Genomic DNA, 57,671 nt, shown 5'->3' on the forward strand with positions numbered 1-57,671 from the left:
CGCTCGACCTGCGCCGCGTCAAGTCGCTGCTGACCGAGCCGGTGATCGTCGACCTGCGCAACGTCTATCCGCGCGACATGATCGAGGACGCCGGCTTCAGCTACCACGCCGTCGGCCGCTGATCGGGGTCTTGCTGATGAGGTAGCTTTAATCGTTGCCGGGAGTAGCTTTACGAGGCGAGTTTCTTGAGGCAGCCAACCTAATGTACAGGTTTCGTTTTCTGAACCGCAAAGTGCTCGCCTACCGGATGAACCAATGAGCGTTTCAAATTTGAATGACGCCGAACGGGCACAGAGCGCAGTTATGAACGAGCCGACATCTATTGAGCGACGCAAGATGAGTGTGGCTACACATATGAAGTATCGTCCCGATATTGACGGGCTTCGTACGCTTGCCGTGTTGCCTGTAGTTTTAAACCATATTGGCGTGCCTGGATTTTGGGGTGGTTTTGTCGGAGTCGACATTTTTTTTGTAATTTCTGGCTATCTGATTACGGGTATATTGATCCGGGACATTGCATTGGATCGTTATAGCTTATTTGAGTTTTACCGCAGACGGATTTTGCGTATATTTCCCGCTTTATTTGTAATGCTAACAATTGTTAGCTTACTTGCCTGTTTTTTTATGCTTCCGGGCGAGCTAGTTAGATACGCAAAATCACTTGGCGCAACCACATTATTTAGTTCTAATATTCTATTTTTTTCTGAGATAGGATATTTTGCTCCTGCAGCTAAGTTAAAGCCACTGTTACACACGTGGTCGCTTGCCGTTGAGGAACAGTTTTATATCTTTTGGCCAATCGCCCTACTTTTTACAATAAAAGGGCGTATAATTGGTATAAACAAGTTCATTGTTGCCATATCTTTTGCTTCGTTCGCTGTATCCTGCTGGTTGGTAACAAGTAATGCATCTGCGGCTTTCTACCTTTTACCCGCAAGAATTTGGGAATTAAGCCTTGGCGCTTTGATTGCAGTTATCCCTTTTCGGCCACGCAGCCGTTGGATGAATGAAGTAATTGGCTGGATTGGCTTGGCCTTAATCGGATACGCCGTCCGACGCTTTACTGAAGCAACGGTATTTCCTGGTCCATCGGCACTGCTACCTTGCGTCGGTGCCGCAATGCTGATTACTAGCGGGAGCGCTGGAACAATATTATCTCGCCTGATGTCTACAAAGGTCATGACATTCATCGGGGCGATTTCGTATTCACTCTACCTTTGGCACTGGCCTGTCATCGTTTTTGCGGAGATCGCTCTATTTTTATCTCCCAGCTGGCAGGTTATGGTATTAGAGATTTTTTTATCACTGGTGTTAGCGACACTATCTTGGCGACACGTTGAACAGCCATTTAGAATGGGCGTTTCGGAATGGAAAACTCCCAGCGTTATCTTATGCGGCTGCGCAATAATGCTTCTAACAGGTTTTTTAGCAGCTATTTTATATTTTACAAATGGTATGGCTGCTCGCTTTAGCGCTAATCAATTACGGGTTGCTGCCTATCAAGACATAGATGGTGATGCGCTCTATCGTGGGGGTACATGTTTTGCAGTTGGCAGCCAAAAATACTCCTTGAGTTGTCTCAAAGCAAGAAACGCAGAACTTCCCGTATTATTACTGGCGGGAGATAGTCATGGAGCTCATTACTGGCCAGGCCTTAAAACTCATGATAGCGAGGTTTCCATTCTCCAAGCAACGCGCACCGGTTGTAAACCAGTTATTTATCCGCGTGATAAGATTAGTGTATGTGCGAAATTCTTTCGTAACATCTTTATAGGATGGCTCCCTCACCATCATGTTGATCGTCTCGTTCTAGCTGGCCGCTGGACAGTTCAAGATGAGCCTCTCATCGAAGCTACGTTACGCAACAGCGCTGTACGCTCAGCTAGACCTTTATTGGTAGGGCCAGTTCCGCAATATACTACTTCATTACCTAGGCTGCTTGTCTTTGCAGAACTGCGGCACCAGCCGAATCTGCCGCAGACATCAATGAATAAAGATATAATTAAAATAGACCAAGTGTTGAGACGCGTCGCCAATCGAACAAATACGCAATATATCTCGATGGTAGATGCGCTTTGTAATCGCCAATCATGTAGAACTTGGGCGGCGCCTAATACTCCGATGCAATTTGATTATGGGCATTTTACGGCAGAAGGATCATTAGTCGCTGTTGATTCCGCACTGTGGCCAGCCATCGCTCTGCATAAATAGGGTGATGCGCCGCCCGCATAAGCCTGTTTAGAGCCTGTTTAGAGCCTGTCGAAGGGACGCTTCACAACTGGTGGAAAGGGTGAGGCGAAACGGGTGCCTTCCTGCGCATGTGAGTTTGAGATGATAGGCCCTACGGGGCCAGGAGGTGTATGGATGGCGAGTACGGCGAAGCCTCGATTTGCGGGCGGGTCCAAGTGCGGGGTGGTGGCGCTTTGGGAGACCAGCGGTCGGATGCAGACCGAAGTGGCTGCCGAACTGGGGATCATGCCGACGATGCTGCGTCGTTGACAGCGCAAATTAGCCTTGTATCTGCGAAATCAGCCATAGCTCAAGTAATTATAAACACGTACAATCAATTATTAAGTCTTAATGCGCCGCACTTCGACCTGTTTTTCGATAATGAGATTTGAGAATTCTCTATGTCCGGCCCCAACACCGAAAAATAGTGCCATGTCAGCCTTTCCGATCGACGTACATAGATAAATTATAAGATTCTGGGTTTGAAGTATATAGCTATTTTGGCTGGATTTTTAGTATGTTGAGTCGCTATATGATTTTGGTAGAGCACGCGTGAATATCGGGAGCCGTCCATTGACGACAAAAAAGGGTTGGCTCGTCATGAGTCTGGCTAACGAAACCATTGCCGAACGGTATAAGGGCCTTGGCACCTTTAGCCACGGCTTCGACTATCTAAGAATTATTCTAGCTGTCGCTGTTGTTCTGCAGCATAGTATTGTTAGCAGCTATGGCGGCTTGGTGGCCGGTCAAATCTGGGGGTCTTGGACCAGAATATTTCTTGCGCCAATTTTGATCATGTTTTTTGGGTTGAGCGGCTTCCTCGTAACGGGAAGCCTGAAGAAAAACCCTACGGCGACATCATTTCTAACGCTGCGAGCGGTGAGGCTTTTTCCGGCTCTTGCCGTAGAGGTGTTTTTGTCTGCCTTGATCATTGGGCCGATATTTACTCAATTTACGTTGAGCCAATATTTTCAAAGCCGTTATTTCTGGCGATATTTTACGAATATCCTGGGTCATATTCATCTTGATCTTGCCGGCGTGTTTCTGAATCTGCCGTTCCCCAATGTCGTTAATCTGAGCTTGTGGACCATACCTTACGAGCTCGAATGCTATATTGCGATCATAGCCTTGTATATCGTGGGCGTGGTGCGTCGTCGCTGGCCAATGATACCCCTTACAATAGCTTTGATCGCGCTGGGTACATTGGCGGCTTTTCAACATTGGGAGCCGTACTGGGCAACAAACCGACCGCTGCCCCGATCTTTGGTGGTTGCATTCTTGGTCGGAGTAACAATCAATCTTTATAGTGATCGCGTTAGACTGCAACGATCATATGCACTCATCGCGCTTCTGGCGATGATCGCCTGCACGTTTGATTATCGAACGGTTTATCTGGCAACTATTCCGGCTGTCTACATAGTAGTCTATCTAGGAATGATGCACCCGCCAAAGCGGGGCTTTATCTTCTCGGGAGACTACAGCTATGGTCTATACCTCTTTGCCTTCCCGATCCAGCAAACTTATACCGCCCTGTTTCCCGGCGCGCGGGTATGGTACGCCAATTCTGCTTTTACTATCGTCTTTGGAATGATTTATGCTGCATTTTCGTGGTGGTGCATCGAAAAGCCGTTACTTACGCGCAAACACCACTTTGTTCGTGTCGCGGAAGCATCCCGAGATCGGGTTTTGAAGATCCTGGGAATGGCTCAGCACGGACGTGCCCGGCCTGACGGCGACAGGATTGGATAAGGCTGTTACGAAGCTCTGGTGGACCGTGTCCGTGCGACCTTGATGTCGGCACGATGATACGCCGAGCGGCACGCGATTTTCCGGTGGCCCGGAACGGAAGATTAAGACCATCCCGATACAGCCTCGAGCGAAGTTTCGGGATTTCGCCAATGGCCTTGATCGCAACCCTTATGTCCGCCGATCTGGACGAACGCCGTAGCAGTGACCGCAGACCGGTGCTGCAGGAATCGACTTTGCGGGACGAGGCGCTCAGGCCCCATCCCGTTCTGGTCCATGACCTTTCCTGCGATGGCTGCCTGATCGAGTCTGATACGCCGATGATGCTCGGCGCGACGATCGGCATCGGCTTGCCCGGCGTCGGGCGTCGCGATGCCACCGTGGTGCGTGTCGAGGGTACGTTGCATGGGTGCAGCTTCGCCGGGCCGCTTTCGCAGTCGGCCATCGATCAGGCCTTTGCGGCGGACCCGGTGGTTCTCGGTGCCTTTTCGCGACTGTCTTCGCATCTGGACCTTTCAGGGGAACCGGCCGTGGAACGATGGCCCGCCCCCGTCCGGGCCGCGATCATCGTTGGCAGCACCGTGTTGTTATGGACGGCGATCCTCGTTCTGGTGTGAACCGCGATCACGCGGTGGCGACCCGGTCGATGTGATCTTGTCCATTCTTCAAGATCGAGCGACCCCCGCCACCGACTCATCGCGCAGTGACGGGTGAAGCACCATGTGGCGAGACGGCACGGCCGAAACGGACAATCCCCCCGTCATGCCGGCGGTCGTTCTTCCGATCCGGCGGGAACGCCATTCGGCCCCCCGGCCGGAACCGGCGTCGCGATCACGTCTCGCGCGCATGATGCTGGATGCACTGGCCGCCCTGGACGAGGCCGCGACGACGGCCGATCACGGTCGCGTGCTCCCAGATATCGCGCTTCGGTATGCCATTGCATTGCTATACGATTGCAGTGATGGCGACGCTGCCCCCTACCGTGCCTTCTGGTCGGCGGCATGCGATCCCGGCTTTCGTGGTACGGATCGTGGGCGACAGGCGCGCCAGGCATGGTGCGACATCGTGCGTGGGCTGGCAGGGGGATTGAGCATGGAGGTCGTGGTCGGCGTCGAACAGGCGAACCGGAGATTGAACCGCATGCACCCTTCGACGATGGCATCCCGGGAACGTCGACGAGCCCGCACATGACCGCATCATCCAGCAAACAGGCGGCATCGCCCGCCGTCGTCAGACATGATCGCTCGCCTGCGGCGGGGTGGCGACAGCAGGCGCGCGATATCTGGTTCGTGGCGCTGGCTGCGATCGTCTTCGCGATGCCCGGCCTCGTCATGCTGGCGCGACAGGTCTGGTCGACCGAGCAGGGCGCGCAGGGGCCGATCATCCTGACGACCGGATCGTGGTTGCTCTGGCGCGAATGGCGCAAGATGCCGAACACCTCCTCCCAAGGTCGTGGGGTATTCGTCGCAGCGGGGTTGGCGGCCATGGGAGCGACATACGTATTCGCTTCGATCATCAACAAGATATGGCTGACATGGGCCAGTGCCTATGCCTGCCTCGTGCTCGTACTCTATCAGTATGTCGGCACGGCCGGTCTTCGCCGGCTATGGTTTCCGCTGTTCTATCTGCTGTTCCTCATTCCTCCGCCCGACAGCATCATCGTTCCGCTGACACGATCGCTGAAGATCGGTATTGCCCATACGGCGGTGGATATCATGGCAGGTTTCGGTTTCGCCGTGGCGAGCAACGGTGCGCAGATCTATGTCGACGGATACGAACTGGTGGTGGCCGCCGCATGTTCGGGCCTGAACTCGCTGACCAGCCTGCTCGCGATCGGACTATTCTATATCTACCTGCGTCACCGCGCCGACTGGAGATATGCGTTCATCCTGGCCGTGCTGGTGATACCGATCGCGCTGTTCGCCAATCTCGTCCGGGTGCTCATCCTGATCTCCATCACGCATTTCCTCGGAGATGCCGCGGCGCAGGGGGGACTGCACGATGCCGCCGGCATGATGTTCTTCGTTGCCCTGCTGACGCTGATGGGTGCCGACCTCGTACTCGGCCCACTGCGGGAGCGGCTCGCCCGGTCGGAAGAGCCATCGTGACCGGCCCAGACATATCCACTGCGCCGCTGGATCGGCGGCAATTCGCACTGGGAGGAGCGCTGCTGGCGCTGACCGGCGCCGCATTCGCCCTCAAGCCCAGGCGGAGCGTACCGCCGCCTCCGCCGGGATTGCTGGACAGCGCCGTGCCGCGCGTGATCGGCGATTGGCGTTACATGACCGCCAGCGGCCTCGTCCTGCCCCCGACAGACGAGCTGTCGAACAGGCTTTACGATCAGGTCCTGACGCGGATCTACGAGAACCGGAACGGCATGCAGCTGGCCCTGCTGATCGCCTATGGAAGCACCCAGAATACGTCGCTTCAGCTGCACCGGCCGGAAAACTGCTACCCTGCACAGGGCTTCGAACTGTCCGAGCCGCAATCGGTGCCGATCCGGTTGGGAGGCGTCGCCGCAGAAGCGCGGGAGGTGCGTGCCGAACGCGCCGGGATCGTCGAACACCTGCTCTACTGGGCCAGGATCGATCGTACTTTCACCGTCGACGGTTCCGAGGATCGCTCCGCCGTGATCGCGGCCAATCTGAAAGGCTACCTGCCCGATGGCGTGCTCGTACGCCTGTCCATGCCGGGGACGGATGCGATGGCGTCCGTGGCCATGCTGGAAGATTTCAACGGTCGCATGATCGACGCACTCTCCGACGCAGGTCGGCATCTGCTCCTCGGCCATATGGCCCAATGACCAACGGAATGCTGAAAATGAAGATCGCGCATATGGCGGGTGCCCTGGGGATCTCGGTGATCCTCTTATCGGGCTGCAGCGAAAAGGCCCCGTCCGGGCAGGTCATCGCGACCGTGGATGGGCAGGACATCACCAGACGCGATCTCCTGACCGAGTTCGGCGCGTCCAATGCTGCACGCGGTGTGGACATCGCAGCCGTTCAACCGGCGCTCGTCGAAGAACTGGTCAATCGCAAGCTGATGGTGGCGCAGGCCAAGCGGGAGGGCATCGACAAAACTCCCGAATATCTGGCCGCCCAGCAGCGCTCGCAGGATCTATCCCTGGTGCAGCAGCTTGTTGAAACATGGGTCGGGAAACAACCGCCAGCAGACGCGGCAGAACTGGACCGCTTCGTCGCGGCCAATCCGCAGATGTTTGCAAATCGGCGCGTGCTGGTACTCGATCAGATCGTGACCCCGGCTGCGGGCGTCGACGCCAAGGCGCTGGAGCCGCTCGACACGATGGAGGCGATCGTCGCCTATCTGCGAGAACGGAACCATGGCTTTCAGCGTGGCACCGGCCAGATCGACACGATCTCCCTGCCACGTGAAGCGGCGGACAATATTCAGGCACTGGCGCCGGGCGTGCCGTTCGTCACCAGTCGTGGCGATCAGCTGGTCATCGCCGTCGTGACCGAGAATCGCCCGCAACCGGTTCCGCCCGAAGAGCAACGCGCCCTCGCGGCAAAGGCCCTTCAGCAGCAGCAGATGCAAAAGACCGTGGCGCAGCGGCTGGAGACCCTGCGGGTGGGCACCAAGATCGAATATCAGCAGGGTTTCGCCCCCGCAGCACGGCCAGCCGGGCGTTAGGCGCCCGCCTGAGACACCCATAGGTCGATCCGGGCCGATACCGGATTGCCTGTATGCGCTTGCGGGGGGATAGACTGGTATGACCATGCCCATTGATCGAGCCCGTTTTTATCCCGCCGGGGATGCGCGCCTGGCGTTCGCCGCGTCCGTCGTCGTCGCTGGCGAGGACCATCACCGGGCCAGCGCCCGGGTGGCGAGAGTGCTTCGCGTCATCATCGGAACGGCGATGCTATCGGCGCAACCGGCAGCGGCGCAGATCTTCGGCGAGGTCGGTGCCGGCCTGCGTCTGGACGACAATCTGTTTCGGCAGGGACGGGAACTGCGCGAACGCACCGGCCTTCCCGCGGCCGACCGGGTATACACCGTAGAGGGGCTGGCCGGCGCACGGTTACGGCCCGCCGACTATGATGCCATCATATCCTTGGCGGTGGGGCAGGACCTGTACGAGCGCAACAGCCGACTGGATAATATCCGGTACACCGGGCGGTTGAACGTAACGCGCGAGAGCGGCGGGATCGTTGGTTTCCGGCTGACGGGACTGGCTACGCGATCGCTGACATCCTTCTCCGATTTACGGACGCCGATCCGCAACATTCAGAATATCTATCAGGCCGACGCCGAGGTGACCTATCCCGTCACCCCGGATATCCGGCTGGTGGCGACACCCGAGTTCTTGCAGAACAAGAACTCCGATGCCCTGGTATCGGGTAACGATTTCCGTCGATACGGGACGGGTATCGGCATCGGGTATTACAATGCCATCGGCAACTCGATCGCGCTGACGCTGAGCCGACGCCAGACCGACGGCCTGAAAGCCCGCACGCTGACGGCAGGCGACGGCAGTTCGCGACGTGCCGATATCGACCTTGCGGACACGTCCGTCGATCTTCGACTGCGTTATTCTCCCAGCCCCATCACGGCGGTCAATGGCGTGATATCCTATCTGTCCCGCAACGACCGGTCCGTCATCGGATCCGATTATAGCGGGCCGAGCGGCTACATGCGGTTCGACTATCGACCGAGAGACACGCTGACCATCATGGGTGAGGTCGGGCGCAGACTGGAATTGCAGAGTTTTCTGGTGGTGGACGCGGTGCGGGCCGATTATGGCAATACCGAGGTCAGACTGGGATATTCCGATCATCTGTTCCTGATCCTGACCGGCGAAATCTATCATAGACGCTTCCGCTTCGATCCCACGTTCACCGGTCAGGTGGCATCCCGCAACGACCGCAATTACCTGGGTGCTTTCGCAATCGAATATTCTCCGCGAGATCGCGTGATGCTACGGGCGCGCTACGCGCATGAATTTCGCAAATCGGACGCCGCCTTTGGCGGTTTCAACAGCGACACCGTTCAGCTTAGCGCTATCGTTCGTTTAGGAAACAAGGACTAGGATCGCCGAATGTGTGAGACTGATCCGACACGAAGGATGACGATGAAGTACGGGTTCTGCACCATCGTGGCTCTGGCCGGCGTGGCTCTGGCTGGCATATGCGTCCAGGCCGACGCCCAACAGCCGGGCACGGCCTTGCCGACCGGGACACCGTCGATGATCTCCCAATCCGTTCCGGCAACCGCCGGGGCGAGTGCGGATTATCGCGTCGGCCCGGGGGACCTCTTGGCGATCACCGTCTATCGGTCGCCGGACCTGCAATCCACGCTGCGCGTCGGGACGGATGGAACGATCGAGTTTCCGGCGCTTGGGAAGGTAAAGGTCGAAGGCGATACCGCGGGCGATATCGCCTCTCGCCTGGCGCGTAGCTTGCGCACCGCCGGCATCCTGGTGTCGCCGTCCGTCAACGTCCTGGTCGCGGAAGTGCGATCGAAGGTCGTGACGGTGATGGGTGCTGTGGGACGCCCGGGCGAATTTCCGCTGGACCGGCCGGATTTGTCGCTGGCCAGTGTGCTGGCGCGAGCCGGCGCGACGTTCGGTAGCGGCAGCGGGGTCGTGACGGTCATGCCGGCCGGTGCTGTCAGGGAGGGGCGTGAAGAATTCCTGATCGCCGATCTGGTTTCGGGCGCCAAGGACAGGCCGGCCCGGCCGGGTGAAATACTGGTGGTCCGTTCCGCACCGATGTTTTACGTCTCCGGCGAAGTCGGAAGGCCCGGAGCGTTCGCGCTGGAACCTGGCATGACGGTGGGACAGGCGCTGGCGGTCGGGGGAGGTATAACGCCCCGCGGCTCGGCAGGGCGAGTTCGCCTGACCCGTCGCGGCCCCGACGGGACGCAACAGGTCTTCGACAAGGTCAAGCCCGATATGGCGGTCATGCCCGACGATCTCATCTACGCGCGTCAGCGAATTTTCTGACGATGCCGAGTTTCACCGCCTGCAGCGCGCCAGTCGGAGCCGATCTATGAATCCCATGCAGTTCGTACTTGTCCTGAAAGCACGATGGCGTCTGATCGCCGCCATCATCGTCGGCGGGATAGTTCTTTCGCTGCTCTGGGTAGCGCTGGTACCACGCACCTATAGTGCGACGGCACAGGTCCTGGTGAACGTGCGCCAATCCAGCTCCGTCAGTGTCGATGGCGATCCCACCGTCACCGCCCAGCTTCAGCCGGATTATCTGTCCACGCAGGTCGACGTCATCCGATCCAACCGGGTCGGCGTTGCGGCGGTCAAGCGGCTGAAGATGCTCGATGATGCGGACAGCATGCAGGCATATCGCGAATCCGGATCGACAGCCGAACCGGAAATCTTCTTCGCGCAACAGCTCAGTGGCGGCCTGAAAGTCGTACCTTCGAGCAGTTCGCGGGTGATCTCGATCATCTACTCCTCCCGAAACCCCCAGCTGGCGGCGGCAGTCGCCAACGCCTATGCCGACGCATATCGCGACATCAGCGTCGATCTGCAGCGCGAACCCGAACGGCAGGCGACCGCCTGGTACGATCGTTCCGTGGCGGATCTCGGCAACCGGCTTACCCAGGCCCAGGCTACTCTAAGCCGGCGTCGCGCCGAGCTGGGGCTGACCGCGACCAACGAGGCGGGCGGCGATGCCGACGATGCGCGTCTGCTGGCCCTGGCACAGCAACTCGCCGGTGCACAGGGCGCACAGTCCGTCCAGAATGCAAGAGCGGCGGGCGGTGCATTGCCGGATGCGCTATCCAGTCCCGTCATCCAGTCTCTTCAGACCGACATCGCGCGAGCCGAGGCGCAGCGGCGGCAATTGTCGACCTTTGCAGGTCCCAACAACGTCGATTACCGTCAGCTCACCAACCAGTTGGCGACGCTGCGCTCGGAATTGGCGAAGCAGCGGGCGATCGTTGCGCAGGCCGCTGCGGCCAGCTCCGCGCAAAGCAACGCCGCCTCGCAACAGCTGCGGGGCGCGGTAGACGCGCAGCGTAGCCGGGTGATCGCATCACAACGGTCGCGCGGCGAGATCACCGCGCTGGAGCAGAATGTCACCAATCTGAAGACGACCTATGAACAGCTGGTGGCGAAGCAGGCGCAGAGCACGCTGCTGGGGGCGTCCAACCAGTCCAACATATTGCTCCTGTCTCCCGCAACAAAGCCCACGGCCCCCGCGGGCCTGCCTGATGCCCTCAAGATCATCGTCGTTGCGCTGCTTGCGACGATCATCGGCATCGTTGCGGCGCTGGCGCTGGAATTTCTCGACCAGCGACTGCGAACCCCGGAGGATGCGGAAATATGGCTGGGGATACCCAATCTTGGCGGAGTCCGGGGGATCGAGGCACCCAGGCAACGTCTGCTCGGCCATGTCCCGACCCACTATCTGCCCAAACCATCCCAGGAGGGCGTCGCATGAGCGAACGGCCGAACATGAGCGATCGCGATCAACCGGATCTGGGCCGTATCGGCGAAGTGCTGCGTGGAGCGGAGTTGATTACCGACGCGCAGGCACACAAGGCGCAGGTCTATGGCGCCGAGCACAATATGCGGTTCGGAGAAGCCGCCGTGGAGCTTGGCTTCATCGACGAGGCGACGCTCCAGCGCGCCCTCGCGACCCAGTTCAACATGCGGTTGTCCGAAGGTGACGGACGTGACGAGCCTATCGCCTTCACCAATCCGCACAGCCAGGCTGCAGAAGATTATCGCTCGATCCGCGCTGCACTCGCGCTCCGCTGGTTCCGCCACCCACAAGGCGCACGCACCCTGGCGGTCGTCAGTGCCCAGCGCGGCGACGGCCGCTCGCTGGTCGCCGCCAATCTCGCCATATCGTTCGCCCAGGTCGGCTTCCGGACGCTGCTGGTGGACGCCGACATGCGCAATCCGACGCAGCACCAGCTCTTCAAGCTTGACGACCGTCGAGGATTGGCCACGTTTCTCACCGGAAGGCTGGATGGACGCGCTTATCAGGAGGTCAGCGAAATCCCGGCGCTCTCGGTCATGCCGGTCGGCGGCATCCCGCCCAATCCCCAAGAACTGCTGCTCCGGAAAATGCTCGGCCGACTGGTCGAGGAAGCCAGCGCGCAGTTCGAAATGGTGATCTTCGATACGCCGGCGGCATCGATCGGCAGCGATTACCAGATCATCGCTGCCGAAGCCGTGGGCGCGCTCGTCGTCACGCGCCGCGAACAAACCCGGACGCGCGAGGCCAAGCAACTGGTCGAGGCCTGCAAGGGTTTCGGCGTTCGCGTCGTCGGCTCCACGATGACGAATGCGTGAATCAGCGATCTATGGTCAAGGTCGACATCCCCGTACTGGATGATCCATCAACTTTAGATCGTCTAAAGGTGCATCGTCGCAAGCCCAGAGTCAACGATAGCTGGAATGGGCTTTATATATTCATATTTATCCTAACGGTTATAGTATTTACCCAGACTCTTATTGAGTTTAGTCCGATACTATTTCGTTTGGGAGTAATTGCCCGTTACACCCTGTGGCTTAGCATTTTCGCGGGACTGTCGTTGCATATCGTACGCCGCGGCGTATCTAATGTTATGGACGGCTTAGCGCCGGTGCTTGCCTTTCTAACAATTGGGATGATCTCCGCTACTCTCAGTAATGAGCCGCATGAAGCAGCGCAGGTTCTTACCTTCTGGATACTGGGAGTACTCGCCGCAATTACAATTGGCGCCGAACTTCGCAGTGAAATACTTTTATCGGTGCTTTTCTGGACATTTGCGTTCCTTATTGTCAGTTCAGTTGCGGCGGCACTTATATTCCCGAGCTTTGGCACCCAAATAGATGGGCGAGCTTTAGCCGGTCATGCTTGGCGGGGCCTAGTTCCAAATAAAAACGGCTTTGGTTATTTGACAGCCTTTTCGGCAGTAGCTTTCTGCTTGATGCCGGGTCGGCACTGGGCGCTACGAAGCTTCGTTATTGTTCTTACGATTATGTGCGCCGTATTGTCGAGCTCCCAAGGCGGTTTGATAACCTTAGCAGCCGCATTCTCCTATCTTTTTATTGTTCATCTGATATATCAAATTCGATCTTCCGCTCTATCTCGGGCAACCGTACTTTTTATCATAATCTCCGTTGCGGCTCTATCAGTTAATGTCTTATCGGGATATCTCCTTGAATTAGCTGGTCGTGATGCAGGGCTGACCGGACGATCGGTAATCTGGCCTGCATATTTCAATCGCGCATTGGAACATTGGCTTATCGGCGCAGGTCCTGGAACATTTAGCCAAGCGTCTTCTATCACGGCAGATGTAGGCGCTAGTTTCTCAAAGTACGGGGAAATCCATACGCCCCACAACATGTATATCGCGGCGTTTGGAGAGGTGGGGTTATTGGGTGCGATATCTTTTTTCGGAGCACTTGCTTATTTTGTATTTTATGCTCCTTTCATAGGAAAATCTCGATTAGGATATGGTACAGGGGCCTGTGCCTTTATCTTAGTAATTGGAGGCTTGGGTGAAACGCGTGAGGTTTTCGGGACAGGAATCAGCATGTTTCTGATTCTGACCTTCTACTCATCGCTAAAAAGCAACAAACGAGCTTCGACATCGCCCATCGATTCTGATGTGCCCGTAATCAAAAAAACAGCATTGCCGGTTTTGGCATGAACGTCTTGGTTTTTAGGAATGTCCTGAAGCGCTTACGATATGATACATTAAAGCAGTATCTAAGCTCCTTAGCCCCAACAGCAGTCGCACTGGTCTTGCAGTTCGTTACCTTCGCGGTCACTGCCCGAGGACTGGGAATAGATTCATTCGGACAATATGCAGCCGTGTTGAGTGTAGCTGCCATTGCGGTGGAATTTGTCGGCTGGGGAGGAGCGGATTTGTTGGTGCGCGCTGTCGCCCGCAAGCCGGAACGTTTCCATAGCTTTTTCGGTAACATGCTGATGTTGATCGGCCTGACTATAATACCGGTCGTACTTGGCGCCCTCTGGATTGCCGCCGGACCGATGAAATCGGAAATCCCGGTAACACTGCTGTTAGCGGCCCTGACTGGCGAGATCGTGGCGGCCCGCATTGCGGCATCCGTTGAACTGATTATGGTAGCGCACGGTCATACCACCCGGGCCAGCGGAGTTCGGCTGGCAATGACCCTGACCCGGCTGATAGCAGCTCTTTTGTACTTTTCGGCTGCGAAGAGCCTCCAAGGGTGGATCTTGGTCGTATTAGGCCAGTCCATATTGTTTGGCGCCGCTCTGCTCGTGATTGCCATGCGGCTCTATGGTAGTCCGGTGTTTATGCTGCAGCGTAGCGAGCTGGCAGCCGGTGCGGCATTTTCAATCAATCAGGCGGCCCGGGCAACGCAGGGCAATGTCGATCGGGTTATCCTGGCTCGTTTTTCCGATGCCAGCGTGCTTGGTGCCTATGCGGCCGGCGCACGAATATTGGCTATCGGCCTTTTTCCTCTTCAAGTTATAACGCGACTGTTATATCCGAACTTTTTTCGGGAAGGCGAATTCGGGCTCGCCGCAACAAGGCGTTACGCTTTGAAGTGCCTGCCCGCGATGCTCGCAACAGGATTGTTCGCGTCTGCAAGTGTCGCGGCTGTTGCGCAAGTTATACCGCTGGTTTTGGGTCATGATTTCGCGGCATCTCGTGGCGCGGCAATGTTACTTGGCTTGTCACTACCGTTAATCGCCATGCAGTATCTGGCAGCGGATACTCTAACAGGCGCCGGTCTCCAGCATATACGTGCAGTGATATATGGGATTGCTGCTCTTATATTTGGCTTTTTACTAGCGATGGGGGCCTACTTTGCCGGAGTGACGGGGCTAATCGTAGCGTTCTTGAGTGCGCATGCGCTATTGATGGCCGTACTTTGGATCATTGCCTTCACGTGGAAGGACAGCGAAGCAGCTCAGCGATAGCGATAATGCCGAACGCCCAAGAGAGCGGACAAAGCGCCGGCGGAGATCAGTAACCGAAACAGACCCTCCAACGCATCTTCAGGACGTAGCCGTGCGCCACTTACCACGAGATACGCCCCTGATTTTACAAACCCCCATAGATGCCGCTGCCACGCGACTCCACGCGATTCACGCTGCAAATCAATAAGAGCCATGTAGTTACCCGTAGTATAATATCGATAGATAACGGCTCGAGCGTTTAGCCTATCTATATCGACGTCCTCATTGCAAAAGGCATCATCGCACCACGCAAATCGGGCGCCCAGACCGTCAGCTCGGCTAAAAAAGTCATAATCTTCCCCACCTGACAATCCAAATCTATTGTTAAATCGAAGATCATTATACTGAGTTAATAGCTTTCTGTTGATTAGCAAGTTCCCGGCCGCGTATATCGGACTGGTTAGACCTGTTTTACGTCGCCGGCGCTTTACAAACATGCTCTCACGAACAATGAAACTGCCTGCGGGCTCGATCATGCCATAAGGACCGCCAACTATATCGGCTTTACATGCTTCACCGGTGGCAACCATCTGCTTCATCCAGTCAGGTGACATCACCAAGTCATCATCAGCTGTTGCGAGCCACACGGGGGCGTCGGGCCGGGTTAGAAACCAATCGATCAATTTATTGCGATTGGCTGATATACCGCGTTCAGGTACGGCAATATAATGGGTATTCGGCCAGATTTCGGCAAACTGCTCGGCCACAAGTCGGGTTGCCGGATCACAGGCATTATCTGCGATCGCGATCGCAGCATCTGTGGCCTTGAGTGATGGATGTAAGGAGGCAAGCAGACGCTTGAGCTTCTCAGGACGTCGATAGGTCGGAATGCCGATGGCTACGCTTCCTTTAAGATCATCCACCGATCTTTTCCTTGTTAGTCGCCGCGGCCGGTAACGCTTCTGACCAGTCGAGCGCCATTGATCCCATAAATGATAGATGTGAGACATCTACAAACATCGGAACACCATTCCGCGCATGCTGACAGCTTTGCGCGTCGCAAAATTGGGCGGCGATATCGACAAAGCCGGTCTTCTGGCGGACGGCGAGCGCCCGGATATACGCCCTCGAAGCGTCGAAGCGGTGGTCCAGACGATCAAGTGCGATGCGGTCGCCCGAGAACGGGGCGGGGTCGACGATGTCGTACAAGAGCGACCGCGCCGGGATGGCGACGTTGAACGCGTGGCGCAACGGGTGGAAATGACCGAACGACGGTACGTCGCCGACAAGGATGACGCGCTTGCCCGCTCGTTGGAAGCGCTCGATCATCGCCGGCAGGCCGATGCGCAACGCCGTAGCGGCATCGACATGCCGGCCCACCTGATGGTTTTCCACCAGGTTGAAGCGCTGATCGTCAACGGCGGGCCAAGCCCCGGCCAGTACGACGACAGACAGTGATGGTTCCCGCAGCAGGCGCGTGGTGGCGGTATCCAGAAATTGCGTGCACTGCCGGGAGTGGAAGGGTTGCCGCTCCTGCGCCGTCGTCACGCCCAGCAAGGGGAAGCATGCGGATTTCTGCACTTCCCACAGACGATAGCCATTCCGGGCCGCCACCCCGCGCAGCCCGAAGCCGAGCGCATTGGCATGGCTGTCACCCATGACCGCGATGATCGGCGCAGGGCCCTTCTTGGGCATGCAATGCTCGTCCTCCCGCAGGGAGACGATCCCGAAACTCTGCTGGCAATCCCCCGAGGCGAGCTTGGCCATCCGGTCGGCCTGCTGCGCGGTCGGGGACAGTCGCCCGGGCACGCCCTTCGCGACGAAAAGGGCCAATGACAGCGCAGCAAACAGCGACAACCCCGCACCGAAACGGCGAAGCGTCACCGTTGACGAAACAGCGGCGTAGCGGAACCTTCGCTCTACGAAGCGCCATGACAGCCACGCCACGCCCAGGCTGAGTGCGGCGATCGTCAACATCACCCTATCGCCCGGCGCCGTATCGCTCGCGTTGCGGGCGAACGCCATCATCGGCCAGTGCCAGAGATACCAGCTGTACGATAGCAATCCGATCGCGACGAGTGGGCGGGAGGCGAACAGGACGCGGTTCACCACACCGTGACGTGCTGCGATCAACGCGACCGTGCCTCCTACGGGGAGAAGCGCGGCAAAGCCCGGAAAAGGCGTTTTCTCGTCGAATGCAAACAGCGCAATGACGATGGCTGCAAGGCCGGCCAATCCTGTCAGATCCTGAAGTCTGGGACCCGGCAACCGGTCCTCGCCCTTTTCGACCAGCCAGATTGCGAGCAGCGCGCCAGCGCCCATCTCCCATGCCCGGGTCGGCAGCAGATAGAATGCCGCCCAGGGCGCCGTGCGGGTCAGGACGATGGAGAGGATCAACGACAGCAGCGTGACCGTCGCCACGGTCAACATCTTGATCCGCGCGCTGCGTCGCCGCACCAGCAGCAACAGGCCCGGGAACAGCATGTAGAACTGCTCTTCCACGCCCAGTGACCACGTCATCAACAGCGGTACGAGCGGGGCGGCACCTGCGAAATAATCGTTGCGGAGCCAGAACTTGAAATTGGAAATGCCAAGAAGCGCCGCGGCGGCCTCGACCGACATTTCCCGTAGCTCGCGCGCTGACAGCAGCAGCAGGCCAGCGACACAGGCCGATACGATAACGACGAACAACGCCGGCAGGATGCGGCGTGCCCGGCGAGCATAGAAGCGGGCAAAACCGAAAGAGCCGTTTCCGATCTCCCGGTCGATGATACCGCCGATCAGAAAGCCCGAAATGACGAAGAAGATGTCTACGCCGACATAGCCGCCCGGCAACAGCCACCCGGCTGCGTGGAATATCACGACAGCAGCTACGGCCAGCGCGCGGAGCCCGTCGATGTCCGCGCGATAGCCCGCTTGCGCCGTCACCGGGGGGGTGGCGTGGGACCACCCCCCGTGTCCAGAAGCGCGTGACGCTGTGTTGAGCGACAAGAGGCGATGTCTCCGTTAACGTCGAGGCCAGTCCATGTCGCATGCGCCATGACAAGACAATCACGCGCTTGACGACAGGAGTGCCGTACGGCGGGCGGAGCCCCGATAGGACTATTCAGAAGCGGATACGAGCGTCTCACATGAGGATGTGGTGAACCGCCAGCTCCGCTGCGGTGATCCCCAGAAAGGTGATCGTATCGGACCCGATCGTCGCCACCGCATTGCCATTCACGTCTCGGGTCTGGATCCCACTGGCCGGCGTCAATCCCGACCACTCGATCCGGTCCCGAGCGACATCGAAATCGTTGATGACGTCTTTGCCGAACCCGGTGCCGAATACGAACGTGTCGGCACCACGGCCACCGATCAGCGTATCATTGCCGGCACCGCCGATGATACGATCATCACCGCTTCCACCCTTGATGATATCGCCCCCCAGGCCGCCCGTCAGCCAGTTGCCATTATCATTGCCGTAAAGGCGCATGCCACCGTCATGGGCGACTCCCCGTGTCGCGGCGCCGGCCAGCACCAGCTGTTCGACATTCGTGGGAGCCGTGTAATCAACACTGCTCAGAACGATATCGTGACCGCCGCCCGCCAGTTCGATCACGACATCGCCGGCGTTGTCGACGATGTAGTAATCGTCGCCGGTGCCACCGATCAGCCGGTCCGCGCCCTTGCCGCCGTCGAGCCTGTCGTTGCCCGCGCCGCCATCGAGCGTATTGTCCAGATCGTTGCCCAGCAGGGCGTTGTTCAGGTCGTTGCCGGTGCCGACCCGTGCGCCGCCAGTCAGCGTAAGGTTCTCCAAATGAGCGCCGAGCAGATAGTCGATCGACGAGGACACCGTGTCGATGCCGTCGTCGAGCAATTCGATCACCTTGTCGCCGATATCGTCGACGAGGTACGAGTCATTGCCGGCTCCACCGTACATCGTGTCGGCCCCGGCACCTCCCTTCAGCACGTCGTTCCCGCCAAAGCCATAAAGCAGATTGTCGAACGCATTGCCGACGATCACGTTTTTTCCATCGTTGCCAAAGGCTTTTATGGCAGTGCCGGTGAGGAAGAGATTTTCCAGGTTGAGGCCCAGCGTATAATCAACCGCGGAATAGACGGTATCCGTGCCACCGTCCTGTCCTTCCGAGATAAAATCATCGGCGTCCGTGACAAAGAAGGTGTCATCCCTGTCGGTTCCGAACAGCGCCTTCACCGGCTTCGGCGTGATGATTTTCATCAGCTCTGCCGCCTTCAATCCGGTGAAGGCGATGCTATTGGTGCCGAAGGTCACGGTCGCGATACCACCGATGTCGGTGATGACCGGCATCTGGCCGGCCGCCTTCAGCGCGGACCAATCGACCTTGTCCTCGCCGATCTTGAAGTCAGTAATGACGTCGCGACCGAAGTTTCCTGCAAATACGAAGACGTCGCTGCCGGACCCACCCGTCAGTTTATCGTTGCCCGCACCGCCGACGATGTAATCGTTGCCCGCCTTGCCATCGATCACATCGTTACCGGCCCCGCCGGTCAGCACGTTCGCCAGTTCGTTACCATATAGGTAATTGCCCGCATCATTGGCGGTTCCGCGAATGGCGGTGCCGCTGAGCGTGAGTTGTTCGACATTCAGGGGCACGATATAGTCGACACTCGACCAGATCATGTCGAAGCCTTCCCCGGCTTTTTCGATGATGACGTCACCGGCATTGTCGATGTAATAGCCGTCGTTGCCGGTTTCGCCGATCAGCGTGTCCGCGCCGATCCCGCCATCGAGACGATCATTGCCCGCGCCGCCCACCAGGATATTGGCTGAGGCGTTGCCCGTGAGCACGTTATCGAGTTCGTTGCCGGTACCGCGCAACGCATCGCCGGCAAGAGTGAGATTCTCGATATTCCGGCCAAGGGTGTAGTTGATATTCGCAATGACGGTGTCGGTGCCCTCGCCGACATTCTCGAAGACGATATCGCCCGCATCGTCGACGATATACGTATCGTTGCCGATACCGCCGATCAGGGTATCTGCACCAAATCCCCCATCGAGACGGTCGTTTCCCGCCTCTCCGATCAGGATATTATCCCGATCATTCCCGATGATGACGTTGTTCACATCGTTGCCGGTGCCCTTCACTGCCTGGCCGGTCAGCGTCAGGTTCTCCAGGTTCGTGCCAAGAACATAGTCGATCGCCGATTTGACGAGGTCTGTTCCTTCGCCGGATCGTTCGACGATCCTGGTCTTGGTGGTGCTGACGATATAGGTATCGTTCCCGGTCATGCCGGTCAGGGTCACGGCGCCCGCGGCATCACTCAAAACGTCCGCACGAACGCTGCCGGTGACGCTGGCACCGGCCTCCGCCGCTACTTCATCCAGCGTATAGGCGCGGATATAGTCGATCTGCAGGTCCGACCCCTGGTAATCCGCCGTCGCAGAGACATCGACGGCGAGATTGACGATGAGGTACATCGGCCCGTGCATGTCGGGTGGAGTATCGATCGTCTTCACGGCGACACCGTCGAGATACCAGGTGACCGTTTCCTTAGTCCAGAGCACACCGTAATTATGGAATTCGCTGGTCGAGGTCGGCGTGAAGATGGCGCCACTCTGGCGCTGGTGGGTGCCCGTCGCATAATCGTGCGTCGTCGCCGTCCAGGTGGAGTCCGACGCCCGCTTCTCCATCACGTCCAGTTCCGACGCGTTCGTGCCCGCAGTGTACAACCAGAATGCGGGGAAGGCAGGGGACTCGGGCGGCAGCTTCAGCCGCGCTTCGAAATAGCCATAGGTCTGGGTAAACGTGTTCCGCGTGGTCAGCCCGCCAGAGGTGAACTTGTACCCCCACATCTGGGCGCTATCGGCTTCGGCGGCCGGACGCGATCGGATCGTCAGCACGCCGTCATCCACCGAGAACGGATTCAGGCCGAGCGCAGTAGCGCCTGTGCCCTTGAAGGTCGGATCGACATTGACCTGTTTTTCGCCGGTTGCGATGAAAGTGCGGGCATCCCGGCCGTTGGTATCCCCGCCGAAGCCGTAATCGGTCCGCCAGATCGTGGCCGCGTCACCGGAACCGGCATCCAGCGTATTGAAATCATCGCTGAAGGCGAGCTTGAACTTTGAGACGTCGAGCGACAGCTGAAAATTCTCGGCGACGAACGCCTCGACTTTGGTATCCGCGAACTTGACCGCATTTTCGGCGTCGAGCTTCAGCACGACATCGTTGCCCACCTGCGTCAACGCGGCTTTCACATCGGCGAAGCTCTTGAACTGGCTGTAGCCGGTCAACCGGACGATATCCGCAGGCATCGCCACCGTATTCGTACCGGCATGGAAATCGGTGATGACATCGTAACCGGATTTCGCGCTGAATACGAAAGTGTCTCCGCCCCCCTTGCCGGTCATGACGTCGTTACCCTCACCGCCGTCGATGCTCTGCGCAGCACTGTTGCCGATGATATAGTTGGCGAGGCCGTTTCCGATCACGCCGGCTCTCGCAAAATTGACGATCATGTTTTCGACATGGTCCGGCATGACGTAGTCGCTGACGACGTACACCGTATCTACGCCTTCGCCTTCGCGCTCGATTATCCTGGTGGCACTGGTAACGCCGTAATATGTGTCGTCTCCCAGACCGCCACCGAGCGTATAGCTGCCGATGCCGGGATAGATGAAGTCATCCCCGGCGGTTCCGTTGATAACGGTATCGGGCAACATGGCAGCCATGTTCTGTAGCTTGGTTCCGGTTCTGCTGGTGAGAACGGGATTTCCAAAAAAATCAACGGGTAACATGCTGCCAACGCTCCTGCACTCTGGCGAGCGTATATGGCGCCAGTCTGTTCCGTTGACCCTTAAACTATTGGTTTTCGATGCGTTTAGCATCAATGCTCGCGGAACCGCGGCTATCTTGCAGTATCCGGAGGGTACGACGCATCACCACGTCGGTATCGGCATGGGTCTCGGCATAGCGCCGTCCATTCTCTCCCAGCACGCGCCGGCGCTCGACGTCGCCCAGCAGCGCGATGACGGCGTCGGCGAACGCCTGCGCATCATAGGGGGGCACCAGATCAAAGGCGGCGCTGTCCTCCGCCAACCGCGCGATCGAGGAATCACGCCCGGCGGTGGTCACGAAAGGCCGGCCGGCTGCCATGATCGCAAATGCTTTGCTGGGAACCGCGAAATCGCCTCCGTCGGCGATTTGGGGGACGAGGTGGACATCTCCCTCGGCAAGGGCCTCGGATATCCGCTCGACCGGTACCAGCGGCATCATGCGGACATTGTCGAGCTTCTCCTGGGCGATCCGTGCGATCATATCCGCTTTCATCGCACCTTCGCCGCGAACGACGATCACGATTTCCGGTGCGTCGCGCAGGAGGATGGCCGCCAGGTCCAGAAGCTGACCCAACCCCTGCTTGCGGCCGAGATTGCCGCTGTACATGAGCGTCGGAGGTGCGTTCAGAGGGCGGGGCAGGGGGCGGATGGCTTGGCAATCGACCTGCGGCGGCAGTATCGTCAGTGGCGTGTGGATACCGAGCGCCGTCAGAGAGTCGGCCATCGCCTGCGACAGGACGATCAGGTGATCGGCACGATTGAGCGACCATCGCTCGACCCGACGCAACACACCCAGCACCGCACGCACCGCTCTGGAGCCCAATGCCGCACCCAGCCCGGACTGGATGTCGTGCACCACCACCACGTGACGTCCGCCCCGTCGCCGAAAGGCCAAGGCCGCGACCACGGTGAGAATCGAAGGACACAGTGAAATCACCTGCGCGCTCGGCGTCAATCGACCCGTAATCCGGGCGAAGAGGAGCTGCGCCGCGAACCGAGCTTCCGGTATCACCCGTCCGAGCAGCCCGGCGCCCCGTGGCGGATTCGCGGCATAGCGCCGCACCGCGACCCCGTTCTCCACCGCCTGATCCCGCTGGCCATGTTCGTAGCCGGCAAAAATGCGCGTTTCAGGATAGCTGGGCCGGGACGTTACGACCTCGGTCGGCAGGTTCTGGGCCGCCAGCCACTCTGCCAGCTGCTGGAGCGGCGGTGCGCTTCCGGTCGGCTCGGGGGCATAATGACGGGTCAGGATCAGTATCCGTTCACCCTTCATGATGTCGCGGCCCGCACCTCGTTTTCCACGAACCATTGATAGGTGGCGGCGATGCCGTCCGCGAGCGCGATCGTCGGCTGCCAGCCCAGCGCCTTGAGCTTGGCTGCGCTCATCAGCTTGCGCAGGGTGCCGTCGGGCTTGCTCTCGTCGCGAACGATGCCGCCTTCGAAGCCGACGGCGCGCGCCACCATTTCGGTCAGCTCCAGGATCGTCACGTCGCTGCCCGATCCGACATTGACGTGTCCGTCGTCCGAATACGTCTTCATCAGGAAGACGCACGCATCCGCAAGATCGTCGACATGCAGGAATTCACGACGCGGCGTGCCCGTGCCCCAGATCTCGATCGTCTCCGCGCCATCCCGTTTCGCCTGATGCGCCTTGCGGATGATGGCCGGCAGCACATGGCTGCTTTTCAGATCGAAATTGTCGCCGGGACCGTAAAGGTTGGTCGGCATCGCAGAGATGAAGTCGCGGCCGTGCTGGCGGCGATAGGCCTGCGCCAGCTTGATACCGGCGATCTTGGCGATCGCATACCATTCGTTGGTCGGCTCCAGCGAACCCGTCAGAAGCGACGATTCCTCGATCGGCTGGTCCGCGAACTTGGGATAGATGCACGACGATCCCAGGAACATCAGCTTGCCGACATCGCTGCGATGCGCCGCCTCGATGACGTTGGCCTCGATCATGAGGTTGTCGTAAAGGAAATCGGCCGGATAGCTGTCATTGGCGAGGATGCCTCCGACCTTGGCCGCGGCCAGGAACACGGCATCCGGCCTTTCGCGTGCGAACCAGTCCCGAACGCCGCGCTGATCCATCAGGTCGAGTTCGCCGCGGGTCGCGGTGACGACGGTGCAATCCTCGGAGGCCAGCCGGCGCACGATCGCGGAGCCGACCATGCCGCGATGGCCGGCGACGAACACGCGTTTGCCGGCAAGATCATAGGATCGACCGATCATCGCCTTACACCCCCTTGGCGATCGGTGCGTCGCGCATCAGCTCGAGATCGGCCTGCACCATCTCGCGCGCCAGCTCACGCACCGGGGTCTCATGAACCCAGCCCAGCCTAGTCTTCGCCTTCGTCGCATCCCCGATCAGCAGGTCGACCTCGGTCGGACGGAAATAGCGCGGGTCGATCTCGACCAGGCACTTGCCCGTCCGGGTGCAATACCCCTTCTCGTCGACGCCTTCGCCCTCCCAGCGCAATGCGATCCCGACATCCTCGAACGCCCATTCGACGAAGGTGCGCACCGGCGTCGTCTCGCCCGTCGCCAGCACGTAATCGTCCGGCTCGTCCTGCTGCAGCATCAGCCACATGCCACGGACATATTCGCGCGCATGACCCCAGTCGCGCTTGGCATCCAGATTGCCCAGCCACAGCTTGTCCTGCCGCTCCAGCTTGATGGCGGCGGCCGCCCGCGTGATCTTGCGGGTCACGAACGTCTCGCCGCGCAGCGGGCTCTCATGGTTGAACAGGATCCCGTTCGAGGCGTGCATCCCATACGCCTCGCGGTAGTTCACGACGATCCAGTAGGCGTACATCTTGGCGGCGCCATAGGGCGAACGCGGATAGAAGGGCGTCGTCTCCTTCTGCGGCACTTCCTGCACGAGGCCGTACAGCTCCGACGTCGACGCCTGATAGAAACGCGTCACCTTCTCCCGGCCGAGAATCCGGATCGCCTCCAGCAGGCGCAACGTCCCGATGCCGTCGGCATTGGCGGTGTATTCCGGCGTCTCGAAGCTGACCGCGACATGGCTCTGCGCGGCTAGGTTGTAGATCTCGTCCGGCTGCGTCTGCTGCACCAGGCGGATCAGGTTCGTCGAATCCGTGAGATCGCCGTAATGCAGGTGAAAGCGCGCGCCCTCGACATGGGGGTCCTGGTAAATCCCCTCGATACGGCCCGTGTTGAACGACGACGAACGGCGCTTCACACCGTGAACCACATACCCCTTCGCCAGCAGCAACTCCGCCAGATATGCCCCGTCCTGACCGGTCACGCCGGTGATGAGAGCAACCTTAGCGCCTTCGGCCATGTCCGTCGTTCCTTGAATCGCCTGTGCAGGCTCAGGCTCTGGGCGTGCACCCACCTAATCAGCGCCTTCGCACCCGCAGCAGCGCCTTTCCCATCATTACCAAGAAGAAGCAAGCAGACCCCGGCCGGCCGTGACGACGATCGGTGCCCGAATGCCCCGGGATATTGCATCATCGACTTGTCGCACACCGCACGATAGTGAGGCGCCAATTCGGAGGAGCCTACATGATCGCGGTCGCGGTATGCACGTATAAACGGCCCGATGGGCTGGCACGACTGCTGAACGCCTTTGTAGATCTGCGGCTGACTGGCGAAGCCGCATTTATCGTCGTCGACAATGACGGCAACGATCCGGGCGTTCCGGCCCTGATCGACGATTTCCGCCAACGCGTCCCACACGACGTCCTTTATGTCGTCGAGAAGGAGCCGGGCATCTCGGCCGCGCGCAATGCGGCCTTTCGTACGGCCCGTGCAGCAGGCGCGACGACGCTGGCGATGCTGGATGACGACGAATGGCCCGCGCCGGACTGGGTAGAGGCGCTGCTGCGCGAACGCGACCGTACCGGAGCCAAGATCGTAGGCGGGCCGGTCACGCCCGTATTTTCCGCGGCAAATGCCTCGCTTGACCGAAATGCGCGCTTCTGGTCGGTCGAACGCGAATTTCTGAATGGCAAGCCGTTCGTATTCTGCACCTGCAATTTCCTGATCGAAATGGATGCAGTAGCTATTCTGGGTGCCGAACCCTTCGATGCGGAATTCGGCATCACGGGTGGCGGCGACACGGTGTTTTTCCGCAAGCTGTTCAATGCCGGCGTACCGATGGCATGGGCCGAGGATGCCAGGCTCCATGAAGAAATCCCGGATTCACGCGCCGGCATAAAATGGCTGCGCCAGCGTCGCTATCGTCAGGGCAATGCCGCCGTGCGGTGGGAACAGGAAGCTGCCGTCGATAACGATATAAGCCCCTGGGCACGAACATTGGCGATCGTCGCGCGCCTGCCCGTCTATCCGTTCGTCAGTCGCGAGAAGAGCGACCGGATGCTGGCGTGGCTTCTCGAATTCGACAAGCTGCGCGGCCGGATCGCCGCGCATCGTCATCGCCACTACCAGGAATATCGTCGGGACGGAGCGCCCGACAACAAGGCGTGCCGGTAGGATTCATTACTTTAGAGTCCATGCCCTCACCGAGCGGATGATATAGGATGATGGTTCGGGCTTCAGATCGGGATTACCAGCTCGCGGAGAGATATCGAGGTTGAGCACCCAGTAATGCGGGTCGGTCACGCCCGGGTTGGGTGTGCGCAGCGTTTCCCGTCGATCGATGTAGAAGCGGAATTCGTCGGGCCTCCACAGGACGCCATAGGTATGGGGCGCTTTGCAGAAGGCATCGCGCTCCGCCTCCGTCAGCTTCGGCAGCTTGTCCGCATTGGTCCAGCGCTGCTCGTTACCCGTAACGCCGGCATGGAGCGTCGCAAAAGGTTGCCCCCGGCGATTGATCTCCACAGGACGACCCTGGCTGGTGAGAGTAATGGCGCCGCCATAATGTTCGAACACGTCGATCTCTGCCAGGCGCCCGCCATTCTCAGGCGTTTTCTTGACCGGCAGAAGCCAGAAAGCCGGCCAGCGACCGGGATCACATGGAATGGTCGCATCGATTTCGAAATAGCCGAACGTCTGAGCAAAAGAGGGTTGGCTACTGACAAAAGCCGAAGCCCATTGACGACCTTGCCCGCAACTGGCCCGATCAGCGGCGGAAAAGCGGTAGGCAACGATATGCAAGGCCCCGTCCCGAACCAACGGCGTCCGCGCACCCGGACAATAGCTGTGATCGACGTACATGTCATTGATTCCCGGCCAGGTGCGGCTCGTAGCCCGCTGCTGCTGGCTCCCAAACCGGCCCGTCCGGCGCATTTCCGGCTCCGCCCCGAAATACCCCCATGTCGCCAGCCCCTTGTAGACATGGCCGAAACGGTCGGGCGAAGCGTCACGCGCGAACGTCTGCTCGTAGCTCTTCTTGCCCAGCAAGCCTGGGTCGAGGGTTTGGGGGTCCGTACCAGAACACGCCAGGGGCAGCGCGCCCGCGGCGACGAGGAGACGTAGCGGACGTTGCATGCGGGTCGACTTTCCTTAGCGATGCGCTGGCAACGATTCCGCGGCAGCGCGAACTGCATCGGCAAAGGGCGCAAGACACCGGTCCCAGTCATAACGCTCAACACAGGCTTGTTTGAACAGCCGAAAACGCTCGATAGTGGCGGCCTCGGGTTGAGCCGAGATCTCACGGATCGTCGCTATCATGTCCGCTTTGGTGGGCGTGATCCGGACAAACTCCTCCGCGTGAGGAAGTCCCGCAAACTCCAGCGCGATGTCGCTACGCGATAACAGAATACAGTTTTTTGCGACGTACTCCAACGATTTAAGCTTGAACCCACCAAGAAAGGCATCGGTAATCAGTCCATAACGCACACCCGCCGACCAGGAAAAGTCGGGCTGCGTCCGAAGATCTTCCGCCTCATCTCCCAGGATCGCCAGGGCATTGTCGTCGGATGCGAAAATCGGCACGCCAAGACCAGGCGGTTGGCAGAAATCCGTAAGATCACGACGCTTTCGCCACCATCCATAGGATCCGGTTATGACCGCCTCCCGAAGCAGCGTGGCATGGGCCGGCAGATCGACGACGGGCGGTACCCCCGGCGGTGAAATCCAGACCGGCTGGCGTCGTATTCCGGCTGCCTCCAGCCCGATACGATCCCCTTGGGAAATCAGCACCAGAGTAGCATAGGGATCGGCGTACCAGCGTCGCTCGAACGCGACGGCACAGGGTCGTAACATACGCGCCAGACGCGAGGGATCGGTCGCAGCGACGATCGAATGAACATTATGCGCTGACAGCACGACGGGTACGCCCGCACGCTTCACCGACGGCAGCATGGGAAAGGTGACCTCGTTGCACAGGATGACCACATCCACCCCGCCGGCCGCCAGCCGTTCCGCCACCAGCCGACGATTCCCCCGGCTGATATAACGTGTCGCCTCGGGCGGGTTGCCACCCAGTATCCCGGCCATGCGGCGGAGTTTGCCTACCGACCGGATATGACACGTCTCCACATCCATCGTTCGCTCGAGATACGCCAGGCTGCGGCGATAGACGATCTCGTCTCCCCCATGCGCATCCGTCGCCGGAGCGGGGAGAATGGCAAGGCAACGGAGGCGCTTCTGCTGGAAATCCGTCACCGTCACACCTCACGCATCGTTCTGGGCCCGCGTCGCGTCGCCGGACTACCGGCGTAGATCGAATAGGGCTCGACGTCATCGATTACCGTCGATCGCGCCGCGACCACCGCGCCTTGCCCGACGGTAACGCCCGGATAAACAAAACAATCCGCGGCCAGCCAAGCTTGGTCCTGGATCACGATCGGCTGCGCATAAATGTCGAACGCCGGCGAACGGTGATCGTGAGACCCGGTACAAATGTAACTCCGTTGAGAAATTACGACATCGTGACCGATGGTGATTGGCCCCAATGAATATAGTTCGACGTGATCGCCGATCTGAGCCCGTGCACCAATGGTGACTTTCCACGGATAGGTGATTCTGACCGACTGGCGGATGATGACATCCTCGCCCAGCCGGCATCCGAACAGCCGGAGCAGGAAGTTACGCCATCCATACATGAACTGTGGCGACAGGGAAAACAGGGTCGCCTGCACGAGCCACCAGAGCTGGACGAATACCGCCGACTTTCCACGGAAACCGGCTGGAACCCGGTACCGCGAGAGATCCTGTACTACGGGAGCTGTATCGTTATCGGATCGCATGGGCTAAGCAATTATCCCTGTTGATGAAATCTACCAGCCCATGTCGAGGACAAAAGGCGGCCATATGTCTCCGGATCCGGCTCACGCGCCGACCTCCCGGGACCACCCCATAGCTCAGCGCTACCGTTAATGTATCGATTCGCTACAGGTAGCGCCGATTGCCGCTAGCGCCGAAAGCGAAATCCTTTGTTTTCAAGCAGATAGCAAAACGGCTTCGGAAAGCGATGGGCTTGGGCGCTCAACGTGCATTGCACCGCACCAAGATTTTGGTAATCATTGCAATGACGAGGCGCGTATCGGTCTTTGTTCCCTGTGGTTCGTCAAGCGAGCTGCGCTGGACGTCGCAAAACATAAGGGGTCTGTATGAATAATTTTCTCAAGATTGCCACGATGACTATGACGGGTCTGGCCGCCGTGGCGCTCACGGCACCGGCTCAGGCGGCGACGCCGATCGCCGTCAACGTGGCCCAGCTGTCGCCCGGCGTCTATGGCGCCGACTTCAGCGCGCTAGTAGCCGTTGGCACCAGCTCGACAACCTTCAACCTGATCTTCCCGGTCGCCGGAACCGGCTCGGTGAGCTTCACCAGCACGTTGTCGCGTTTGTCGGGCGTGCAGATCACTGCTGCGACTTTCAATGGCATCAACGTCGATATCACGTCGTTCCCGAGCGGCAGGTTCAGCACGACCTACTCTGGCGGTGACGAAGTTTCGCTTTCGACGGGCAGGACGTTGCCGCTGGTCCTGACGACCTTCGCCCGCTCGACCGGCTACGTGAGCGGAAACATAACCTTCGCCAGCGCCGTGCCGGAACCCGCAAGCTGGGCACTGATGATCGGTGGCTTCGGCGTCATCGGTGGCACCCTTCGTCGCCGCACGGCGCAGGGAACGGCTGCCTATACCGCTGCGTAACAGGGTTGGAGCCATCTCCAGGCTTATGATGCCGAAAGATGGCTCTGCCCGGGTGAGGGTGCCAACCGGCTGGCAATCCTCCATTGAACGACAAAGAAGGGCGATATAGCGAGTCGGGGCGCACCAGCCGTTCACAAGTACGGCGGGATGCGGCATGGTTCGCAACGTCAAAATTTTGATTGGCGCAGCGCCCGGGCTGCTGGTAGCGGAAGTTTAATATGCTGTCGTTGAAGAGTGCTTCAGCGACAGCATAAACGAAGGTTCGATCATGTTCGAGGCCACGTCCATCAATCGACCTGTTCCAGCTATCCAGCCTCCTATGGCGATCCAGCAGGTTGAGTTGCGCATGATCCGCCTGCTCGACATCGTTGTGTCTGCAGCAATGCTCGTTTTTCTTTTTCCCCTGCTTCTTCTGGTTTCCGCGGCGGTCTTCATTGCCGACCCGGGACCGGTGATTTTCAAGCAACGCCGCTTGGGCTGGGGTGGCAACACCTTCTTCTGCTTGAAATTTCGGTCCATGGCTCTGGATGCCGACAAGCGTCTGGCGGCGCTACTCCTGAATAATCCAACCGCGCGCGCCGAATGGGAGCGAGATCATAAACTGAAAGACGATCCGCGAGTTACGAGCATCGGGCGGATATTACGCAAGAGCAGTATCGACGAATTGCCGCAGCTATGGAATGTTCTGCGCGGCGACATGACCTTGGTCGGACCTCGACCGATCGTCGAGGCCGAAATTGTACGTTATGGTCGTTACTTTCAAGATTATTGCCGGGTTCAGCCAGGCTTAACCGGGTTGTGGCAGATCAGCGGTCGGAGTGCGACATCCTACCGCCGCAGGGTCGCGCTCGACGTGATCTACGTTCGATCAAAATCCTTCAAGTTGAATCTGAAGATCTTGTCGATGACCATCCCCAGCGTCTTGCTTCTGAGCGGAGCATATTAGCCTGACGACTGGGAGCACACTGCCCTATAATATCAGAGTGACAAGCAGGCCCCATAAAGCGACGCTGCCTAAAACGCTCGTCATCACACCAAATGCAAGCGATCGGTTCGAACGCGTTATTTCATTATTTTGCTCGGACTGCAGGTGGACCACATGGAAACCACCGGTCGTGCGACCGCGAACGATGTCAGGCTGCAGATAGGCAATGTGTGACATTTTATCCTCTCCTGTCGTTTTTAACGACTATAGAGCCGGCATGTTCCCATAGAAGGAAGCCGTGTGCAACGCCCTTTTGCTCTCAAGATCGAGAGGCTCCGTCGCTTGTGGTAATGCGGATGTTGAAGGGGCAAATATCTAATTCGACGAAAAAAGAGCGGAATTTCGCCACCGCATCCGCAATTTATCGAGATCCCTATCACCTGATGGGTCGTCCTAGGCTCAAGACTCTTTGGTCATAACCAGAAGATGACGGTGGCCGCGAGCGCGACGGCAGAGAAGAAGACGGTTGGGCAGCGGTCGTAGCGAGTGGCGACGCGGCGCCAATCCTTCAGACGGCCGAACATGATCTCGATGCGGCTGCGGCACCGGTAGCGACGCTTGTCGTATCTGACCGGCTCGTTACGCGATTTCCGACCTGGGATGCAGGGCTGGATGCCTTTGGCTTCCAGGGCATCCCTGAACCAGTCGGCATCATAGCCACGGTCGCCGAGCAGCCACTGCGCCTTCGGAAGGTCGTCGAGGAGGGCTGCCGCGCCAGTGTAGTCGCTGACCTGCCCGGCGGTCATGAAGAAACTCAGGGGCCGCCCATCCGCATCCCTGACGGCGTGCAGTTTGGTGTTCATGCCGCCTTTGGTGCGGCCGATCAGGCGGCCGAGATCCCCTTTTTAACCCGCAGGCTCGATGCCGTGCGGTGTGCCTTCAGGTAGGTCGCGTCGATCATGACTGTCTTCGGCACGGCCTCCGCTGCCGCGAGACCCTCCATCACACGGAGGAAAACGCCCCGTTCACCCCAGCGCTTCCACCGGTTGTACAGCGTCTTGTGCGGACCATACGCGCTCGGTGCATCACACCAGCGCAGTCCGTTGCGATTGACGAAGACGATGCCACTCAGCACCCGCCGGTCATCGACCCGCGGCTTGCCATGGCTCCTGGGGAAGTACGGCCGCAGGCGCGCCATCTGCTCATCCGTCAGCCAGTACAGGTCGCTCATCCACGCTCTCCTCACGGAGCCTGAATCAGATCGCGCCTCTCACATCAATGGGTCCTGACCCTAGATACGAATCTCGTGTTTATATGTACCGCTTGTTTGTCTTCGGCAACCGCATCATTTCTATGAAGAAGATATAGAGATTATGCATGCTCCGAGCGGGTCCGCTAGAGCGGTTTTCAGGTGAACTGAATCATCAGGGATTCACGCGGCGAGGGTTTTCTGATTCATGATCCGTGCTGGCGAAGGAGGCTGGCATGAATGGGTCGAGCTTTATCGCGTGATCTGCGGGATCGTGTCGTTGCTGCTGTTGAAGGCGGGCTATCGTGCCGACAGGCGGCGGAGTGGTTCGGTGTCAGCGCGGCGAGCGTGATCCGCTGGCGGCAACTGGTGCTCGCGCATGGCACGCCAGCAGGCAAGGTCAGAGGTGGTGATCGCCGGACAGCAAAGATCGAGGATCATGCAGCCTTCATCCTGGCTGCGATCGAACGGCAGCCGGACTCGACACTGGCGGAGTTGCGGGAGATGCTGGCTGGGCGCGGCGTAAGCGTCAGCATCGCCACGCTGTGGCGTTTCTTTGCCCGGCACGGGATCACGCGCAAAAAAGACCGGCCACGCGACGGAGCAGGGCCGCCCCGACGTCCTGAAGCACCGCGAGGCGTGGTTCGAGGGTCAGCTCGATCTGGATCCCGACACGCTGATCGTCATCGACGAAACCTGGGCATCCACCAACATGGCCCGTGGCCATGGGCGATGCCGACGCGGCCAGCGAATGCGCGCCGGCATTCCCTTCGGGCACTGGAAGACCACCACCTTTACAGCCGGCCTGCGCCGCACCGGCATGGTCGCACCCTGGGTGCTCGACGGGCCGATGAACGCCGATGCGTTCCTCACCTATGTGACCCGTGTTCTCGTACCCGAACTGGAACGCGGTGACATCGTCATCATGGATAACCTGTCGAGCCATAAGACACCCGCCGTGCGCGCCGCCATCGAGAGCAGAGGCGCAACGCTCCTGTTCCTCCCGCCGTACAGCCCCGACTTCAACCCGATCGAGCAGGCATTCCCGAAGCTGAAGGCGCATCTGCGCAAAGCTGCCGAACGGACCATCCATGGCCTGTGGAACGCCATCGGCCGCATCCTCGACCTCTACTCGCCACAGGAATGCGCCAACTACTTCGCCGCCTGCGGGTATGATGCAGACTGATCGAAAACTGCTCTAACGCTGTATTTTTTTTACGGTCATACGCCTTAGCACCGTTATCATCTGGGCCGGAAGCGATCTAATTCTGTCGAATTTCTGGTATTTGTTCAGCTTCTTTTGAAAGCTTGTTATGAATTCGAGTGCTTCATTATGACTTGCAAATAGCTTTTGATCGAACCAGAATTTACTAATCAGAACATGCTGTGGCAAATCAAATCTTGCAATAGCCTTTCTATGTACAGAGAAAAATGGTTCCGCACCATCAGAAGCTACCCGAATTGCAAATTTACAATCATCCACCGAAAAAAGATGGCCCCATACAATTTGACAAAATCGTTGATGGAAATGGAAGAAGTCCTCCAGCTTAATGCCCTTTGACAAAAGCCAGCCTGAATATAAGAAGAATTCTGTGAGTTCTTGTACAACAAATTCGTCCGGAAAGCTCCTCCCTGATTTTTGCTCTATATCTATCATCATGTCGCGAACCAAATTTGTGTCAAAAATAAAGGGCGTTACCGTCGCCGTAAATTGCAATGCATGCTCTTCTGGATTTACGCCTAAGTACTTTAGCACGTAATTTAGAACATCATAAAGAGGATGATCAATGTAGCTATATACATTAACGGTTGGGCGGCCACTTTCATCTTCTAGAAATCTTATATCTAGATTATTAATAAGATGGGTTTTTGCATCAAGAACGACATAACGATCAGACTTAATATAATTTGCTACAGCAAATTTCTGAACCTGCTGACTACGCCAACCCTTGGTCAGAGGTACATTACAAATTTCTTTAGCTTGATAGAAGCGCACTAATGACTTTAGTGGACCATATTCCTCCTTGATCTTACTTATTTGGCTCTGCCCTAGTGGTCTAGAATCGTTATTTATTACTACTATTTCACTAACAATTGTTGGATTTAAATATAACGACATTGAGCGGGCTTGAAGAAGAAGTAATTCTAGTTCAGCCCCGAACACTATCGTGACAAATGCATACTGATGCATAGCAGACCCTTTAATCGCTTTATTATATTCAACCTTAATGGAATCGCACATCTACATCGAAACGCCATCATCGCCAATCAGCCAAACACGAACGTCCTTGAACAGGTATGTAATATAGTTATTACACCTGATAAAGGACATTATCAGATATAATTAGGCAAGCGCACTTTGTGGTGTTCAGAATCGACGGGTTACAGCGCGGAAATCAGCAATGCGTATAGCTGCTCGTAATTGACGGAATAGAGATCGCCCCCTCGCTCAGCGTCGCTCCGGGCCTCATCGTCGACGCCAGCATCTCCTGGCTGGGCCGGCCAAACGGTATGTCGCACGATGCTAGTCGCCAGCGCGTCCAATCCTTCAGCTTCAAAAGCGGCGATGATGTCCTGAGCGATAACGCCATAGTGGAGTACCGCCCGGTTCCCGTCGCGGTCGTATTCGGAGTTCAGGCGGAACGCGCCCAGCAACCCCTTGCAACGTCGCGCCACTGCACGTTCGCGTTCATCGATCGGCCGGATATCACGCTTGACCCGCCGGTCGGACGTCACCCGAAATGCTGTCTGGGTATAGCCGCCTGCCCAAGGCAACGCTGCGGTTCCGCACAAGGTCGCGTTGGGCGCACTGCCTTCAATCGCCTGCGCGCCCCCGCGACCGATCCGGACCACCGGGTGGTCCCCGGCAGCGACAATCCATCCACCACCAGTGTTCGCGTTATGCAGAACGTGATCGTTCGTCGATGTCTGCAGGCGGCCATTGATCCGGCCGGCTTCGTCGCAGAACTGAAGTTGGATCGTGTCGCCCTGCCACCGGGCAGCGACCCCTCGCGCTTCGCGCATCGCGGCAGCGGTGGCTGTAATCAACGGATCAACCGACGTGGGATTGGCGCCGAATGCCAGTCGCCCGTGTCGCAGTGCTGCGACATTGCCCACACCCGGACCACCAATATCCGCTTCGCAATCAATCACCGTACCCGACGCCTGCACGCCGAACACGATTCCAGCCTTGCCACCGGACGTGATCCGTGATGCGATGAAGCTGCCCCGACCGCGCTCGACATGCACCTGCTCCCTAGCACCGGCAATGACCTGACAGCCCAGCATCATTAAGCTCTTGGTCTGATCGGCGCCATTAAAGTAAAGGTTATACTGCCCGGAATTGCTTTCGAAATGCGCGCCGATATAGTTTGTTGAGCCGGCATTCTCATGTTCCACGACTTTCTTGCTATCCCTATCATGGCCGCGTTCGTTGTTTCCTTCGATCTCGCCGCCCCAAAAACTGAAGACGCCGTTCGGATTATTGCTGGTGTATATGGCAGTATCGCATTTTACGATGCGCGTAGAATACAGGTTGATACTGTTCGGCGCAAAATCGGGCGTTTCGGTAGCATATAATCCATAGCCGCTATCGCGCAGCGTCAAATTGTAGGCGTCCCATAACAAGCCACCGGTCGAGCGGACGGCATATCGAAATTGTCGGTATATCCCGTCTGCCAAGAACACGTCCGCGGTGTTTTCGATAGCAACGGCGGCGGAATCGGTGCCTTCCTTTCCCGGACCGGTGAGATTTATCCCCCTGATCCGGGCGTTCAACCGATGCTCGGGTCCAGGATCGGCCAGATCGCCCAGCTTGAAGACGGGCGCGTTACCACCGACGATCTCGCCCCCGTTGGATTGCAGCGTGACGCCGCCATGATAATCGCCGGTCAGGACTATCGGCACCCGACTTGTTATCCTGCCGGTCGGCAGTGTCACTCCACCCGCTTGGAGGCTTTTTTTTACCTCATCGACTGCGCTCTGGATCATGGCGGAACGGTCGGACCCAGGTGGACCGTCGGAAACGGAAGTGTCGGATTGAACCTGCCGGGCGGAAGGGACGCCGGCAGCCAAGCCGCCGAGCATCACGCCAAGCGTGGCGCGCCTGTCGATATTACTGTGCACGTCGTTCACTATCGGGGATGGGCGCTACTTTAACAAGCTGGCCAACCCTTTGCGACCCCGGTTGCTGCGTCGAACGGCTGCCGCGCGTCTATTCCGGTCGGATGGCGACCGACCGTATGACGGCATCCAGCATGCTGCCGCTGGATCCGCCCGACACGACGATGTCGAGATACTGGGCATCGCAACCGGCAGGCAACACGAAATCGCCTGAGATCATGCGGGCGCTTACGCGTTGCGACCACACCGGCTGATCGCCCGGCTGTGCCGGGCATCGGATCTGGGCCCCCACCGCCGCTCCATCGCCTCCCTCGAACTTCGAGAGAACGATGCCGATATGGTATCTCCCTGGCGTGAGATAGAGCAGTTTAGTAGCGATGTTGGTGGTCGTCAGGGCGTTCGCCGACAGGAGTAGTGACGGCTTGCCCGCGTCATCCAAGACTAGGCCGGACGATGCATCCGCCTGCGCCTTGGTCTGCCACCCTATCGCCCCATAGCGTGTGTCCATGTCCGCTTTGTCAAATCCCGGATCGACAAGCCGCAGAGGCGTGGCACCAGGCATCGTCAGGTATATCCGGCGAGCATCGGCGAACCGGTTTTCCGCCACCAGTCGCGCGATCAGTCCCACAGCCTGTTCGTGCGCCATTTGCCGATTTTTAAGCCCGCCCGACTCCACGGTCAGCGCTACCAGCGACCTCAGGTCCTTACTATTGGCGAGCGCATACGACGCAAATTGCGGAGCCCAGATCTCGTCGGTGCCGATATAATGGCCCAGGGCCTCACGGATGGCCGGATCGCTCAGCGTGTTGAGCAAAATCGGGAACAACACATTGTGGCTGGACGGCTTGTTACGAAGAACGATGTCGTAATGGACCAGTGCCGTGCGGATATCGCCGCGCTGGACCGCATCCTCGATCAGCCAGAATTGCGAAGGTGCGTCGCGCCGCGACTGGTGCTGTGCCTGAAGGATCAGAGCGCGGCCGGTCCGCTCGTCCCCACGCGCGGCTGCGACAAAGCCAAGGACCCGCAGCGCTGTTGGATTGAGCGCCTGCAACCGAAGCGCCGAACGGGCCAACTCACCGGTTTCAGGGGTGGGATTTAGCGGCTTCTGCATCAGCAGGCGTTCCGCCCAGCCGCCCACAGCCAGGCTGTCGATCGGCATCATGCGAGCGGCCAATTCCGGGTTTCCACGTCGCACCAGCGTCGATGCCGTCAACGCCAGCGACAGCCCCGCCGCGATCACCCCCAGCGCGGCGACCAGCAATATGCGGGGTAGCGCAAGCCGCGCCAGTGCGGCGCGATAAGGCCCGACGGGCCTCCGGTTCGACTGGCGGGCGCTCGTGGCGCTGTCTCGCCGACGGCTGCTCACGACCTGGCCTTGTCGTCAGCGTCGCCGTCGGCCCGAACGCGGCCGGGTTCAACCAGCCACAGGCAACACAACGCAAAAACGCACATCATGATCGGTGTTCGCAGGGGATAATCCGTCAGGCTGGCCATGACCATCATAGCCAACGCGATGCTGGCCATCCGCGCGATCGTGGTGGCCCGGTCGCTCGAAGACGTCCCGATCCACAGCGACACGGTACGCCACAGATATCCTAGAACACCCGCCAGGATCAGCCCGAAACCAACCACACCGAAGGTGATGCCCACTTCCAAGATGTCGTTATGTGCGTGGTTCCGGTAGGTCGGGCTGATCTGCGCACTCGGCTCGATGATCTGATAGACCTCGACGAAGGATCCCGCGCCCGCGCCGAAGGGTAGATATTTCAATAGCAATTGCTTGCTGACAGACCAGTTGTCGAGGCGCGGATCATGGATCGTGGCCTTGTCGAACAACCGCACAATCGCCTCGGCTCGCGCGAAGTAGAACGTCATGAAGCCGAGCACCAGCAAGCCGGCGATCGTCGCGCCGGCGATCAACAACGTGCGGCGGCGTGCACGCAGCAGCATTGACCCGGCGGCTACACCATAAGCGATGATCGGCACCGCGCCCGCCACGCCGACCAACGACAGCAATAACCCTGATCTGGAGCCGGTTACGAGAACAAGGGGACACAGGACCGCGGCCAACGCCAGCGCCCCCCATAGCCGCAGTTTATATTGCGCCGGATTACCGCTTCCCGTCCGGACCCAGGCCGCAAGCATCGGGAACAGGATGGCGAGCAACAAAGCGGCGTGATTGCGATTGGCGAACAAGCCACCCACTCCGCCGTCGGCGCCAACGCCATAAGGATCGAGAAGGCGGCTTTGGCTGCCGATCGCCTGCAACAGTCCGAACAGACCCGATGCGGCACCGATCACAATGACTACCGACACCAGCCTGAAAAGGTCGGTACGATCAAGTTGACTAGCCAGCAGGAGGACGGCGAGCGGGACAGCTAAACTGACCAGACTCTGCAACGCATTGATTGGTGTGAGCGTAAGCGGTCGCCACTGTCCCGCCAAGCGGCTCAGCGCGTCGCTGCGCGCGATCTCCCCGCGTCCCGGCAAGGCTTGCCACACCCCGGGCGGCAACGGGATCAGGTGCATAAGAATCAGCGCGACCATCGTCGCGAAACCAACGAAAAGCCATGTGCGGCCGATCAGCTGATCGCGACGCAGCGTAAGAAAGGCTAAGGCACATACCAGCATTGCCGCCGGCCTAAGCACCAGCAGGCCTGTCACATCGACGCGCGACGAACCACCGGTGACGGTCACCAGCGCCAGGAAAGCGACGGTGATCCAGAACAGCGGGTGGGGTTTACCAACGGATCGACGAGGGGCGGGCATCTAGCTTTTCCATCAGCGCGAACGTCACCAGGAGGCGGACAGGCCCAGGAGACGGACCGGGAATGCCGGATGTCCATCGGCAGGAACCGCCATCGCAACCGGTACGATCCAGAGGGCTAGTCTGGACGTGCTGGTTTGACAAGCGGACGCCTGTCTGCGGGAGCGGTCGCCCCGCATATCCCCTGCCTCGCCATAAGCCGTCTGGCATTGCGGCTGCAGTCTGGGCGGCTGCAGTCTGGCCGCCGGCCCAAGGGGTGGCACTGACCCGCGATTTCGGCTAGCCGTGCCCCGGCCTCCAGGTCACCGAAACGCCCGGGGCGCGTCGGTGACGCTTAGAAACCGATCAGACACTCTGCCGTGGACAAGGACGATATGCTGCAATTGACATCGCCTGGATGGGTCGACAGGCCTGTCGAGAACGGGCGGCAGCATGGCGAACCAATGGTGCTCGCGCCTCCACCATTGCTGCAATATTGGCAGATCGTCCTGCGGTGGAAGTGGATCATCCTTGGCATCATCGCGGCGGCTTTTACGGTCGGCCTGATCGTTACCTTGCTCACATCACCCCAATATTCTGCAACCTCGCGCATCGAGATCAGCCGCGAGCAGAAAAAATTCACCAACGTGGAGGGAGTAGATTCCCCCATTTCCGATCGCGATCTGGAATTCTACCAGACGCAATACTCACTGTTGCAAGCGCGATCGCTGGCGGAGCGGGTCGCACGAACACTGCGCCTGAGCACGAACGAAGAATTCTTTGCCGCACACGGTGTCGACCTGTCGGGCAGTCTGTTCACTAGCGGTGCCGCGCAAAAATCAGGTGCCGCGGAAACTGCGCGACGCGAAAAGATGGCGGTCGATCTTTTGCTCGATCACATCGCTGTATCGCCGGTTCGCGGATCCTCGCTGGTCGATATTCGCTACGTCAGCGGCTCACCGACAATCTCGGCCCAGATCGCCAATAGCTGGACGCAGCAATTCGTCGCCCAAAGTATCGACCGCCGATTCGCCTCCACAACCGATGCCCGCCAGTTTTTGGAAGGTCGCCTTGCCGATCTGCGGGTCAAGCTTGAGACGTCGGAGCGCGATCTGGTCAATTACGCCGCTCAGAAGGGCATCGTGGCGTTGGGCCGGACCAAGGATGCCGATGGCCGCACCCAGGTCGACCGCACGCTGGTTTCCAGCGATCTGGAAGCGCTGAACGCCGCACTGGCGACGGCGACGGCCGAACGGATCGCCGCGGAAAGCCGCGCGCATCAGCAAAGCGGGGGAGCCAATGCCGATGCGCTGAGCAATCCCACCATTAATGACTTGCGGCAGAAGCGCACCGAGATTGCTGCCGAATATGCCAAGTTGATGGTCAGGTTCGAACCGGATTATCCCAGCGCCAAGGAATTGGCTCAACAGCTGCGTACGGTTGATGCCGGTATCGCGCGCGAGGAAAGCCGCGTCCTGAATAGTCGTTCGTCGGACTATCAATCTGCCGTGCTTCGCGAGAACGCATTGCGGCGGCGGGTCGAACAGCTGAAATCCGGCCTCAGCCGCCAGCAGCAGGATAGCATCCAGTACAATATCTACCAGCGCGAGGCTGACACCAATCGGCAGCTCTATGACGGTCTACTCCAACGCTACAAGGAGATTGGCGTTGCCGGTGTCGGTGCGAACAATATCGCCATCGTCGACCCGGCCCGCGTCCCTGACAGCCCCTCGTCGCCTAACTTCCTCATCAATCTGGCGCTGGCACTGGTCGCCGGGCTTGGCCTTGCTGCGATCGCAACCTTCGCGCTCAACCAGATCGACGAAGGGCTGCGCGATCCAACTCAGGTCGGTCGAATTCTGCAGGTGCCGTTGCTCGGCAGCGTGCCCACCTCGGAGGGCAGCGATACGCTGACCGAGCTTCAGGATACCAAGTCAGCATTGTCCGAGGCCTATCTTAGCATCCGCTCGAATCTGGCCTTTTCGACAGATCATGGCATTCCGCGCGCGCTGATGGTCACGAGCACGCGGGCGTCCGAAGGCAAGAGTACGACCAGCTTCGCGCTGGCGATGGTCTTGGGCCGTACGGGCAAGAGAGTCCTGCTGCTAGACGCTGACATGCGCTCACCCTCGATGCATAGCTTTGCGGGATTGCCCAACGTCACCGGACTTAGCAACTATCTGGCAGGCGCCGACAATTGGCACGAGACGCTGCTCGAAACGCCAAGCCGGGGCGTGACCCTGATGCCGTCCGGACCTACACCGCCGAGCGCAGCCGAGCTGTTGAGCAGCGACCGGATCACCACTCTGATCCGCCAGGCCAGCGAGCAGTTCGATCATATCGTGATCGATTCCCCGCCGATACTGGGTCTGGCCGATGCCCCGCTTCTGACTCGCGCGGTCGAGGGCATCGTGTTTGTCGTGGAAGCAGATGGCGTGCCGATCCGCGGTATCAAAACATCGTTGGCGCGGCTTCAGGCGGTTCACGCGCACGTCTTCGGCGTCGTGCTCACCAAGCTGCAGTCGCGACTCTCCAGCTACGGCTATGGTTACGGCTACAGCTATGGTTATGGATCGAACGACCGCGACGCCTGACCACTGCGAAGTCACGCGGATACCGCGCCGGTCTCACCCCCAAACGACAAGGTTGCTTTCCTGCTATGGAGGATAATTCCAATATCCTGATCACCGGGGGTACCGGCTCCTTCGGCCACACCTTCGTGCCGATGACCTTGGCCAGGTACAAGCCGAAGCGCATTATCATCTTCTCACGCGACGAGATGAAGCAGTGGGAGATGGCCAAGGCGTACAAGGACGATGATCGCGTCCGGTTCTTCATTGGCGACGTGCGCGACAAGGAGCGCCTGTACCGCGCGCTGGACGGCGTCGACTATGTCGTCCATGCCGCCGCGACAAAGATCGTGCCGACCGCCGAATATAATCCGTTCGAGTGCATCAAGACCAACGTCAACGGGGCGATGAACCTTGTCGATGCATGCATCGACAAGGGTGTGAAGCGGGTCGTCGCATTATCGACCGACAAGGCAAGTGCGCCGGCAAATCTATACGGCGCGACCAAGTTGGTGTCGGACAAGATTTTTATTGCCGGAAATTCGTATGTTGGCGGCGACTCCACCCGGTTCGCGGTCGTGCGCTACGGTAACGTCATGGGTTCGCGCGGATCGGTAATCCCCTTCTTCGTGTCGATCCGCGATAAGGGCGTCCTACCCATTACCGATAGTCGCATGACCCGGTTCATGATCTCGCTCGAACAAGGCGTTGAGCTGGTCTGGCATGCCTTTGATGACATGGAGGGCGGCGAAATCTATGTGAAGAAGATCCCTTCCATGAAGGTGACCGACGTTGCCCGGGTAATCGCACCTAGCGCCCGTCAGGACGTGATCGGTATCCGCCCCGGCGAGAAGCTGCATGAGCAGATGATCAGCGAGGAAGATGCCGCCTTTACGTATTCCTATCCCGAGCATTTTAAGATCCTGCCAGCGATCCACAACTGGAGCGACAGCACGCTTCGTATCAAGGACGGCGTGAAGGTTGCCGAAGGGTTTAGCTACACGAGCGACAACAATCCCGAATGGATGACGCCGGACGATCTGCAGGATTGGATAGACATGAACGCTGACAAGATTGGCAAGATCTGAAGACGATGATTCCGTACGGGCGCCAAGATATAACCCAGGCTGACGTCGACGCGGTCGTCGCGGTGCTACAATCGGACTTCCTTACACAGGGGCCGGCTGTGCCGCGGTTCGAGCGGATTGTCGCCGATCACGTCGGTGCGCAGCATGCGGTTGCGATGAACAGCGCGACCTCGGCGCTGCATCTCGCCTGTCTGGCTTTGGGCCTCGGAGCCGGCGACCTGTTCTGGACTACGCCCGTCACCTTCGTTGCGTCGGCTAACTGCGCGCTTTACTGTGGAGCAACGGTCGATTTTGTCGATATCGATCCTGCGACCTACAATCTCAGCGTCCCGGCGCTTGCCGATAAGCTGGCGCAGGCCGAAGCGGCAGGCCGCCTTCCCAAGATCGTGGTGCCGGTCCATCTGTGTGGGCAATCGTGTGATATGGCGGCGATCGGCGCACTGGCTCGGCGCTACGGCTTCAAGGTGATCGAGGACGCCTCGCACGCGATCGGCGGCCGGTATCGCGGCACCTACATCGGCGATTGTAGCCATAGCGATATCACCATCTTCAGCTTCCACCCGGTCAAGATCGTCACCACCGCCGAAGGTGGTATGGCGCTGACCAACGATCCGGCACTTGCCGCACGAATGGCATTGTTGCGAAGCCATGGGATTACCCGCGACCCGGCGCAGATGGAGGGCGGCAGCGAGGGCGACTGGTATTATCAGCAGGTCGAGCTGGGCTATAACTACCGGATGACCGATCTTCAGGCTGCGCTGGGCGCCAGCCAGATGACGCGGCTTGATCCCTATGTAGCGCGTCGCCACGCCATCGCCGAACGGTATGACGCCTTGCTCGCCGATCTGCCGGTGACGACACCCGCACGCGCGGCAGACGCTTACTCCGCATTTCACCTCTACGTGATCCGCGTTTTGGAGTCCGATACCGCGCCGTCACGACAGACCGTATTTGCTCGTTTGCGTACAGCCGGGGTTGGGGTGAACGTCCACTACATCCCGGTCCACACCCAGCCATTCTACCGGGCGCTGGGATTTTCGGTCGGCGACTATCCGGAGGCCGAGCGGTATTACGCGGAAGCGATCAGCCTGCCCATGTATCCAACCCTTACCGAGCAGCAGCAAGACACGGTGATCGCCGCCCTGCAAAGAGCGCTGACCCCTTGAACATCGCCGTGATCCCCGCGCGTGGCGGCAGCAAGCGCATTGTACGGAAGAACATCAAGGATTTCTGCGGCAAGCCACTGATCGCCTGGTCGATCGCCGCAGCGCGCGAAAGCGGCTGCTTCGACCGGATCTTGGTTTCGACCGACGACGATGAAATTGCAGCGGTAGCCGAAGCATATGGTGCCCAAGCCCCCTTCCGTCGCCCCGCCGAACTGGCCGACGACTTCACTCCCACCGTACCGGTGATCGCGCACGCTGTGGAATGGGCCCAGCGGATCGCCCCGGTCGAGCGCGCCTGCTGCATCTACGCGACCGCCCCGTTGCTGCACAGCGACGATCTCGTCCGGGGCTGTGCGATGCTGGACGGAGAGCGGGACTACGCTTTTTCTGTGACGACCTTCCCGTTTCCAATCCAGCGCGCATTGCGGCTCGATGATCGAGGGCACGTTGGCATGATCGATCCGGCGCAGCGCGATACCCGTTCGCAGGATTTGGAGGAAGCGTATCACGATGCCGGTCAGTTCTACTGGGGGCGAACCGAAGCGTGGCTGGCGCACCGCCCGATTTTCGCCGCGCGGTCGGCCGCCGTCGTCCTGCCGCGCAAGCGGGTGCAGGACATCGATACGCCCGAGGACTGGGAGCGCGCCGAAACATTGTTTCGCATGCTCCGCGACAGCCGCCTCGACTAGATGGAAAGGTAGTAGGCCAAATGGGACAGAATGAGTTCGCAACCGAGCAGGAAGCGTTCTGGGCCGGTGAGTTTGGGACCGGCTACATTGCGCGCAATCAGAGTGACCAGCTACTCGCGGCCAATCTTGACTTCTTCGCCAAGGCACTGCGCCAGACCGGCGGCGTATCGAGCTGCCTTGAGTTTGGCGCTAATATCGGCATGAATCTAAAGGCACTTAATCTTCTGTTTCCGGGGATCGATGCCTCCGCGATCGAGATAAACGACGAGGCCGTGCAGCAACTGGGCAAGGTAATTCCGGAAACTAATATCCATCATCAGTCAATTCTCGACTATGTATCGAAACGGACGTTTGACCTAGCGCTCATCAAGGGCGTGCTGATCCACATGGATCCCGAGGTCCTGCCAGAGGTGTATGACACGCTGGTGAGCGCGACCGCTCGCTATCTGCTCGTCGCCGAATATTATGATCCGACACCGGTCGCGATCCCCTATCGCGGACATGAAGGACGCCTTTTCAAACGTGATTTTGCCGGAGAGATCATGGATCGCCACTCCACGATGCAGCTGTGCGACTACGGCTTCGTCTATCATCGCGACCCGCTATTCCCTCAGGATGACATCACTTGGTTTCTGATGGAAAAACGATAAGGCGCGGTCAAAGGAATGAAAGTTAGACGATGCTGACATATTGCAAGCGGTGCGTGATGCCGGATACCAAGCCGGACCTGCATTTGGATGCCGAGGGAATCTGCAACGCCTGTCGCAGCTACGAGGGCCGCAGGGAGATCGACTGGGACCAGCGTGCCATCGAACTGGAACAGGTCCTCGAAAAATATCGGCGCCGCGGCGGCGATAATTGGGATTGCATCGTTCCGGTCAGCGGCGGCAAGGACAGCACCTATCAGGTCGTACGGATGCTGCAGTTCGGGCTCAATCCGTTATGCGTTACCTCGACGACGTGCGACCTGACGACGATCGGTCGCAAGAATATCGAGAATCTGAAGCGCTTGGGCGTTGATTATATTGAGTTCTCGCCCAATCCGCTGGTGCGTGCCAAGCTCAACCGGGTCGGCCTGATGCAGGTTGGCGACATCTCGTGGGCCGAGCATGTCGGCATCTTCACCATCCCGGTGCGCGCAGCGGTGCAGTTCAATGTTCCCCTGATCGTCTGGGGCGAGAATTCCCAGAATGAGTATGGCGGCCCCGCGGCAGCGGCCGGCAATAATGTGCTCAACCGTCGCTGGCTCGAGGAGTTCGGCGGTCTGTTGGGGCTGCGCGTGACCGACATGGTCGGCCAGGAGGGGATCGAGGCCAAGCACCTCATCAGCTACACCTATCCCACCGACGAGGAACTGGCGCGGGTCGGCGTCACCGGCCTGTTCCTGGGTCACTATATTCCTTGGGATGGACTTTCCAACACGCTGATCTCGGTCGCCAACGGCTTTACGTCCTATGAAAAGGCGGCGGAAGGATCACTCGTCAATTACGAGAACCTCGACAATTATCAAACCGGGATTCACGACTATTTCAAATACATAAAATTTGGCTTTGGCCGCGCGACCGACCATGCTTGCCTGCATATCCGTCGCGGTCGGATGACGCGCCAGGATGGCCTTGACGCCGTTAAACGGCTCGACGGCCGCTTTCCTTGGGAATATCTTGGCAAATCGCTGGCAGATATACTGGAACCCCTGGAGATATCGGTCGATGAGTTCATCCGTATCTGCGACAACTTTACCAACAAGAAGATTTTCCGACGCGATGTCGCCGGCAATCTTTTGAAGGATCGCCACGGCAACCTCACCAAGCTGAATTCGGATAACGTATGAAGCTTAAGGCGGTGAAAGCCGGAATATGAAGGTCGGGATCATCGATTACGGGGTCGGCAACCTGGGGTCAGTGGCGCGCGCGCTGGAGGCGTTGCGCGCCACCCCGGTCCTGATCGAGCGACCGGTCGACATGCACCTGAACGATTGCCTGATCCTGCCCGGCGTCGGCAGCTTTACCGATTGTGCCCGCTTGCTCGATCAGGGCGGCTGGACTGACGCGATCAAGCAGGAAGTGCGCGCGTTTTCCCGACCACTGCTGGGGATTTGCGTCGGAATGCAGCTGTTGGCGGATTTTGGCACGGAGGGTGCCATCGATGGTGATCCGCGCGGCACGCCGGGCCTGGGCTTCGTCCCGGGCAGCGTCGACCATCTGAGCACACTCGGCTGCACGCTGCGGCTGCCACACGTCGGCTGGAACGAGATCACACGGGGCGAAACTCCGGACAATCTGTTCGACGGAATTTCGGACGGCACCGATTTCTATTTCACTCACAGCTACGCGTTTGCGGCGACCGATCCGTCAGACGTGATCGCCACTACCGATTACGGGGTACCGGTAACGGTCGCGGTACGGCGTGGCCATGTCTGGGGGACCCAGTTTCATCCCGAAAAGAGCTCGCGGGCCGGTTTCCGGTTGCTCGCCAATTTTCTGGCAGGACCGCAATGCTGAAGGTTAGGGTCATCCCCACCCTTTTGTGGAAAAACTTCGGGCTGGTGAAGGGCATCGGCTTTGACAGCTGGCGCCGGGTCGGTCCGGTCTTGCCGGCAATCAAGGTCTACAACCAGCGTGAGGTCGACGAGCTTGTACTGGTGGATATCACTCTGTGTGGTACGGACGAAACGCCGGATTATGAATCGATCGCCGATTTTGGTCAGGATTGCTTCGTACCGCTCGCGGTCGGTGGCGGGATCGTCAACATCGAACAGGTCCGCCGCCTGCTGCGCGCGGGCGCGGACAAGGTAACGGTCAACACCGCTGCCTATACGACGCCCAGCCTTGTTGGCGACATCGCGGCGCGGTTCGGCGTACAGTGCGTGGTGGCCAGCATCGACGTCCGTTGCGAAGGCAACGGTGTCTGGCGGACGTATAGCAACGCAGGCTCGGTACCGACGGGGCGCGAGGTCATCGAATGGGCCCGCGAGCTGGAAGACCGGGGTGCAGGTGAAATCCTGCTGACATCCATCGAACGCGATGGGACAATGGAGGGCTACGACCTACCGCTGATCGAGGCAGTGGCGGCGGCGGTAAAGATTCCGGTGATCGCATCAGGCGGTGCGGGCAATTACCGGCACATGGTCGACGCCGTCATCCAGGCTGGCGCATCAGCCGTCGCAGCGGCCAGTATCTTCCATTACACCGAACAGACGCCTGCTGGCGCGAAAGCAGCGCTGGCCGAAGCCGGTATCCCGATCCGACAGACCTTTTCCGCGCCCGCGCTGGAGATTTGACCATGCGGATCGCGGTGCGTTGCGACGCGTCGACAAGGATCGGCACCGGCCATCTGCGCCGCTGCCTTTCCTTGGCCGACGCCTTGCAGGCGCTGGGAGCGGAGCCTCGTTTCGTCATTCGCTGCCACGACGCTGTGGCGGAACGGATCATGGCGACGCGCCGCTACCCCGTGATCTGGCTTTCTCCGCCCGGCGACGTGCCCGCGCCCGTTGCGAACGCGCCAGCCCATGCGGCCTGGGCTGGAGTGACCGAAGCCGGTGATGTGATCGAAACCATCACCGCATTGCGCGAATGGGTGCCCGAGTTTGTCATCGTCGATCATTATGCGTTCGGCGCGCGCTGGCACATGACGATCCGCGACGCGCTGCACTGCACCGTCGTCGCGATCGATGACCTGGGCGACCGTGCGCTTGGCGCCGACATACTGCTCGACGCCAATGCGGCAGCCGATCATACCGCGAAATATGCAGGCCGTCTGGCGAGCGGCACGCGAACGCTCGTCGGACCGCGGTTCGCAGCGCTGGCGTCCTCCTACCGATCGGCCCCCCGCTACACCTTCGACACGGCGGTACGGAGCATCGGAATTTTCATGGGCGGCATGGACGAGCACGACGCCTCCGGCGCTGCGCTACGAACCCTGCGGAACGACGTCGGGTTCGCTGGCGCGATCGAGATCGTGACGACTGCTACGGCGCCTCATGCAGATGCGTTAGCGCAGGCGTGCGCGACCGATGGCAACGCTGCGCTATCGACTGATCTGCCCGACCTCAGTGCATTCTATGCCCGGCACGATCTGCAGATCGGCGCGGGCGGAACGTCCAGCTACGAACGTGCCTGCATCGGGGTGCCGACGATCGCAGTGGTGCTGGCGGAAAACCAGCTGACTGTCGTGCCGATCTTGACTCGACTGGGCCTTGTTCGCGGCGCAACGATCCCGGGCATAGCGGCTACGGGCCTTCTATCCGAAGCAGGCGACCTCGCCACCGTCGCCACCGATTTAATTGCTCGGCCCGATCAACGTCGTGTGCTGGCGGAACGATCACGGCAGCTGGTCGACGGGCGCGGAGCCGAGCGGGTCGCTCTGTCGCTGCTGGGAAATCGAATGACCCTGCGTCCGGCGGTTCTGGCGGATGCGTCTATGCTCCACGTCTGGCGCAACGATCGATCGACGCGTGCCGTCTCGATCAACGGCGACGCGATCGACTATTCCGATCATCTGGCCTGGCTCGCCGCAGTGCTGGCTTCGCAGACCCGTCAGTTGTTCGTTGCCGTCGTCGGCACGCTTCCAGTCGGAGCAATCCGCTTCGACCTGAATGAATATGAGGCTTGGGAAATCTCAATTTATACCGATCCGGCTTTACATGGGTTGGGACTGGGGTCCAAAATGCTCGAGGCCGGGGAAATCGCGATAATGGGCGCAGGTGACGGCGACGTCGTCTTCCACGCTAGGGTTGAACCCGGCAATCAGGCATCGTCGCGGATGTTCGAACGCGCTGGCTATCATTTTCAACAGGACCGACTGCGCAAGGTTCGGGACGGGAGAATTGAACGATGACGATAGCGCAGGCTCATACGGGCGAGCTCCTGCCCCTGAAGCGCGCGATCGCGCGACCGAGCATTCCGGTCTATCTTTTCCACCGCTTTCAAGAACGAATTCGCAGCCCGGGCATGCGCAAGCGGCTGTCGAGCGCGATCGCACTGTTTCGGGGCGGGCGGACAACGACGGCCATGTCCGACATGACGACACTCGACCGCGACGGGACGATGATGCTGCCTGGCTATCTCTCTCCCGATCGGGCCGCAGAACTACGCGCCGTTCTGGCAGCCATGCCGTGTCGGGACCCTTGGAAAGCCGACCGCGGAACATTCGTGCTTGCGGATGCGCCAGTCGACACCCACGTCGCCGACATCGTCGAGGCACCGTTGCTGAAGGCCGCGCACGACATAGCGTTCGACGAAAGACTGCTGGCGCTGGCAGCCGAGTATTTTGGCAGCACGCCCTATGTCGATAGTATTCAGGCGTGGTGGTCGCTGGCGAGCAGCGGCCAGCCCGAGGAAGCCGAGAATTTTCATCGCGACAATGACGGAATCCGGTTCCTCAAATTTTTTCTGTATCTGACCGATGTCGATGATACGCAGGGGCCGCATAAGTTCGTGCTGGGATCGCATGTCGAACCCAGATTGCTCGATCGACGTCGTCTGACCGATGCGGAGGTTGAGGAGGCCTTCGGTGCCGGGCGAATCAAGACGGTCACGGGTCGAGCCGGCGACGCCTTCATCGAGGACACTTTTGGAGTTCACAAGGGCCAGCAGCCGGCGTCGGGAACGCGGTTGCTTCTTCAGGTGCGCTACTCCATCACGCCGACAATCTTCCGATCACGGCTGATCGTTGATGCACCCGTACCCGATCGCGAGACCAGGCCGATCTCACTGATCCACGACGCCTGATCCGGCGCTGCCGCCTTCCTGTCCAATTTGCTCGTGATTGAATCCCCGCTGATGTCTTCTACCGCCCCACGCACTTTTCTCGTCATCGTGAATTCGGCGGCATACAGCCGCGAATATTTCACCCGCCTCGGTGCCTTTCTGCGGCAGCGTGGCGCGCGCGTGGCCTATGTGCTGGATTCCCATCTTTCGGACGTGATGAGCGGGGAGGATAGTCCGATAGAGAGCGCTTGGTATTTCAGTGATTATTGTCGCGACCGCCGCACCGAGCCTGTCGCATACCCTGCGGGAAATGTCCCGACATGGGACGTCTTGTTTTCCGATTTCGATCGATTTGTCACATTTGGCATGACTCCCCCGCTCGAACAGGGAGGCGGCGCACTGCGCTACGACGAGGCTGTGCTGCGGTTGCACGCCTTCTTTGCCGAGGTCTTCGACACAGTGCGTCCCGACGCGATCGTGTACGAACAGGTCAGCAACAGCTTCGCGATGGTCGCCTATCGCGAGGCGGAACGTCGCGGACTGCCGTTCTTCAGCCTCGCACCTGCCCGCATACCCGGCCATATCGAGATCAGCCCTACAGGAGCGTTGCGCGATCACGTAACCGTTGGCGCGCTGGCGGAGCGGATCTGTCGGACTGGCGGCTCGACCGAGGCGCGGCGGATCGCCGAACATTATATCGCCTCGATCGACGAACAGATGCCCGACTATATGCGTGCGGGAGGCGATGGCGCTGCGCTGATGGCGACCAGCATTACGGCGAAGTACCTCAATCGGCCGGTATTCAGTCGGTTGCGCCGTCTGTTGCGCTATCGCCGTATCCATCGTGACGACATGGCTCTGGCCTATCAGTTTGGCGATCCGTTGCTTGCATCCTGGGCGCTGTTCCGACGCGCGGTGAAGCGTCGCCTGCGGTTTCGCTCGGTCGCCCGTCTGTTTCAGCGCGACGTGCAAGCGCCCGCATATTTTCTCTATCCGCTGCATTTTCATCCAGAGGCGAGTACGTCGGTGCTCGCCCCGGATTTCATCAACGAGCTGAGCGTGATCCAGGCGATTGCGTTCCGCCTGCCGGTAAACGTGAAGCTGGCGGTGAAGGAGCATCCCTCGGCAACGGCGCTGCAGCCGCTGTCGTTCTACCGCGCGCTCGATGCCCTTCCCAACGTCGAGTTGCTCGCGCCCGACCTGAATGCAAAGGAGCTTGCGCGTCGTTCCTTGGGCGTCATCTGCGTCACCAGCACGTTGGGCTTCGAAGCTGCGGTGCTGAACAAGCCGGTCATCTGCTTCGGCGACGTCCTGTTCGGCTATTTCCCGAACGTCCGCATGGTCGAGAGCTATACCGGACTGGACGAGGCATTGGCTTGGGCGATGGGCTATCAACCGGTCGATCCTGCGGACATCGTCACGGCAATGACCGCCTATGTCGAATATGCCGACGAGGGTAGCTTCAGCTTCAAGGGCTCTCTAGCCAACGAGACCGCGATCGACCATGTCGCCGGACTGTTGATGACGAAGATGGCGCAACGCGATATCGAGCGGGCAGGTCGGGCAACGGGCTAACACGCTGAACTGGCCAGCTGACTGCCACGGGGGCATGGCTCCACAAGACGACGGAAAATGGTCTATGAACACGAAGCCGATCACCATTGATGGCCGTGAGGTCGGGCCTGACAGTCCGCCCTATGTGATCTGTGAATTGTCGGGGAACCACAACGGCTCGCTGGAGCGAGCCTTGGAGCTTATCGACGCGGCAGTCGAAACCGGCTGCGACGCGATCAAGATTCAGACCTACACCCCCGATACAATGACGATCGACAGTGATCTGCCCGATTTCCGGATCAACGGCGGGTTATGGGACGGGCGCACGCTGCACGACCTGTATCGTGAGGCGCATACCCCGTACGAATGGCATGCGCCGCTGTTCGCGCGCGCCAGGCAGCACGGCGTTACGATCCTGTCGACTCCGTTCGACGAAACCGCGGTCGACCTGCTGGCGAGCCTCGATTGCCCGGTCTACAAGATCGCATCATTTGAGATCACCGACCTGCCACTGATCGACTATGTTGCGCGTCAGCAGCGGCCGATGATTATGTCGACCGGGCTGGCAAGCCTCGGCGAGATCGAGCGTGCGGTCACGACCGCGCGGGCAAGCGGGTGCGACGACATCGTGCTGCTACATTGCATCAGTTCCTATCCGGCACCGACCGATCAGGCGAATGTCCGCACCATCCCCCACCTTGCCCAGGCGTTCGATGTCCAGGTCGGCCTGTCAGACCATACCCACGGCACGGCGACTTCGGTTGCGGCTGTCGCGCTGGGTGCAACGGTCATCGAGAAGCACTTCACGCTGGCTCGGGCTGATGGCGGGCCGGATGCAGCCTTCAGCCTGGAACCCGATGAGTTCCGCCGGCTGACCGCCGATTGTCGCGACGCCTGGCAGGCGCTCGGCGAGGTGTCGTATCGGCTGCAGCCGGCGGAGAAGCAGAATATCGTCTTCCGCCGGTCACTTTACGCGGTGCGCGACATCGCCGCCAATGAGGTGCTCGGCGCCGACAACGTCCGGTCGATTCGCCCCGGGCACGGATTGGCACCCCGCTACCTTCCGGACGTGATCGGCATGCGCGCGCGCGGTCCGATCGCACGCGGGACACCACTGGCGTGGCCGTTGCTCGAATAATGATCCGCCCTTCGTCCCCCAACCATTCGCATGGCTTCAGAAGCGAGCGCCTATGGCCATTTGGCCTCGTCTGACGCGAAACAGCGGCGCGACCTTGCGGCGATTGCTGCCGATCAAAGGGATTGGACAGACCGGGATGGTGGCGGCAGGCGCGACGTCGATCATGCTGCGTGCGCTACTGTTGCTCGGCAAGTTCGCCTTCATCGTCGCGCTGGCGCGCTACACCAATCCGGCCACGGTTGGCCTGTACGCACTGCTGGTAACGATTGTCACCATCGCGATCTACGTCATTGGTCTGGAGCTTCACACCTTCACCACACGCGAGATCGTGTCTGACGATGACGACGGGCGAGGCGCAGAGCATATCCAGAGCCACCTGCTCACCGTTGGCGGCGCGTTCTTGGTCGCGCTGCCGGTAATCTATGGTTTTGGCATCTTCCTCGGGATCACCGGCAAGTTCAATTTTGCGCTGCTGTCCGCAATCCTGCTGTGCGAGTCCGTTGGTCAGGAACTCGGCCGCTATCTGATGGTAATGATGCGACCGGTCGCATCGAACCTGCTGCAATTCATCCGTGGAGCGGCATGGATGCCGGTGCCGCTGATCGCTCTACTGACCACAGCGCCAGCGCATACGATCGACACCATCCTGTTGTCTTGGCTGGCGGGAGCCGGTGCCGCTTGCGCGTTTGGATTTTGGACAATCCGCGCATATCTAGTGCGACCGCAGCGCTACCGCTTGGCCTGGCTCGGCCAGGCGTTCTTGAGTGCGCGACATTATTTCGTTGTCGCGCTGCTAACACAGGTTCAATATTACTCGGATCGCTTCATTGTCCAGCGCTCGATGGGCGAGAGCTCTGTTGGAGTTTACTCCTTCTATCAAAGCTTCGCCAATACCATGATGACCTTTGTCCAGACCGGAGTGATTGCAGTCTTGCTACCGCGCCTGCTGCGTGCCGCGAAGCAGCAAGATCGGACTATTGAGCGTGAAACCCTCACGTCGATGCTGGTATGGTCGATGACGCTGGCGCTGGCGATCTCGGGTGTCTTGGCCGGGGGGATGCCGTTTCTGTTGGACCAGGTTCAAAAGGCGGCCTATGCTGGCGCTCTTCCAGCATTTTACGTTCTGCTGATCGGTAATCTGCTGCTGATTGCCGGCATAGTCGTGCATTTTGGCCTGTATGCCCGACGCCGGGATGCGGACCTGATGCGTGTATCGCTCGCTGTCATTCCCTTAAGTCTGCTGATAAACATCTTCGTCATTCCGCGATTTGGAATTTTGGGCGCGTCGGTCACATTCTCTACGACCGCGCTGCTGGAACTTGCGATAAAATCAATCTTGCTGTGGAAGCTGGATAGAAAGACTCCGACACAATGACGACGAAGGTTGTTAGAATGGCGACCGCATGGCCATTCCGCCAGTTTCATCGTGGCGTCGACCGAATAGAAGATAAATGGAACGCGTGGCGAACCTATTGCCGGGCACGGTCGCTTTTTCCAGCGGCGGAGGACCTGTCGATCGCACTGTCGACGCAATTTAAATATCGCGAGAATATTGTAATCGGCAGCGGTGTAATGATCGGTCCCGAGACGGTGATAGGGGCTCGCTCACCAGTGGTGCTTGAAGACCATGTCCGCATCTCCCAAGGCGTCACCATCGAAACGGCAACGCTCGACTTGTCGCAACCCACCCCCTACCCCCATATTTCGAGACCTATCACAATCGAGCATGGCGCGTGGATCGGCACGGGAGCGATGGTCTTGGGCGGGGTCACGATCGGCCGCTATGCCGTGGTCGGCGCAGGGGCGATCGTGACGAAGGACGTCGCACCGCACCAGATCGTCGTGAGCGCCCGACCCCACGTCCTGCAAGACAGGCTGGCTGGAACGCATTACCGGGACGGCGGCGAGATTGCCGGATAGGCCGGCATCTACGCATACGCGGGTTGAAGTGACGTTGTGACACAGAGTTGGCGCAAGGGTCGAACTTGCCCCGTTCCCATGCGTGACCTAGTCGCGATCAAAGGCCCGCAGCCACGCGCGCTGCCCGTCGCTGTCGAGGATTGATGCGCATGACCGAAGGATTATGGGCGCGCTACGGCTTCCTGGGCCTTTTGCGGCTGTTCGGTGACGTGTTGTACACCAGGCTGGTCCACCGCGGCGCGCGGATCGTCCGCCGGCCCGCCTATATTCGCGGTGCGCGTCATATTCGGCTGGGCGCGGGCTTCACCGCTGGCGTCGGCCTTCGGATCGACGCGTTTCCAACCACCCCCGGAACAGTGGTCGACATCGGCGCGGACGTTCAGGTCAACGATTACGTACACATCGCCGCGATCAATCACATCACCATCGGCGACGGCACGCTGATCGCGAGCAAGGTCTTCATAACGGATCACAATCACGGCAGTTATCAAGACCATGACCGGCAGTCCGCACCCGATGTGCCACCGGCCCTGCGACCGCTGGCGTCACGACCGGTGTGGATTGGGCGCAACGTCTGGATCGGCGAGCATGTCTGTATCATGCCCGGCGTCATGATCGGCGATGGCGCAATCATCGGCGCAAGCGCGGTCGTAACCAACGACATTCCCGCGAATTGTATTGCGGTCGGCGCGCCGGCGCGGGTGATCCGACGGTTCGATCCTACAACGACAGGCTGGCTACGCCCGGAATTCTTGGTGCCCAGTCCAGCCGATGCGATCGAAGCCCATGCTTGAACGTCCAGGCCAAGGCCAGCTCTATCCCATGCCAGAACCTGCGGCCGCCACGATCGACGACCGGCCCGACGGCCTGTTCTTCAAGGGTATGTTCGCGGCTGCCTATGCTCTGCTCATCATCGCCAGCATCCGCTTCGTCCGCGACGACATTGCGCTACTGGACAATATCAATATCGCCCGGATCGCGTTGGTTGCGTTGTCCAGCGCGCTATGGATCGGCCGTTCGACCATCGACCGCTCGCTACCACTGTCGGTCGTCACAATCGGCATGGTCCTGTCGCCCTATCTTTTGACTGAGGCGATTGTGTCGTATGTCGACATAATATCTCTACTGATCTTCTCCGCGGCAATCGCCAAATCTCGCGATCCGGAAAAGTTCTTCATATATACCGCATATGCTTCCTTGGCTTTAGTTGCCCTTATTGCACTCTTAGCTACCGTAGGCGTCCTTCCATCTACATCATTTGAATGGAATGGACGAGTCAAAGAATCTTTTGGCTTTACCAATCCTAATACGTTCTTTTTCTATATATTTTCTTCTGCTTTCGTATTTTTCATATACCGGCAGTCTCGCGGCCTAATAATATGTGGCATATTTATCGCTGTCATGTATTTGAGCGTCGGCAGCCGTACTTTTGCGTTGGCATATGTATTCATCGCTACAGGGTATTACTTTTCTAACCGAATAAATGGCGGGATGACACGCTTTGGTCTGTTATCTGCCATCGTTGGCGTAACGCTGACCGGGATAGTGACGATCTACTTTCCACGGGCATTTTCTGACTGGACGCTCTCAGTTATTGGAATTGATTCCGATGAACTTTTCTCGAGCCGCCTTTCACTCATGGAATTCGAACTGTCCTACTCAACACTCAACAATGCAGAGTTCTGGCTGGGCGGACTTAAAAACGTATCGGATTCAATGTACGCTTATTTTGTCAATGGATTTGGACTTTTACTGTCAGTTATATTTCTTCTGGCCATGTTTTCCCGTACGATTAACCTTTCGATGAGATATGGCTCTGCCCCGCTGGTCTTCGTGCTGACTTTTCTGATGATCGGGATCGTCGAAGTTCCATTCGACGGATCGGCACTGATGTCGCTGCTCTTCATCTATGCTCTCTTTTACGATCAAGGCGCGTTCTTCCGCTGGAGCAACGCCACCCGGTCGAACCTGCCGCCAATGGCGAACGCCCGATGAGGGAGCGGCATCTGGTCGTGTCCGCCGTCAATTTCAGCGAGGGCGGGCCGCTGACCATTCTGCGTGACAGCCTGGCGGCCGCGGCAGCGACGCTGGGCGAACAATGGCGGATCACGGCGCTGGTCCATGACCATGCTCTCGTCGATCTACCCAATGTCGAGACGTTGGCCTTCCCCCGGTCCAAGTCGAGCTGGTTCCACCGCATCGCTTTGGAATGGTGGACCTTCGCGCGATTATCCCGCCGCTTGAAACCTGATATGTGGCTCTCGCTCCACGATATGACGCCACGCGTCACGGCCCGCAGGCAAGCCGTCTATTGCCACAATCCGTCGCCCTTCTACGCGCCCAGCATGACCGAGGCATGGTACGATCCGGGCTTTTTCGCATTCAACAAGCTGTACCTGTGGCTCTACCGGGCCTTTATCGGGCGCAATTACGCGGTGATCGTGCAGCAGGATTGGCTTCGGCGGGAACTGCGGCGTTATCATCGCAACGTCGTCGTCGCGCATCCGAGCATGCCGGCCGCAGCGACCGTGCGCCCCTCGCCCACAACGCTGCGGCGACCGGATCGCACTGCTCCACTACGGCTGCTGTACCCGGCGCTACCGCGCGTTTTCAAGAATATCGAAACCGTGTGCGGTGCCATGGCCCGGCTACCCGAGCCACTGCACGGCCGCGTCGAACTGCGCCTGACGATGGACGGCAGCGAAGGGCGTTGGGCACGAGCTTTGTATCGGCGGTACGGCGCCGATCCCGCACTCCGCTTTATTGGACGACAGGATCGTACCGGAATGGCTGCTGAATATGCCGATTGCGACATGGTGTTGTTTCCGTCGCGACTGGAAACTTGGGGCCTGCCCATCACCGAGGCAAAGATGCTCGGCAAGCCACTGCTGGTCGCCGACCTGCCATATGCGCACGAGACAGTCGGCGAGTATGCCGACGTGTCGTTCGTCGACGCTCGCGATCCCGCCGCATGGGCGGCCGCAATCAGCGCGGTCGCGAATGGCGATTGGATACCGCAAGGCGAGCGGGGCACCGACCCCGCCGCTCCTTTCTACGCTGACTGGCCGTCATTGTGGGCCTATCTGATCAGGGATCTGTAATGCGGCTGTCGGCATCCTTGGTG

General features: G+C 59.2%; 49 protein-coding genes (1 of these 49 running past the window's edge). 35 read left to right on the top strand and 14 right to left on the bottom strand.

Annotation, left to right across the window (positions count from 1 at the left end; all coding sequences use genetic code 11):
* Window positions 1–255: 255 nt before the first annotated feature.
* From ASG07_RS17075 to ASG07_RS16425, 13 genes are all read left to right on the top strand, one after another.
* Entirely contained in the window at window positions 256–2,211 is a 1,956-nt protein-coding gene (locus ASG07_RS17075; protein WP_082474922.1) for an acyltransferase family protein, read from the top strand.
* A 618-nt stretch (window positions 2,212–2,829) separates the two neighbouring features.
* The gene (locus ASG07_RS17080; protein WP_082474902.1) at window positions 2,830–3,978 is read left to right on the top strand and encodes an acyltransferase family protein; all 1,149 of its coding nucleotides are present in this window, start codon (window positions 2,830–2,832) and stop codon (window positions 3,976–3,978) included.
* 149 nt (window positions 3,979–4,127) lie between these two features.
* Window positions 4,128–4,592: a PilZ domain-containing protein gene (locus ASG07_RS16385; protein WP_168377371.1), complete on the top strand. Its 465-nt coding sequence runs from the start codon at window positions 4,128–4,130 to the stop codon at window positions 4,590–4,592.
* A gap of 229 nt (window positions 4,593–4,821) precedes the next feature.
* On the top strand, window positions 4,822–5,166 hold the full coding sequence (locus ASG07_RS17565; protein ID WP_168377372.1) for a hypothetical protein: 345 nt from the start codon (window positions 4,822–4,824) through the stop codon (window positions 5,164–5,166).
* Window positions 5,163–6,083, top strand: a complete 921-nt coding sequence (xrtV, locus tag ASG07_RS16390) for an exosortase V (protein ID WP_055849512.1) — start codon at window positions 5,163–5,165, stop codon at window positions 6,081–6,083. The genes ASG07_RS17565 and xrtV overlap by 4 nt, the downstream gene beginning before the upstream one ends.
* A complete protein-coding gene (locus ASG07_RS16395) occupies window positions 6,080–6,778 on the top strand; it encodes an exosortase C-terminal domain/associated protein EpsI (protein ID WP_168377373.1) in 699 nt (232 codons plus the stop codon). The genes xrtV and ASG07_RS16395 overlap by 4 nt, the downstream gene beginning before the upstream one ends.
* A complete protein-coding gene (locus ASG07_RS16400) occupies window positions 6,775–7,626 on the top strand; it encodes a peptidylprolyl isomerase (protein ID WP_055849517.1) in 852 nt (283 codons plus the stop codon). Before ASG07_RS16395 ends, ASG07_RS16400 begins: the two co-directional genes overlap by 4 nt.
* A gap of 427 nt (window positions 7,627–8,053) precedes the next feature.
* The gene (locus tag ASG07_RS16405) at window positions 8,054–9,022 is read left to right on the top strand and encodes a hypothetical protein (RefSeq protein ID WP_168377374.1); all 969 of its coding nucleotides are present in this window, start codon (window positions 8,054–8,056) and stop codon (window positions 9,020–9,022) included.
* A 42-nt stretch (window positions 9,023–9,064) separates the two neighbouring features.
* On the top strand, window positions 9,065–9,937 hold the full coding sequence (locus tag ASG07_RS16410) for a polysaccharide biosynthesis/export family protein (RefSeq protein ID WP_168377375.1): 873 nt from the start codon (window positions 9,065–9,067) through the stop codon (window positions 9,935–9,937).
* Between the two features lie 55 nt (window positions 9,938–9,992).
* The gene (locus ASG07_RS16415) at window positions 9,993–11,396 is read left to right on the top strand and encodes a Wzz/FepE/Etk N-terminal domain-containing protein (RefSeq protein WP_055849525.1); all 1,404 of its coding nucleotides are present in this window, start codon (window positions 9,993–9,995) and stop codon (window positions 11,394–11,396) included.
* Entirely contained in the window at window positions 11,393–12,256 is an 864-nt protein-coding gene (locus ASG07_RS16420) for a polysaccharide biosynthesis tyrosine autokinase (RefSeq protein ID WP_055849528.1), read from the top strand. Before ASG07_RS16415 ends, ASG07_RS16420 begins: the two co-directional genes overlap by 4 nt.
* Window positions 12,257–12,267: 11 nt before the next feature.
* Entirely contained in the window at window positions 12,268–13,602 is a 1,335-nt protein-coding gene (locus ASG07_RS17085) for an O-antigen ligase family protein (RefSeq protein ID WP_082474907.1), read from the top strand.
* A complete protein-coding gene (locus ASG07_RS16425; RefSeq protein WP_082474908.1) occupies window positions 13,599–14,864 on the top strand; it encodes a lipopolysaccharide biosynthesis protein in 1,266 nt (421 codons plus the stop codon). The genes ASG07_RS17085 and ASG07_RS16425 overlap by 4 nt, the downstream gene beginning before the upstream one ends.
* Here the strand turns inward: ASG07_RS16425 and ASG07_RS17090 are convergent.
* The 6 genes from ASG07_RS17090 to gmd form a co-directional block, all read right to left on the bottom strand.
* On the bottom strand, window positions 14,855–15,766 hold the full coding sequence (locus ASG07_RS17090) for a glycosyltransferase family 2 protein (protein ID WP_168377377.1): 912 nt from the start codon (window positions 15,764–15,766) through the stop codon (window positions 14,855–14,857). The genes ASG07_RS16425 and ASG07_RS17090 overlap by 10 nt on opposite strands.
* The gene (locus ASG07_RS16430) at window positions 15,759–17,771 is read right to left on the bottom strand and encodes an acyltransferase family protein (protein ID WP_055849533.1); all 2,013 of its coding nucleotides are present in this window, start codon (window positions 17,769–17,771) and stop codon (window positions 15,759–15,761) included. The genes ASG07_RS17090 and ASG07_RS16430 overlap by 8 nt, the downstream gene beginning before the upstream one ends.
* A gap of 199 nt (window positions 17,772–17,970) precedes the next feature.
* A complete protein-coding gene (locus tag ASG07_RS18055) occupies window positions 17,971–21,537 on the bottom strand; it encodes a family 16 glycosylhydrolase (protein WP_055849536.1) in 3,567 nt (1,188 codons plus the stop codon).
* A 130-nt stretch (window positions 21,538–21,667) separates the two neighbouring features.
* On the bottom strand, window positions 21,668–22,915 hold the full coding sequence (locus ASG07_RS16440; protein WP_055849539.1) for a glycosyltransferase: 1,248 nt from the start codon (window positions 22,913–22,915) through the stop codon (window positions 21,668–21,670).
* The gene (gene fcl, locus ASG07_RS16445) at window positions 22,912–23,871 is read right to left on the bottom strand and encodes a GDP-L-fucose synthase (protein ID WP_055849542.1); all 960 of its coding nucleotides are present in this window, start codon (window positions 23,869–23,871) and stop codon (window positions 22,912–22,914) included. Before fcl ends, ASG07_RS16440 begins: the two co-directional genes overlap by 4 nt.
* A 4-nt stretch (window positions 23,872–23,875) precedes the next feature.
* Window positions 23,876–24,946, bottom strand: coding sequence for a GDP-mannose 4,6-dehydratase (gene gmd / locus ASG07_RS16450; RefSeq protein WP_055849545.1), 1,071 nt, complete (start codon window positions 24,944–24,946; stop codon window positions 23,876–23,878).
* Between the two features lie 224 nt (window positions 24,947–25,170).
* Here gmd and ASG07_RS16455 point away from each other — a divergent pair, with 224 nt between their 5' ends.
* Entirely contained in the window at window positions 25,171–26,100 is a 930-nt protein-coding gene (locus tag ASG07_RS16455) for a glycosyltransferase family 2 protein (RefSeq protein ID WP_055849547.1), read from the top strand.
* A 6-nt stretch (window positions 26,101–26,106) separates the two neighbouring features.
* On the opposite strand, the gene ASG07_RS16460 is transcribed toward ASG07_RS16455, so the two are convergent.
* Genes ASG07_RS16460 through ASG07_RS16470 form a run of 3 tightly spaced genes read right to left on the bottom strand, consistent with a single transcriptional unit; the run spans window position 26,107 to window position 28,760 of the window.
* Window positions 26,107–27,057: a glycoside hydrolase family 16 protein gene (locus tag ASG07_RS16460; protein ID WP_082474913.1), complete on the bottom strand. Its 951-nt coding sequence runs from the start codon at window positions 27,055–27,057 to the stop codon at window positions 26,107–26,109.
* Between the two features lie 15 nt (window positions 27,058–27,072).
* Window positions 27,073–28,176 (bottom strand): hypothetical protein, encoded by a 1,104-nt coding sequence (locus tag ASG07_RS16465; protein ID WP_156361927.1) that lies wholly within the window; start codon window positions 28,174–28,176, stop codon window positions 27,073–27,075.
* A 2-nt stretch (window positions 28,177–28,178) separates the two neighbouring features.
* Window positions 28,179–28,760, bottom strand: a complete 582-nt coding sequence (locus ASG07_RS16470) for a putative colanic acid biosynthesis acetyltransferase (protein WP_055849556.1) — start codon at window positions 28,758–28,760, stop codon at window positions 28,179–28,181.
* Between the two features lie 363 nt (window positions 28,761–29,123).
* Here ASG07_RS16470 and ASG07_RS16475 point away from each other — a divergent pair, with 363 nt between their 5' ends.
* Window positions 29,124–29,669, top strand: a complete 546-nt coding sequence (locus ASG07_RS16475; RefSeq protein ID WP_156361928.1) for a PEPxxWA-CTERM sorting domain-containing protein — start codon at window positions 29,124–29,126, stop codon at window positions 29,667–29,669.
* Window positions 29,670–29,988: 319 nt separating this feature from the next.
* On the top strand, window positions 29,989–30,615 hold the full coding sequence (locus ASG07_RS16480) for a sugar transferase (protein ID WP_201781056.1): 627 nt from the start codon (window positions 29,989–29,991) through the stop codon (window positions 30,613–30,615).
* A 452-nt stretch (window positions 30,616–31,067) separates the two neighbouring features.
* On the opposite strand, the gene ASG07_RS17095 is transcribed toward ASG07_RS16480, so the two are convergent.
* Window positions 31,068–31,825, bottom strand: a protein-coding gene (locus ASG07_RS17095; RefSeq protein WP_156361929.1) for an IS5 family transposase whose coding sequence is annotated in 2 segments (ribosomal slippage) — window positions 31,068–31,492 and window positions 31,492–31,825 — 759 coding nt in all. Because the reading frame shifts where the segments join, the coding sequence is not laid out codon by codon here.
* Window positions 31,826–32,083: 258 nt separating this feature from the next.
* Here ASG07_RS17095 and ASG07_RS16495 point away from each other — a divergent pair.
* Window positions 32,084–33,029 (top strand): IS630 family transposase gene (locus tag ASG07_RS16495; RefSeq protein WP_156361930.1). Its coding sequence is split into 2 segments (ribosomal slippage): window positions 32,084–32,421 and window positions 32,420–33,029, totalling 948 coding nucleotides; the frame shifts between segments, so codons are not numbered across the junction.
* A 12-nt stretch (window positions 33,030–33,041) separates the two neighbouring features.
* On the opposite strand, the gene ASG07_RS17355 is transcribed toward ASG07_RS16495, so the two are convergent.
* The 4 genes from ASG07_RS17355 to ASG07_RS17100 all read right to left on the bottom strand — a co-directional run bounded on the left by ASG07_RS17355 (window position 33,042) and on the right by ASG07_RS17100 (window position 38,737).
* Window positions 33,042–34,085, bottom strand: coding sequence for a DUF6492 family protein (locus ASG07_RS17355; RefSeq protein ID WP_156361931.1), 1,044 nt, complete (start codon window positions 34,083–34,085; stop codon window positions 33,042–33,044).
* Window positions 34,086–34,225: 140 nt separating this feature from the next.
* Window positions 34,226–35,968, bottom strand: a complete 1,743-nt coding sequence (locus ASG07_RS16500; RefSeq protein ID WP_168377378.1) for a tail fiber domain-containing protein — start codon at window positions 35,966–35,968, stop codon at window positions 34,226–34,228.
* Between the two features lie 88 nt (window positions 35,969–36,056).
* The gene (locus ASG07_RS16505; protein WP_055849570.1) at window positions 36,057–37,229 is read right to left on the bottom strand and encodes a hypothetical protein; all 1,173 of its coding nucleotides are present in this window, start codon (window positions 37,227–37,229) and stop codon (window positions 36,057–36,059) included.
* 101 nt (window positions 37,230–37,330) lie between these two features.
* Window positions 37,331–38,737: an O-antigen ligase family protein gene (locus ASG07_RS17100; RefSeq protein WP_082474915.1), complete on the bottom strand. Its 1,407-nt coding sequence runs from the start codon at window positions 38,735–38,737 to the stop codon at window positions 37,331–37,333.
* A gap of 357 nt (window positions 38,738–39,094) precedes the next feature.
* On the opposite strand from ASG07_RS17100, the gene ASG07_RS16520 reads away from it, so the two are divergent.
* The 18 genes from ASG07_RS16520 to ASG07_RS16605 form a co-directional block, all read left to right on the top strand.
* On the top strand, window positions 39,095–41,308 hold the full coding sequence (locus tag ASG07_RS16520) for a GumC family protein (RefSeq protein WP_236694758.1): 2,214 nt from the start codon (window positions 39,095–39,097) through the stop codon (window positions 41,306–41,308).
* Window positions 41,309–41,373: 65 nt separating this feature from the next.
* Window positions 41,374–42,372, top strand: a complete 999-nt coding sequence (pseB, locus tag ASG07_RS16525; protein ID WP_055849577.1) for a UDP-N-acetylglucosamine 4,6-dehydratase (inverting) — start codon at window positions 41,374–41,376, stop codon at window positions 42,370–42,372.
* A 5-nt stretch (window positions 42,373–42,377) separates the two neighbouring features.
* Window positions 42,378–43,538 (top strand): UDP-4-amino-4,6-dideoxy-N-acetyl-beta-L-altrosamine transaminase, encoded by a 1,161-nt coding sequence (gene pseC, locus ASG07_RS16530; protein WP_055849580.1) that lies wholly within the window; start codon window positions 42,378–42,380, stop codon window positions 43,536–43,538.
* The gene (gene pseF, locus ASG07_RS16535; RefSeq protein WP_055849583.1) at window positions 43,535–44,227 is read left to right on the top strand and encodes a pseudaminic acid cytidylyltransferase; all 693 of its coding nucleotides are present in this window, start codon (window positions 43,535–43,537) and stop codon (window positions 44,225–44,227) included. The genes pseC and pseF overlap by 4 nt, the downstream gene beginning before the upstream one ends.
* A 20-nt stretch (window positions 44,228–44,247) precedes the next feature.
* Window positions 44,248–44,877 (top strand): pseudaminic acid biosynthesis-associated methylase, encoded by a 630-nt coding sequence (locus ASG07_RS16540; protein WP_055849584.1) that lies wholly within the window; start codon window positions 44,248–44,250, stop codon window positions 44,875–44,877.
* Window positions 44,878–44,906: 29 nt separating this feature from the next.
* A complete protein-coding gene (locus ASG07_RS16545; protein WP_082474916.1) occupies window positions 44,907–46,058 on the top strand; it encodes an N-acetyl sugar amidotransferase in 1,152 nt (383 codons plus the stop codon).
* Window positions 46,059–46,083: 25 nt separating this feature from the next.
* Window positions 46,084–46,728 (top strand): imidazole glycerol phosphate synthase subunit HisH, encoded by a 645-nt coding sequence (gene hisH, locus ASG07_RS16550; RefSeq protein WP_055849586.1) that lies wholly within the window; start codon window positions 46,084–46,086, stop codon window positions 46,726–46,728.
* Window positions 46,722–47,507, top strand: a complete 786-nt coding sequence (gene hisF / locus ASG07_RS16555; RefSeq protein ID WP_055849590.1) for an imidazole glycerol phosphate synthase subunit HisF — start codon at window positions 46,722–46,724, stop codon at window positions 47,505–47,507. The genes hisH and hisF overlap by 7 nt, the downstream gene beginning before the upstream one ends.
* Window positions 47,508–47,509: 2 nt before the next feature.
* Entirely contained in the window at window positions 47,510–49,063 is a 1,554-nt protein-coding gene (gene pseG / locus ASG07_RS16560; RefSeq protein WP_055849593.1) for a UDP-2,4-diacetamido-2,4,6-trideoxy-beta-L-altropyranose hydrolase, read from the top strand.
* Window positions 49,060–49,956, top strand: a complete 897-nt coding sequence (locus ASG07_RS16565) for a phytanoyl-CoA dioxygenase family protein (protein WP_055849596.1) — start codon at window positions 49,060–49,062, stop codon at window positions 49,954–49,956. The genes pseG and ASG07_RS16565 overlap by 4 nt, the downstream gene beginning before the upstream one ends.
* Before the next feature lie 33 nt (window positions 49,957–49,989).
* Window positions 49,990–51,510 (top strand): capsular polysaccharide export protein, LipB/KpsS family, encoded by a 1,521-nt coding sequence (locus tag ASG07_RS16570; protein ID WP_236694764.1) that lies wholly within the window; start codon window positions 49,990–49,992, stop codon window positions 51,508–51,510.
* A gap of 64 nt (window positions 51,511–51,574) precedes the next feature.
* Complete coding sequence (pseI, locus tag ASG07_RS16575) at window positions 51,575–52,627, top strand: pseudaminic acid synthase (protein WP_055849605.1); 1,053 nt, start codon at window positions 51,575–51,577, stop codon at window positions 52,625–52,627.
* Window positions 52,628–52,679: 52 nt separating this feature from the next.
* Entirely contained in the window at window positions 52,680–54,002 is a 1,323-nt protein-coding gene (locus ASG07_RS16580) for a lipopolysaccharide biosynthesis protein (RefSeq protein WP_156361933.1), read from the top strand.
* A gap of 17 nt (window positions 54,003–54,019) precedes the next feature.
* Window positions 54,020–54,547: an acyltransferase gene (locus tag ASG07_RS18060; RefSeq protein WP_269082639.1), complete on the top strand. Its 528-nt coding sequence runs from the start codon at window positions 54,020–54,022 to the stop codon at window positions 54,545–54,547.
* A gap of 149 nt (window positions 54,548–54,696) precedes the next feature.
* Entirely contained in the window at window positions 54,697–55,341 is a 645-nt protein-coding gene (locus ASG07_RS16590) for a DapH/DapD/GlmU-related protein (protein WP_082474919.1), read from the top strand.
* Complete coding sequence (locus ASG07_RS16595; RefSeq protein WP_168377379.1) at window positions 55,334–56,542, top strand: hypothetical protein; 1,209 nt, start codon at window positions 55,334–55,336, stop codon at window positions 56,540–56,542. Before ASG07_RS16590 ends, ASG07_RS16595 begins: the two co-directional genes overlap by 8 nt.
* Window positions 56,543–56,559: 17 nt before the next feature.
* Window positions 56,560–57,648 (top strand): glycosyltransferase, encoded by a 1,089-nt coding sequence (locus tag ASG07_RS16600; RefSeq protein WP_168377380.1) that lies wholly within the window; start codon window positions 56,560–56,562, stop codon window positions 57,646–57,648.
* Window positions 57,648–57,671, top strand: partial view of a glycosyltransferase gene (locus ASG07_RS16605; RefSeq protein ID WP_055849618.1) — the start only. It continues 792 nt past the right edge of the window; 24 of the gene's 816 nt are visible here — the first part of the coding sequence; its start codon is at window positions 57,648–57,650; the stop codon falls past the right edge of the window. Before ASG07_RS16600 ends, ASG07_RS16605 begins: the two co-directional genes overlap by 1 nt.

It is taken from the genome of Sphingomonas sp. Leaf343, assembly GCF_001423765.1.
Taxonomy (GTDB): domain Bacteria; phylum Pseudomonadota; class Alphaproteobacteria; order Sphingomonadales; family Sphingomonadaceae; genus Sphingomonas.

Bases quoted from the DNA above. Each gene is read 5' to 3' on its own strand.
- ASG07_RS17075 (WP_082474922.1), top strand. From the start codon at position 256: ATGAGCGTTTCAAATTTGAATGACGCCGAACGGGCACAGAGCGCAGTT.
- ASG07_RS17080 (WP_082474902.1), top strand. From the start codon at position 2,830: ATGAGTCTGGCTAACGAAACCATTGCCGAACGGTATAAGGGCCTTGGC.
- ASG07_RS16385 (WP_168377371.1), top strand. From the start codon at position 4,128: ATGGCCTTGATCGCAACCCTTATGTCCGCCGATCTGGACGAACGCCGT.
- ASG07_RS17565 (WP_168377372.1), top strand. From the start codon at position 4,822: ATGATGCTGGATGCACTGGCCGCCCTGGACGAGGCCGCGACGACGGCC.
- xrtV (WP_055849512.1), top strand. From the start codon at position 5,163: ATGACCGCATCATCCAGCAAACAGGCGGCATCGCCCGCCGTCGTCAGA.
- ASG07_RS16400 (WP_055849517.1), top strand. From the start codon at position 6,775: ATGACCAACGGAATGCTGAAAATGAAGATCGCGCATATGGCGGGTGCC.
- ASG07_RS16410 (WP_168377375.1), top strand. From the start codon at position 9,065: ATGAAGTACGGGTTCTGCACCATCGTGGCTCTGGCCGGCGTGGCTCTG.
- ASG07_RS16415 (WP_055849525.1), top strand. From the start codon at position 9,993: ATGCAGTTCGTACTTGTCCTGAAAGCACGATGGCGTCTGATCGCCGCC.
- ASG07_RS16420 (WP_055849528.1), top strand. From the start codon at position 11,393: ATGAGCGAACGGCCGAACATGAGCGATCGCGATCAACCGGATCTGGGC.
- ASG07_RS17085 (WP_082474907.1), top strand. From the start codon at position 12,268: ATGGTCAAGGTCGACATCCCCGTACTGGATGATCCATCAACTTTAGAT.
- ASG07_RS16425 (WP_082474908.1), top strand. From the start codon at position 13,599: ATGAACGTCTTGGTTTTTAGGAATGTCCTGAAGCGCTTACGATATGAT.
- ASG07_RS18055 (WP_055849536.1), bottom strand. From the start codon at position 21,537: ATGGCTGCCATGTTGCCCGATACCGTTATCAACGGAACCGCCGGGGAT.
- ASG07_RS16440 (WP_055849539.1), bottom strand. From the start codon at position 22,915: ATGAAGGGTGAACGGATACTGATCCTGACCCGTCATTATGCCCCCGAG.
- fcl (WP_055849542.1), bottom strand. From the start codon at position 23,871: ATGATCGGTCGATCCTATGATCTTGCCGGCAAACGCGTGTTCGTCGCC.
- gmd (WP_055849545.1), bottom strand. From the start codon at position 24,946: ATGGCCGAAGGCGCTAAGGTTGCTCTCATCACCGGCGTGACCGGTCAG.
- ASG07_RS16455 (WP_055849547.1), top strand. From the start codon at position 25,171: ATGATCGCGGTCGCGGTATGCACGTATAAACGGCCCGATGGGCTGGCA.
- ASG07_RS16460 (WP_082474913.1), bottom strand. From the start codon at position 27,057: ATGCAACGTCCGCTACGTCTCCTCGTCGCCGCGGGCGCGCTGCCCCTG.
- ASG07_RS16470 (WP_055849556.1), bottom strand. From the start codon at position 28,760: ATGCGATCCGATAACGATACAGCTCCCGTAGTACAGGATCTCTCGCGG.
- ASG07_RS16475 (WP_156361928.1), top strand. From the start codon at position 29,124: ATGAATAATTTTCTCAAGATTGCCACGATGACTATGACGGGTCTGGCC.
- ASG07_RS16480 (WP_201781056.1), top strand. From the start codon at position 29,989: ATGGCGATCCAGCAGGTTGAGTTGCGCATGATCCGCCTGCTCGACATC.
- ASG07_RS17355 (WP_156361931.1), bottom strand. From the start codon at position 34,085: ATGTGCGATTCCATTAAGGTTGAATATAATAAAGCGATTAAAGGGTCT.
- ASG07_RS17100 (WP_082474915.1), bottom strand. From the start codon at position 38,737: ATGCCCGCCCCTCGTCGATCCGTTGGTAAACCCCACCCGCTGTTCTGG.
- pseB (WP_055849577.1), top strand. From the start codon at position 41,374: ATGGAGGATAATTCCAATATCCTGATCACCGGGGGTACCGGCTCCTTC.
- pseC (WP_055849580.1), top strand. From the start codon at position 42,378: ATGATTCCGTACGGGCGCCAAGATATAACCCAGGCTGACGTCGACGCG.
- ASG07_RS16540 (WP_055849584.1), top strand. From the start codon at position 44,248: ATGGGACAGAATGAGTTCGCAACCGAGCAGGAAGCGTTCTGGGCCGGT.
- ASG07_RS16545 (WP_082474916.1), top strand. From the start codon at position 44,907: ATGCTGACATATTGCAAGCGGTGCGTGATGCCGGATACCAAGCCGGAC.
- hisH (WP_055849586.1), top strand. From the start codon at position 46,084: ATGAAGGTCGGGATCATCGATTACGGGGTCGGCAACCTGGGGTCAGTG.
- hisF (WP_055849590.1), top strand. From the start codon at position 46,722: ATGCTGAAGGTTAGGGTCATCCCCACCCTTTTGTGGAAAAACTTCGGG.
- pseG (WP_055849593.1), top strand. From the start codon at position 47,510: ATGCGGATCGCGGTGCGTTGCGACGCGTCGACAAGGATCGGCACCGGC.
- ASG07_RS16565 (WP_055849596.1), top strand. From the start codon at position 49,060: ATGACGATAGCGCAGGCTCATACGGGCGAGCTCCTGCCCCTGAAGCGC.
- pseI (WP_055849605.1), top strand. From the start codon at position 51,575: ATGAACACGAAGCCGATCACCATTGATGGCCGTGAGGTCGGGCCTGAC.
- ASG07_RS16580 (WP_156361933.1), top strand. From the start codon at position 52,680: ATGGCCATTTGGCCTCGTCTGACGCGAAACAGCGGCGCGACCTTGCGG.
- ASG07_RS18060 (WP_269082639.1), top strand. From the start codon at position 54,020: ATGGCGACCGCATGGCCATTCCGCCAGTTTCATCGTGGCGTCGACCGA.
- ASG07_RS16590 (WP_082474919.1), top strand. From the start codon at position 54,697: ATGACCGAAGGATTATGGGCGCGCTACGGCTTCCTGGGCCTTTTGCGG.
- ASG07_RS16595 (WP_168377379.1), top strand. From the start codon at position 55,334: ATGCTTGAACGTCCAGGCCAAGGCCAGCTCTATCCCATGCCAGAACCT.